Annotated in this window: 47 protein-coding genes, 1 tRNA gene and 1 pseudogene; 27 read left to right on the top strand and 22 right to left on the bottom strand. The window is 43.4% G+C overall.

Annotation, left to right across the window (positions count from 1 at the left end):
- The first annotated feature begins 130 nt into the window (after positions 1-130).
- A complete protein-coding gene (locus ACP5KC_RS02385; protein ID WP_052884428.1) occupies positions 131-802 on the top strand; it encodes a helix-turn-helix transcriptional regulator in 672 nt (223 codons plus the stop codon).
- A 16-nt stretch (positions 803-818) separates the two neighbouring features.
- Here ACP5KC_RS02385 and ACP5KC_RS02380 read toward each other — a convergent pair whose 3' ends face one another.
- The 3 genes from ACP5KC_RS02380 to ACP5KC_RS02370 form a co-directional block, all read right to left on the bottom strand.
- The gene (locus ACP5KC_RS02380) at positions 819-1,091 is read right to left on the bottom strand and encodes an elongation factor 1-beta (protein WP_052884429.1); all 273 of its coding nucleotides are present in this window, start codon (positions 1,089-1,091) and stop codon (positions 819-821) included.
- Positions 1,092-1,100: 9 nt separating this feature from the next.
- Entirely contained in the window at positions 1,101-1,280 is a 180-nt protein-coding gene (locus ACP5KC_RS02375) for a zinc finger domain-containing protein (protein ID WP_191118474.1), read from the bottom strand.
- A gap of 133 nt (positions 1,281-1,413) precedes the next feature.
- A tRNA-Arg gene (locus ACP5KC_RS02370) sits at positions 1,414-1,505 on the bottom strand.
- Positions 1,506-1,594: 89 nt separating this feature from the next.
- On the opposite strand from ACP5KC_RS02370, the gene ACP5KC_RS02365 reads away from it, so the two are divergent.
- From ACP5KC_RS02365 to ACP5KC_RS02345, 5 genes are all read left to right on the top strand, one after another.
- Positions 1,595-2,071, top strand: a complete 477-nt coding sequence (locus ACP5KC_RS02365; protein WP_273433760.1) for a multiprotein bridging factor aMBF1 — start codon at positions 1,595-1,597, stop codon at positions 2,069-2,071.
- A gap of 3 nt (positions 2,072-2,074) precedes the next feature.
- Positions 2,075-3,313: a GTPase HflX gene (gene hflX / locus ACP5KC_RS02360; RefSeq protein WP_273433762.1), complete on the top strand. Its 1,239-nt coding sequence runs from the start codon at positions 2,075-2,077 to the stop codon at positions 3,311-3,313.
- Positions 3,314-3,856: a tRNA (cytidine(56)-2'-O)-methyltransferase gene (locus tag ACP5KC_RS02355; RefSeq protein ID WP_052884432.1), complete on the top strand. Its 543-nt coding sequence runs from the start codon at positions 3,314-3,316 to the stop codon at positions 3,854-3,856.
- The gene (locus ACP5KC_RS02350; RefSeq protein ID WP_052884433.1) at positions 3,856-4,362 is read left to right on the top strand and encodes a TFIIB-type zinc ribbon-containing protein; all 507 of its coding nucleotides are present in this window, start codon (positions 3,856-3,858) and stop codon (positions 4,360-4,362) included. The genes ACP5KC_RS02355 and ACP5KC_RS02350 overlap by 1 nt, the downstream gene beginning before the upstream one ends.
- 68 nt (positions 4,363-4,430) lie before the next feature.
- Positions 4,431-4,922, top strand: a complete 492-nt coding sequence (locus ACP5KC_RS02345; protein ID WP_191118475.1) for a PUA domain-containing protein — start codon at positions 4,431-4,433, stop codon at positions 4,920-4,922.
- Positions 4,923-4,938: 16 nt separating this feature from the next.
- On the opposite strand, the gene ACP5KC_RS02340 is transcribed toward ACP5KC_RS02345, so the two are convergent.
- The 4 genes from ACP5KC_RS02340 to ACP5KC_RS02325 all read right to left on the bottom strand — a co-directional run bounded on the left by ACP5KC_RS02340 (position 4,939) and on the right by ACP5KC_RS02325 (position 8,373).
- The gene (locus ACP5KC_RS02340; protein ID WP_052884435.1) at positions 4,939-5,262 is read right to left on the bottom strand and encodes a hypothetical protein; all 324 of its coding nucleotides are present in this window, start codon (positions 5,260-5,262) and stop codon (positions 4,939-4,941) included.
- A gap of 102 nt (positions 5,263-5,364) precedes the next feature.
- Positions 5,365-5,847 carry a hypothetical protein gene (locus ACP5KC_RS02335; RefSeq protein ID WP_273433766.1) on the bottom strand — a complete coding sequence of 161 codons (483 nt, stop codon included), beginning with the start codon at positions 5,845-5,847 and terminating at the stop codon, positions 5,365-5,367.
- 14 nt (positions 5,848-5,861) lie between these two features.
- Positions 5,862-7,703 (bottom strand): tetraether lipid synthase Tes, encoded by a 1,842-nt coding sequence (tes, locus tag ACP5KC_RS02330; RefSeq protein WP_273433768.1) that lies wholly within the window; start codon positions 7,701-7,703, stop codon positions 5,862-5,864.
- 85 nt (positions 7,704-7,788) lie between these two features.
- Positions 7,789-8,373, bottom strand: a complete 585-nt coding sequence (locus ACP5KC_RS02325) for a hypothetical protein (RefSeq protein WP_052884438.1) — start codon at positions 8,371-8,373, stop codon at positions 7,789-7,791.
- A 222-nt stretch (positions 8,374-8,595) separates the two neighbouring features.
- Between ACP5KC_RS02325 and ACP5KC_RS02320 the strand changes: the two genes are divergently transcribed.
- Together ACP5KC_RS02320 and ACP5KC_RS02315 are read left to right on the top strand one after the other, a co-directional pair.
- Complete coding sequence (locus ACP5KC_RS02320) at positions 8,596-9,684, top strand: DUF1512 domain-containing protein (RefSeq protein WP_273433770.1); 1,089 nt, start codon at positions 8,596-8,598, stop codon at positions 9,682-9,684.
- Entirely contained in the window at positions 9,681-10,052 is a 372-nt protein-coding gene (locus tag ACP5KC_RS02315; RefSeq protein ID WP_052884440.1) for a hypothetical protein, read from the top strand. The genes ACP5KC_RS02320 and ACP5KC_RS02315 overlap by 4 nt, the downstream gene beginning before the upstream one ends.
- A 228-nt stretch (positions 10,053-10,280) precedes the next feature.
- Here the strand turns inward: ACP5KC_RS02315 and ACP5KC_RS02310 are convergent, their stop codons facing one another.
- The 4 genes from ACP5KC_RS02310 to ACP5KC_RS02295 form a co-directional block, all read right to left on the bottom strand.
- Complete coding sequence (locus tag ACP5KC_RS02310) at positions 10,281-12,137, bottom strand: phosphoadenosine phosphosulfate reductase family protein (protein ID WP_273433773.1); 1,857 nt, start codon at positions 12,135-12,137, stop codon at positions 10,281-10,283.
- Between the two features lie 306 nt (positions 12,138-12,443).
- Entirely contained in the window at positions 12,444-13,304 is an 861-nt protein-coding gene (locus ACP5KC_RS02305; protein ID WP_424738074.1) for an ABC transporter permease subunit, read from the bottom strand.
- Positions 13,304-14,779 carry a carbohydrate ABC transporter permease gene (locus ACP5KC_RS02300; RefSeq protein ID WP_273433777.1) on the bottom strand — a complete coding sequence of 492 codons (1,476 nt, stop codon included), beginning with the start codon at positions 14,777-14,779 and terminating at the stop codon, positions 13,304-13,306. Before ACP5KC_RS02300 ends, ACP5KC_RS02305 begins: the two co-directional genes overlap by 1 nt.
- Before the next feature lie 44 nt (positions 14,780-14,823).
- Positions 14,824-16,293 (bottom strand): extracellular solute-binding protein, encoded by a 1,470-nt coding sequence (locus tag ACP5KC_RS02295; protein WP_428286792.1) that lies wholly within the window; start codon positions 16,291-16,293, stop codon positions 14,824-14,826.
- A gap of 148 nt (positions 16,294-16,441) precedes the next feature.
- On the opposite strand from ACP5KC_RS02295, the gene ACP5KC_RS02290 reads away from it, so the two are divergent.
- The gene (locus tag ACP5KC_RS02290) at positions 16,442-18,490 is read left to right on the top strand and encodes an alpha-amylase family glycosyl hydrolase (RefSeq protein ID WP_273433781.1); all 2,049 of its coding nucleotides are present in this window, start codon (positions 16,442-16,444) and stop codon (positions 18,488-18,490) included.
- Positions 18,491-18,501: 11 nt separating this feature from the next.
- Here ACP5KC_RS02290 and ACP5KC_RS02285 read toward each other — a convergent pair whose 3' ends face one another.
- Together ACP5KC_RS02285 and ACP5KC_RS02280 are read right to left on the bottom strand one after the other, a co-directional pair.
- Positions 18,502-21,864 carry a glucodextranase DOMON-like domain-containing protein gene (locus ACP5KC_RS02285; RefSeq protein WP_428286791.1) on the bottom strand — a complete coding sequence of 1,121 codons (3,363 nt, stop codon included), beginning with the start codon at positions 21,862-21,864 and terminating at the stop codon, positions 18,502-18,504.
- A gap of 36 nt (positions 21,865-21,900) precedes the next feature.
- On the bottom strand, positions 21,901-23,082 hold the full coding sequence (locus ACP5KC_RS02280) for a glucodextranase DOMON-like domain-containing protein (protein WP_428286790.1): 1,182 nt from the start codon (positions 23,080-23,082) through the stop codon (positions 21,901-21,903).
- Between the two features lie 209 nt (positions 23,083-23,291).
- Between ACP5KC_RS02280 and ACP5KC_RS02275 the strand changes: the two genes are divergently transcribed.
- Both ACP5KC_RS02275 and ACP5KC_RS02270 read left to right on the top strand, forming a co-directional pair.
- A complete protein-coding gene (locus ACP5KC_RS02275; protein WP_052884447.1) occupies positions 23,292-24,833 on the top strand; it encodes a DNA topoisomerase VI subunit B in 1,542 nt (513 codons plus the stop codon).
- A complete protein-coding gene (locus ACP5KC_RS02270) occupies positions 24,820-25,953 on the top strand; it encodes a DNA topoisomerase IV subunit A (protein WP_052884448.1) in 1,134 nt (377 codons plus the stop codon). Before ACP5KC_RS02275 ends, ACP5KC_RS02270 begins: the two co-directional genes overlap by 14 nt.
- A 59-nt stretch (positions 25,954-26,012) precedes the next feature.
- On the opposite strand, the gene ACP5KC_RS02265 is transcribed toward ACP5KC_RS02270, so the two are convergent.
- The 4 genes from ACP5KC_RS02265 to ACP5KC_RS02250 all read right to left on the bottom strand — a co-directional run bounded on the left by ACP5KC_RS02265 (position 26,013) and on the right by ACP5KC_RS02250 (position 28,021).
- Entirely contained in the window at positions 26,013-26,249 is a 237-nt protein-coding gene (locus ACP5KC_RS02265; RefSeq protein ID WP_052884449.1) for an Lrp/AsnC ligand binding domain-containing protein, read from the bottom strand.
- 127 nt (positions 26,250-26,376) lie between these two features.
- Positions 26,377-26,517, bottom strand: a complete 141-nt coding sequence (locus tag ACP5KC_RS02260; protein WP_273433789.1) for a hypothetical protein — start codon at positions 26,515-26,517, stop codon at positions 26,377-26,379.
- Positions 26,510-27,613 (bottom strand): hypothetical protein, encoded by a 1,104-nt coding sequence (locus ACP5KC_RS02255; protein ID WP_273433791.1) that lies wholly within the window; start codon positions 27,611-27,613, stop codon positions 26,510-26,512. Before ACP5KC_RS02255 ends, ACP5KC_RS02260 begins: the two co-directional genes overlap by 8 nt.
- Before the next feature lie 9 nt (positions 27,614-27,622).
- Entirely contained in the window at positions 27,623-28,021 is a 399-nt protein-coding gene (locus tag ACP5KC_RS02250; protein ID WP_424738083.1) for a hypothetical protein, read from the bottom strand.
- 98 nt (positions 28,022-28,119) lie between these two features.
- On the opposite strand from ACP5KC_RS02250, the gene ACP5KC_RS02245 reads away from it, so the two are divergent.
- The 9 genes from ACP5KC_RS02245 (at position 28,120) to ACP5KC_RS02205 (ending at position 35,237) form a co-directional block, all read left to right on the top strand.
- Positions 28,120-29,544: a hypothetical protein gene (locus ACP5KC_RS02245; protein ID WP_428286789.1), complete on the top strand. Its 1,425-nt coding sequence runs from the start codon at positions 28,120-28,122 to the stop codon at positions 29,542-29,544.
- A gap of 1 nt (position 29,545) precedes the next feature.
- Positions 29,546-31,681: a hypothetical protein gene (locus ACP5KC_RS02240; protein ID WP_428286788.1), complete on the top strand. Its 2,136-nt coding sequence runs from the start codon at positions 29,546-29,548 to the stop codon at positions 31,679-31,681.
- Positions 31,663-32,196, top strand: coding sequence for a hypothetical protein (locus ACP5KC_RS02235; protein WP_273433803.1), 534 nt, complete (start codon positions 31,663-31,665; stop codon positions 32,194-32,196). The genes ACP5KC_RS02240 and ACP5KC_RS02235 overlap by 19 nt, the downstream gene beginning before the upstream one ends.
- A complete protein-coding gene (locus ACP5KC_RS02230; protein ID WP_273433805.1) occupies positions 32,193-32,438 on the top strand; it encodes a hypothetical protein in 246 nt (81 codons plus the stop codon). The genes ACP5KC_RS02235 and ACP5KC_RS02230 overlap by 4 nt, the downstream gene beginning before the upstream one ends.
- Positions 32,435-32,713 carry a hypothetical protein gene (locus ACP5KC_RS02225; protein WP_052884456.1) on the top strand — a complete coding sequence of 93 codons (279 nt, stop codon included), beginning with the start codon at positions 32,435-32,437 and terminating at the stop codon, positions 32,711-32,713. Before ACP5KC_RS02230 ends, ACP5KC_RS02225 begins: the two co-directional genes overlap by 4 nt.
- Before the next feature lie 289 nt (positions 32,714-33,002).
- On the top strand, positions 33,003-33,284 hold the full coding sequence (locus tag ACP5KC_RS02220) for a hypothetical protein (RefSeq protein ID WP_428286787.1): 282 nt from the start codon (positions 33,003-33,005) through the stop codon (positions 33,282-33,284).
- Entirely contained in the window at positions 33,277-33,630 is a 354-nt protein-coding gene (locus ACP5KC_RS02215) for a hypothetical protein (protein WP_052884458.1), read from the top strand. Before ACP5KC_RS02220 ends, ACP5KC_RS02215 begins: the two co-directional genes overlap by 8 nt.
- A gap of 99 nt (positions 33,631-33,729) precedes the next feature.
- Positions 33,730-34,032: a hypothetical protein gene (locus tag ACP5KC_RS02210; protein WP_428286786.1), complete on the top strand. Its 303-nt coding sequence runs from the start codon at positions 33,730-33,732 to the stop codon at positions 34,030-34,032.
- A gap of 71 nt (positions 34,033-34,103) precedes the next feature.
- The gene (locus tag ACP5KC_RS02205; RefSeq protein WP_273433813.1) at positions 34,104-35,237 is read left to right on the top strand and encodes a TGS domain-containing protein; all 1,134 of its coding nucleotides are present in this window, start codon (positions 34,104-34,106) and stop codon (positions 35,235-35,237) included.
- A gap of 8 nt (positions 35,238-35,245) precedes the next feature.
- Here the strand turns inward: ACP5KC_RS02205 and ACP5KC_RS02200 are convergent, their stop codons facing one another.
- Positions 35,246-36,175, bottom strand: a complete 930-nt coding sequence (locus ACP5KC_RS02200) for a hypothetical protein (protein WP_428286785.1) — start codon at positions 36,173-36,175, stop codon at positions 35,246-35,248.
- Positions 36,176-36,341: 166 nt separating this feature from the next.
- On the opposite strand from ACP5KC_RS02200, the gene ACP5KC_RS02195 reads away from it, so the two are divergent.
- Positions 36,342-36,716: a hypothetical protein gene (locus tag ACP5KC_RS02195; RefSeq protein ID WP_273433816.1), complete on the top strand. Its 375-nt coding sequence runs from the start codon at positions 36,342-36,344 to the stop codon at positions 36,714-36,716.
- Here the strand turns inward: ACP5KC_RS02195 and ACP5KC_RS02190 are convergent, their stop codons facing one another.
- Positions 36,717-36,935 (bottom strand): hypothetical protein, encoded by a 219-nt coding sequence (locus ACP5KC_RS02190; protein WP_191118487.1) that lies wholly within the window; start codon positions 36,933-36,935, stop codon positions 36,717-36,719.
- A 194-nt stretch (positions 36,936-37,129) separates the two neighbouring features.
- On the opposite strand from ACP5KC_RS02190, the gene ACP5KC_RS02185 reads away from it, so the two are divergent.
- On the top strand, positions 37,130-37,921 hold the full coding sequence (locus ACP5KC_RS02185; protein WP_424740571.1) for a hypothetical protein: 792 nt from the start codon (positions 37,130-37,132) through the stop codon (positions 37,919-37,921).
- Positions 37,921-38,415 carry a hypothetical protein gene (locus ACP5KC_RS02180; RefSeq protein ID WP_052884465.1) on the top strand — a complete coding sequence of 165 codons (495 nt, stop codon included), beginning with the start codon at positions 37,921-37,923 and terminating at the stop codon, positions 38,413-38,415. Before ACP5KC_RS02185 ends, ACP5KC_RS02180 begins: the two co-directional genes overlap by 1 nt.
- Before the next feature lie 4 nt (positions 38,416-38,419).
- On the opposite strand, the gene ACP5KC_RS02175 is transcribed toward ACP5KC_RS02180, so the two are convergent.
- The gene (locus ACP5KC_RS02175; RefSeq protein ID WP_428286784.1) at positions 38,420-38,659 is read right to left on the bottom strand and encodes a hypothetical protein; all 240 of its coding nucleotides are present in this window, start codon (positions 38,657-38,659) and stop codon (positions 38,420-38,422) included.
- A gap of 117 nt (positions 38,660-38,776) precedes the next feature.
- Between ACP5KC_RS02175 and ACP5KC_RS02170 the strand changes: the two genes are divergently transcribed.
- The 4 genes from ACP5KC_RS02170 to ACP5KC_RS02155 all read left to right on the top strand — a co-directional run bounded on the left by ACP5KC_RS02170 (position 38,777) and on the right by ACP5KC_RS02155 (position 43,449).
- Positions 38,777-39,274: an adenosine-specific kinase gene (locus ACP5KC_RS02170; protein ID WP_052884467.1), complete on the top strand. Its 498-nt coding sequence runs from the start codon at positions 38,777-38,779 to the stop codon at positions 39,272-39,274.
- Between the two features lie 66 nt (positions 39,275-39,340).
- Positions 39,341-39,688 carry a peptidyl-tRNA hydrolase Pth2 gene (gene pth2, locus ACP5KC_RS02165; RefSeq protein WP_052884929.1) on the top strand — a complete coding sequence of 116 codons (348 nt, stop codon included), beginning with the start codon at positions 39,341-39,343 and terminating at the stop codon, positions 39,686-39,688.
- 39 nt (positions 39,689-39,727) lie between these two features.
- Positions 39,728-41,062, top strand: coding sequence for a tRNA pseudouridine(13) synthase TruD (gene truD / locus ACP5KC_RS02160; RefSeq protein ID WP_428286783.1), 1,335 nt, complete (start codon positions 39,728-39,730; stop codon positions 41,060-41,062).
- Between the two features lie 2 nt (positions 41,063-41,064).
- Positions 41,065-43,449: a tRNA(Met) cytidine acetyltransferase TmcA gene (locus ACP5KC_RS02155; RefSeq protein WP_052884469.1), complete on the top strand. Its 2,385-nt coding sequence runs from the start codon at positions 41,065-41,067 to the stop codon at positions 43,447-43,449.
- A gap of 4 nt (positions 43,450-43,453) precedes the next feature.
- On the opposite strand, the gene ACP5KC_RS02150 is transcribed toward ACP5KC_RS02155, so the two are convergent.
- Together ACP5KC_RS02150 and ACP5KC_RS02145 are read right to left on the bottom strand one after the other, a co-directional pair.
- Entirely contained in the window at positions 43,454-44,500 is a 1,047-nt protein-coding gene (locus ACP5KC_RS02150; protein WP_273433822.1) for a hypothetical protein, read from the bottom strand.
- A 125-nt stretch (positions 44,501-44,625) separates the two neighbouring features.
- Positions 44,626-44,853: pseudogene (locus ACP5KC_RS02145) on the bottom strand (AAA family ATPase); the annotation flags it as partial.

Genomic DNA, 44,853 nt, shown 5'->3' with positions numbered 1-44,853 from the left:
AGACACAACCCCCCAGAGGAATAACCCGGGAGCCACCCCCCAGTGGTGCAGGCCGCCGGCAACATTTTGGAAGCACTTTCGCTCTAAACGGTAGGGTTATTAAGTTTAGATAGAAATGTATTACGTCTGTATGACGTTCGACCTTGAGGTAATAATGGGGGATCTAACGGACACTGAGCGGAAGATCGTCGAGTTTTTCATTAAACAGGGTGGAACTGCACGTGAAATTGCCTCGTCGCTCAACGTATCTGAGCGTACAGTATACAAAGCACTTTACAAGTACCGTAAGATAGCCCGTGAAAAAGGTATTGACCCTAGCGCTTTCTATCTTCGAGGAACAATTCAAGTACCGGCAAGATCGTCTAACAGTTCTCCTGTGATACAACCAGATCATATTGAGCTTCTTAAGAAAGAATTGCTAAAGGAACTCGCTGAAATACTTGAAAAAAGCGTTCACGAGGCTGTTCTAAGTGCATTCGAGGAACTCTCTTTAGCCTCAAGTGCAACTCTTAGAAGAAGTTCTCCAATGAGAACCCCTCAGCTCAATTCAGAGGAACCTGATATAACCATATATAGAAGGCTTGCTGAAAACCTTGAACGCCTGAACTATAACATTGAGAAGTTATCAATTAAACTGGAAAACCTCAATGGGGGACAGCTAACGCAGAAAATAAGCTACCTACAGTATAGTACTGGAGACAATAACCACGGAAATAATGAAATGCTGCCTAGTTTTGTCCAAAACAATCCCTGGATTGAGGTATTACAGAAAAAGACCAAGAGCACTAGTAGTTTAAGATAATAACTTTTCCAGATTCTTAAGACACTCTCGTAACGTTCAAGACATCTACTTGGCTTACGCCTGGTGTACCTAATAAGATGTTTTCTATCTCCTCGGTGCCTCCTTCAGTTTCCTCAGGCATCAGAATTACTAAACGCAGAGCCTCGAGACCAAAAGCTATAGGTTCGGACTGGTACTGAGCTACTTGATATTTCTCGGGAAGTTTCTCAGAAATCATCTTGTACAAGTCCTCGGGTTTAATTTCGGCGTCTTCAGGCAAAACTCTTACCAATATAGCAATTTTAGCCATTCCACTCACCTACGGTCCCCTAAAGCCACATTTGGGACACACATATGGATTACCTTGCATTCTACATTTTTCGCAACGCCATATAATAACTTCACCACATTGAGGGCATCTGAAGCTTGTTGCCTTTTCGAAGGGAGGTATTGGTCTCCCACAGGAAGTACACTTAGGGAGGGTTAAAGCCTTAGCCATACGTGACCGTGATAAGAGAACTCTGCTTCATTTAAATCTTTTGCAATTTCTATGTGCGCATTCCCATCCTAGTAAATCGTCCAAGTATTCGCTCGTAGCAAGGTACCCTTAATCCATACCGAGAACAAACTCACGGGCCCGCCGGGACTCGAACCCGGGACCTACGGCTATCTACGAGCTGTATGCTCCGCAGGCCGCCACGCTTCCATGCTACGCCACGGGCCCCTTGAGAAATTTCTCCACTAGCCTTATAAGATTTTTCCCTGAGAATAGATAAATGCTTTTATAATACATTCAGCGTATTTAATCGTAGCATGGCTAGATGTGAGCTCTGCGGTGCTGAGTTAAGGGGTATAGCTTACCGCATAGTATTGGACGGCGCTGAAATGATCGTGTGCACTCGCTGTGCTAGAGGAAAAACTGTACTGGGAAGCATAAAAATAGGGGTGGAGCCTTCAAGGCAAACTTTTAAGGCAAAAGCTCCCGTGAAGTATAATAGAAGAGATACAGAAGAAGTTATCGTCGAAGGATACGGCGAGATAATTAGGCAAGCCAGAGAGAAAATGGGTCTAACGCGTGAACTGCTAGCTGTGATGGTTGGCGAGAAGGAATCAACTATACGCCGTATAGAGTCAGAGCAGCTTGAACCACCCATTGAACTTGCCCGTAAACTCGAGAAAGTATTAAAGGTTAAACTGGTTGAGGTCTATGAGATCGGCGATGAAGATTACGGCGGAGGGTCAAGCGAGTATGAGCTGACCTTAGGGGACATAGCCGAGTTTAAGGATTAATCTATGTCTGCCAACGTTATATTAGTTTTTAGATTTGAAGATAAAGTAAAGAGGTCTCTCATAGAGGAAATGATTGACCTCGCAGAAGCGGCTGGCTATCATGTGGTCGATATCATTACCCAGACCCGAGCGGAAGACCCAAGGTACAACATTGGTATTGGAAAAGTTGAGGAATTAAAGAGGGTAGTATTGGAAAATAACATTAAAAAGGTTATTTTCTACAACATGCTTCGGCCTAGTCAGGCCTATAATCTAAGAAAGGAGCTTAAAGTCGAGGTAATGGACAGGTACGAGCTTATCTTGGAAATTTTCGCTAGCAGAGCAGGTAGCCGAGAAGCTAAGATGCAGATAGAGCTTGCAAAGTTAAAAAGGGAGTTGAGTTTTGCCCGAGAGTACATCAATTTGCAAAAGCGTGGCGAACTCCACGGCTTCCTAGGAGGAGGAAAATACGCTGTCGATGCCTATTACACTTACATTACACGACGTATCTCCCAGATAGAACATACACTTGAGAAGGCCAGGCTACAGAAAAGCATGAGATGGTCTAGGCGTAGTGGAGGAGGACTATACTTGGTTTCCTTGAGTGGGTATACTCGCGCTGGTAAATCTACTCTATTCGAGCAATTAACGCGAAAGGAAGCCTATATAGATGGTAAACCCTTCGCGACCTTGTCAACGCTTTCTCGACGCACAAAGATCTCGGGTTATCCCGTTGTAGTGACTGACACCATAGGTTTTATAGATAGTCTTCCCGATCAACTCTTTGATGCTTTTTATACGACACTTGGTGAAACACTGTTCGCCGACGTGATAATTTTAGTTGTCGACATTTCTGAAGAGATTGATGAAGTAATGAGAAAATTCAATACTAGCATTGAGATTCTTTCAAATCTAGGGGTCTCCTTCAATAAGATTGTCGTAGCGGCTAACAAGATTGATCTGACCGACCCCTCTGATGTTCACAAAAAAGTGAACTTCCTGGCCGCAAGCAAATTACCTGTGATCCCGATATCTGCTTCCAAAGGTATCGGTATAGACGCTTTATCCAAGGTCATAGTCTCAAAGCTACCCGACAAAAAATCAGAAACACTGATAGTGGAACCAAATCACAAGGATGTTCTGGAGGAAGCTCTCATTAAGTGTAAGGTTCATGAGCTGACGCCTGACGGTGAGGGCAGAATCCGGATTATTATCGAAGGTAGATCGGAGATAATTGAGAGATTAAAAGCCAGGTGCTCTTAAATGAATCTCCGTAGAATATATGTTTTGAGGATAGGACATCGCCCGGTTCGTGATCACCGTGTTACAACCCATGTAGGTCTTGTAGCCAGAGCTTTTGGCGCGGACGGCTTGTTCCTAGAGGAAAAGGTTGAAGATTCCGTTGTACAAACCATTCGTAAGGTTTGCTACACCTGGGGCGGAGATTTTAAAGTTGAAAAACTCAAAGATCCTATCAATTTTGTTCGCGAATGGAAGAATAAAGGTATTGTTGTCCATCTAACAATGTACGGCTTAAACATAGCAGATGAAAGCATGTTAAATTTAATAAAAAGCAGTGAGAGAGATATTTTGGTAGTAGTGGGAGGCGAGAAGGTTCCTAGAATATTATACGATCTTGCCGACTATAATATTGCAATCGGGAATCAACCGCACAGTGAGGTAGCTGCGTTAGCGATATTTTTAGATAGATTTTTTGATGGAAGAGAACTGCTGAGGAACTTTCCAGGGGCCAGGGTACGCATTATACCCTCATCTCGTGGGAAAAAGATTCAGAGGGTGATGTGATGTCCTCTGAGAAGATAATAGCCTCCTTAGCAAGGAAGATACATGGAGAACGCGCAGAACAGATTATACGGCTCCTGATCGAGAAGGTAGAGATGTCTGACGAAGATATAGCAAAGGAGCTAGGTACGAACGTCGAGGAGGTTAGGAGAATCCTGAACGAGTTGTTTGAGTCGCGTCTAGTTAAGTACAGACGTGCAAGAGACGAGATCATCGGATGGTATAAGTATTTCTGGAGGATAACAGACGAGCCGATAGGTAGGATATTGGAAGACAGGAAAAGACTCACATTAAGTGTGCTTCAAAAAGCGTTAAACTACGAGAAAAGTACAGAGTTTTACGTATGTCCCAACTGTAAAAAACGTTTTACACTTACTGAAGCGGATGAAAACAATTATATCTGCGATGAGTGCGGCTCTATCTTAGAACCCTTCGATAACTCTAACGCTATAGCAAAATTAGAGAATAGTATTAAGAAGCTTCAGAAGTGGATTATTGAAAACGAGTGAAGCACAATAGAAAAAAGTATAGGCGAAAACCTTTTATCATGTATTCCCTCCTGGAAGGTAACAGAATTATGGATACTAAGAAAAACTCAGTGAACATCCTCGAGAAGAGACAGCTAGAGGCTGTAATATATTATCAATATGGAGTAGAACTCTCTCTAGATGTTGAACGCAACCAAATAGAAGTTACGAGATCCAGAAAAACAGGACGTATAAAGCAGATTTTTTTGAATAAAAAATATTTTGCTTCCTTAAGAGCAAAAGATGGATTTATAATACCTAGTATTTATGGTTGGAAGTATATTGCATCTGCTTCAGCTTCGACGCTGCCATGCATAGAGATAAAGGAAGACATAGCGCAATTCATAGCGGATGGTAAGACCCTTTTCTCGAAACATGTTGTAAGAGCACACGCAGATATTCTACCTGGAGACGAAGTTTGCATAAAGACCGTAAAAGGCGAAATTATAGCATCAGGTAAAGCTATCCTTCCAGGAACTGAGATGGGAATAATTAGAATAGGTAAGGCCGTTAAAACTAGAAAAACAGCTAAAAATAGTTAGAAGTTAGAGCAAAAAATTAACCCTTATTTCTCTGAAAGACGACATAACGGAACTGTCTACGATTCTCAATACGCGCATTGAACCTTTGCCTAAGTATGCCCTCGATTTCCCTATAATAATATTGATTGGTCAACCATGCAGGGGGTCTAACGCGCGGTACTAGTCCTCTTATAACATTTATGTCCGTTGTTCTCTTAACGTAAGACACATAAGCGTATCTAAGTAGGGTACGGAGCTTTATTGAAATTTGATTCGACTTAGTGGTTGACAAAAGCTGCTCAACCACTGCAACGAGATGTTCAAGAAGTTTTTCCTTTTCCTCACGAGGCTTATCCTCCATATGAACCACAGGTTATCATTTAAGCTTAATGTCCATTTCATGAAAAAATATTTATTTTTTTCGTGTATGAAAATTCTTTAATCGACGTTTAACGAATGAATCTCAATCAATATGAAGACCTATTGTCCGGAGATTTTTCAGGATATCGCGGAAATCAATGCCGAATATCTCGGCTATTTTCTCCACCCTTTTAAGAACAGGTTCTCTAGAGTACATGTCGTCTGAATATAATTTAGAAATTTCCTGGCCCGATATTTTAAAAGCTAGAAAATTCACATGTTTTCTTTGCATTATTTTATCTTCAACTTCAAAAACACATAGGTACATGCCCTCGGAAAGATCATTAAATTCAAGGGTTTTAACGTCAGCGTTGCCATGGGCGATGTCATTGAGTGATAATCCTATTATTGGAGGAAACAAATTATCAAAATCGAGATAGTCTTCCTCTGTGAATTCCCTCGATAAATTCGGCGAGACCGGGTGTAATTCTCCTCTATCTACAAGGAATAAGAAAGACTTAACACTTATGTGCAGAGGCCTGGGGTCTTGTGTCTCAATACTAAGATTAAATAACTTGAGTTTCATTTCGACCGCGCATCTTAGTCCTCGATTACGGGTATTCCAAACCTCTTAGATGCTAATACATGTTGCTCGTAGCTGATGGCATCTATATCGATGATGTCCTTATAGTGTCTCTTATAAGGTTCTCCCGAAATAAGTTTCTTAATGTTTCGCTTATACCCAATGTCTTTAAGAGATTTCCCTGTAAGCTTCTCCCAATCGCTTATAGAGTAGGAGAAAGCTTTTTGGGCCCTATCCCTGTAGAGATCTGAAATCACATTGAAAGAGCAGAAGGGAACTTGTCTTCCATCTGGCATGATATAGTGGATGTCACACCTCATAACCCTGGCCACATCGTGATTATAGAGATCCTGGAAATGCATCATTCCCAAGAAAAGCGTATTGTAGTGAAATTCTCCTAAACTCTCATAGTTGTGCTTCACGAAGACCTCGTATAGTATTCTTAGGAACTTGTTTCCTTCACGTAGCCTCTTAGGGGCTTTCTTGAGATCCACAAATTTCCTAAGTTTTAATGTGACATCCAGCATGACCAAGTATTTGTTTTTACCCTTCTCAATTTCTTGAGCCTTCTCGTCGAGATACGCCAAAAACTCATCCACGTTAACAAATCTAGTTATCGGAATTATTTCACCATCTTCTTGCCACACATATGTAGCTGCACCACATGCAAAGTGTGTCGTAAAAGCTATCTGCGGTTTACCCGTTAAAGCTTCTATGAAACGTGATATTGGAACAACACTTGGAACAGGATACCAGTCTTCGCTTCGTATCTGACCATTCGTTTGAACCTCAATGGTCTTTATCACGTCTGGAATGGTTACTCTCTCCTTGTCTCGCTCCTTTCTTGGCATTCTCCCGGTGATAGATACAGGCTGGAAATTGACACCTCTAACAATATCGTTGTGACGTAGACCGAACCTGATTATGCTTCCCATCTCATTTAAATTATAACTTTTGATAACTGTTGGTACTAAGACAGCTCCGAGACCTGCCTTTCGTAAATTGTCTAATGCATAGGGAACCTCCCAGTGGTTCTTCGGGTTCGTGAAGGGAGAAACGCCGTCAAAACTCAAGTAGACGACATTAGTCCCGGCTTTTCTAACCTTAACTGCTAGCTCCGGGTCGAATGCCAGTCTTATCCCGTTCGTGTTCAACTGAATGTGGGTGAATCCTTCTTCACGGGCCATCCTTATTATGTCAACTAGATCTTCACGTAGCGTTGGTTCGCCTCCAGTGAGTTGAATAGCTGGAGGTTTAATTGGTTCAGCAAGCCTTGCCTGCCTTAACATGTACCTTATGTGTTCAAGTGTAGGTTCATAGACGTAGCCAGCTCTCGATGCATAGAAGAAGCAGTAAAAGCATGAAAGGTCGCATCTATTCGTTAAAACAATATTGATAAGGGCTGCGTTTGACTTGTGCCTGGGACATACCCCACAGTTGTAGGGACAGAGTGCCGATAGCGGAACATGCGTGACAGTATTACCTTTGCCGTCACGCTGGAAGGTACGGAACCTTTCATATGCTGCCGCATCGCCGAAATATAACTCTTCGAATTCACCATGTTCGGGACAGACCTTCCTTATCCATACTTTACCGTCTCTCTTAAACACCGCTGCGGTTAGCAGCGAATTGCATTCGGGACATACTGATTGTGTATATGTTATTAATTCCTCGCCTTCTTTCAAAGCTGGTCGTTTGCTAAGATATATCTTGTAGTCTACTCCGGGTCTAGGCATTAGAAGGGGTCTGACTTTTTCAGCTGTCTCTTTTATGGTATTATAAGAGGCCCCATGAAGAGACTTGTAATCTATGACCGGAGTTTCACCCTTCGAAGAAACCTCTATCCGCATATCAGTCATAATTATTCCCTAAATCCAGGCTTGTATTAAAAGTAATTCCTTGGTATTTTATAAAGTTTACCGTTATGACAACGGCATTAGAGAGCTAGGTACGAGAATACTTAAAGACCTCTTGAAGCTTTTCAAAGGATATTATTGGAAAGCTGTTCTTGAGAACATCCAAGGAATAAAACAATCTCTTCTCATCATCCTCGGAGAGCTGTAACCCCTCAGATTCTATTAAGTAGTTCAGAGTATCGAGAAGAGTATATGCTTCGAGCTTTAGCATCAGTCTCTTCTTCTCCAAGGCTTTTCTCTCCTCAACGTACTGCTCATAGGTAAGTTCCCTAAGAACAAGATGCCGTTCAGCCAGCAAGAGCAGCTCGTTCTTAATTTTTTTAAGTTCCTGCGCTATTTCCCATATTTTTTCAATGACTGCAACAGCGCCCTCGTAAGCATCACTAATTAAAACAATCTTTTTACCAGATATGCGTAGTCTATCGGGAGAAACCTCCATGATTTCTCCTGTTGTCTTCTTTATTACAACTTTCAAGGGCTGCTTTGTCTTTTTAGCTATATAGATCTTCCAGATAATACCAATTCTTGTTTCTCTAGCGTCATATACATCTTTTTTTACTATCTTTTCTAGAAGACGTTTATCGTTTATCTCGCTGAGAACAACTCCTCTCATCCTACATCTACATTAATTCTTTCAGTATTTCTACTTAAGAAGGAAAACATCATTTTTTGTTATAAGGCGTTTGTAATACAGCCATGTTACTTGGATATGAATGCTGAGTTAGTACATAATCTTTCCGTGGTTTGTGTACAGTTTTATAATAATAAATGGGATGAGTAGCCTAAACTATATAACGGGTGCTTGTTGAGTAGCATATGTATCCGGTGTGAGTCGATGAACGGAGATACCTACAGCTTAATCATGTGGATTATAGTATTGATGTTTTTCTCGTTTTTAACACAGGAGATGCAAATCTTTCGAGCTATTAGCGAGGTTGAAAATTACCTGATCATATTTCGTGAGACTCGAGATAAGTCCTTGAAGCTTCTTGCAGCTCAGCTTAAGCGTTATAGTGGAATCAAGGATGATAAGACGATTGAAACAAAAGTAACAGAACTGGTTGAAACTTACACTATTCTTCCTGTAGATCTTGATCCCTTTGGAATTGTCAAAAAGATAAAACATATCGTTCAAGTTGGGGAGAAGGGTTTAGAGGAAAGATTGCATCTTGTTGCTCCTACCGCTTCTAGGGACGAGATCCTGAATTTGTCTAATCTAGTTGAAGTCGCTAGAGCGCTCAACATAATATATAAGCAAGTGAACCATTATTATTTGATAGCTCGAAGATTTAAAAGTCTATGGCTTCTCATGCAGCTCAGCGCTCAAATGCCCTTTGTTCTTGAAGGAGTAAGGGCCATCGAGGGGGCGCTAGAATCGTTTAAGTACGGGGTCCCTATAGGTGACTCGGCCGGCCCGCTCGTCGCGAGTTACCTCGTTAGAAAAAATGCCCCAGAAAAGCGTCCTTTGGAACCCGTTAAAGACACCGAAGTTTATGACCTTGAACTTGACAATAAGAAAGTGTATGTCGTGAAGGCGAAGGGACCAGGAGGCACAGTTGGACACCTTGACGAGGCGCTACAATGGATTCTTGAGCGTACGACCCCCACGCATATAATAACTATTGATGCAGCACTTAAATACGAGGGTGAGGAATCCGGCTCCCTAGCTTATGGCTATGGAGTGGCCATGGGAGGAATCGGCGCAGAGCGTTTCATAATCGAGGAACTAGCTACAAAGAATAATATACCTCTTTATGCTCTGCTGATTAAGATGTCAGAGGCCGAGGCCCTCTCAGTGATGACGGAAAATATTTACAAAGGCGTAAAGAACGGCTTGCAAGTACTCGAAGAATTCATACGAGGCCTACCCGCTGGATCCGTTGTAGTAGTAATAGGTGTTGGTAACACGGTGGGTGTCCCATGAGCGACGTGATCTCTCAGGTGAAAAGACAGCGACTCCCAGCTTATATTACATTATTGGTTGGAGGATTTATCTTAATTATTGCTCTCCTGTACCTTTACTTTAAAACTAACATGGACACATATCTCTCAGGTGTGATATTACTCCTACTAATCGAAGGTTACGTGGCCTGGTCTCTTTACAAACTTATCTCTATAAAATCAGAGAAGAAATACCTAGTCACACATCTGCGCTGTAGTAATTGTGGCTATGAGATGGAGCGAGAATTTAGGGAAGGAGACTCCCTTTTTAAAGATGTAGAAACTTGCCCGAAATGCAAGGTCGGAAAACTGGTAGTCGAGGCAATCTTCCTCAGAGTAGAGCACACATAATAAAGGGGTCGAGGCAAAGGTTTAAATTACTAGAATATATTGCTGTCAGAGCAGGTGTATACGGGCATGGCGTATGTTCCGAAAACCCTAATGTTGGGACGATGCGTTAGATGTGGTAAAAAAATCTTCAAAGGAGATGACTATTATTATTGCGAGAAGTGTGGCGTTTCGTATTGTCCTAACTGTGCACAGAAAACGTTCGGGAAATGCCAGATCTGTGGCCAACCTTTAGTTAAAAGACCTTGACTGTTTGTCGGCCTTACTCGATTTTAATTTCAAAGTATACTCAGCAATAGGACACTTTGCATTACATATTCCACACTGAATACAGTTATCCTCGAGAACAAGTATCCCTCCTCTCTCCTTATCTAGGCGTATCGCTCCTCGAGGACACCAGTTTGCACATTCAAGACATTCGACACAGTAAAATGCTCTTATGACCACCCTTTCTAGCTGTTCAACAATCGACTTATCTCTTCGAGTCAACTTAACAGTAATTTCTTTTTCATCAAAGGAAATACTTTCGATGCTCTCTAGAAGCTCCTTAGAGGTATGAGAAAGGTTTTGGAGTTTTGTTAATGTGGGAACTTGTCGAGGATTCTCCAATTTAAAGACGACCATTGAATCTAACAGATGCCAGGATACGGTGGCTCCTCGAGCATTATCCTCTTGAACACTCTCAGCGAGCCTTGAAATGTCTTTAGGAACCTTTACCCATCGCCAAAGCCCCAGTCTAAGCCAATCCCGTCCTAGCGAGTGGCTAAGCGCAAAGCTTTCGAGCTCCTTCTCCCATCTTTCATACAGATCCCTTCTAACACTCTTTGCCAATTCAAACTCTCCCATTTCGGATGCGGGGCAAAGCCAGCACCCTAGCCTATCAAGACCATAATAATATAATGGATTTAGTGGGAGCCTCTCCATAAAGATGTAAAGCCAGACATCTAGAGCTGTCCACTCATGGATGGGTGATGCTGCAATAATCCCGGGAAGCCATGCATTCTGCCATACCCTTGGCGATCGTGCCCGCAGAACAGACTCGAATTTTCTCTGACCAACAAAACTGAGAGCACCGTCAGGAAAAATCTGCTTTAGCACTCTGGCTGTTGGTGCAAATTTAGTCACCTTACAGCACCATCTAAAATCACGTGCAGGAGGTCCCATGACTGAAAACCCCCTCCAGAAGGCCTCACCGGCGTTAGCAATAATAAGATTCAGTCCCATAAAGTCAGCAGTCTTCTTAACATATTCTACGGTTTCCGGAAACTCGATACCTGTGTTGTTAAAAAGCACTGTTACTTTTTCATTGCCGAGCGCTTCCAAAACCAAGTGTAAAGTCACTAAACTATCCTTTCCTCCCGAGAAAGAGATGACAACTGGTAGTTTGTACTTCTCGTAAATGCTCCTTATAAAAGAGACCGCCTCTTCTTTTTTCTCTTCCAGGTATTGACGATGAACTGAAACAACTTTAGACCAGTTAGGATCCCCCTCTAAGTTTCCGTAGGGTGTTCGCGTCCAGCTTTTTAAGACATATATTCTCCTATTTTTCAACAACACGCCAACTCCAAGGTACCTGTAATCTCTCGAGGCCAGTGCGATGTATTCATCACTTTTCGGTAGGTTTGCAGATATTATGTCTCCCGACTTAATTACAAATCCCCTGGAGAGCCTGGGGAGAGATGTCTTGGCAAAGAAGCCTGTTTCCTTTTCAATCATCTTGTAAACAGTAGAGTAAAGCGGTCTGAACCGCCACCTTGAATGTGCGATGTCATAAATAATATGACCAACTACTTGCGAATCTATTACAATTTCAACAGCTAGATCAGCATATTGAACCTTGTTTGCGAGAATCGTTTTTCTCTTAGGAATAATTCCTTCAAACGAGGAACCTGAGGACTCAAAATAATCCCGTATTACGTTAAATACGTGCCTGTAGAAGGTTCCTACGACTGGGTATGCGTCGCCGGGAGGCGTTAAGTGTAGTGTCGTTACTAGGTTTCCCGTCCTGAAAGCCAATGGAAAATTTTCTCGTAAATCCCAATATAGCTTGGCCCTTACCCTCTCCAGAGTTTTATAGGCGCTCGCCACACAAGACCCCTCTCTGTCATAACGTACAGTTTTAAAGGTGTTTTGTCGTAGATATACACCCCAGATCCAAAATTTTGAATAAGTTGATATTTAGTGGCAATGTCGGGAGTGCTATGCGAACCCTTTAAACGTTTGTTTTATATTGGGAAGAGTAAGTATAATCGTAGTATGCTTGTATTACTGGTTACATTCATCTTAGTCATCTTCACAACATATGAGCTAATAAAAATTAAATGCATTCGAAACCGAAAGAAAGTAAAGATAAGATTAATGGGTCCTCGGCTGATCCTATAATCTGTCAAAAGATCAAGCTTTTCCAGCCCCGTACCTCATGGCTTCTCCTATGTATCTCTGTGTGAAGACATAGATCACTATTATTGGAAGAGCAAAAAGAATCGTTCTAGCTGCGAAGTCACTCCAAAAAATCGTCTGCCCTGTGGCCGTTTCGTATACGTATGCAGCGAGAGTCTCCACCCGAAGGAAGTTTGCAATTATAAACTCGCCCCACGCACCCATGAAGGCAAATAGAGCTATCACTACCATTGTTGGCTTTGAAGCGGGTAACACAACGTCGAAAATTATTTGCCTCCAACTGGCTCCGTCTATAAATGCGGATTCATCTATCTCTCGAGGAAGAGCGTCAAGATAGTTCTTTACCATCCATGTCTGAAATGGCACAGCGCCTGCAGTATAGATAGCAGCGAGGACAACAGGATTACCTATTACTGGAATCCCTATCTGATTTAGTTTTAAGAGCATAACATAGAGAGCTATTACGGAGGCAACTCCAAAGCCCCCTCCAACCTGATTCAATACAAGGTATGCAACCAACATTGCGTCCCGCCCAGTAAACTTGAATCTAGAGAAAGCATACGCTGCCGGAGTTATAACAAGAAGTGCAAACACGATGTTTGTTAACGCAACAAGTAAGCTTAATCCGGTTGCACTAACGAAACGAGGATCGCTAATAGCTTTAACGTAGTGCTCTAGAGATAGGCCTGAACGCATTATCTGGGTTGGATCCGTTACAAGTATCTGTCCCCTTACCAAGCTTGAGAGAACAGCATAGAAGACGGGATAGAGCAGTATGAAGACAATTAATGCAGCAAAAGTAGTAAGGACAATCGAAGCGATGAATCTTATCCAGTAGCCTGATCCAACACTCATCACACACCACCCGGCGCTGTTCTCTTGTAGATAAGGAAGTACCATGCGATTGCATAGAGTAACAGAATAAGTACTACGACAAGATAGGCTGCCGCTGAAAGACCGTACTGCTGATCCAGATATGCTCTGTTGTAGCCAAACAACACCATCATCTCGTTAACGGCGCTCGTTGTGCGGGAAAACCAAAGGAACTGTAACTCCTTTGTGGGTCCCCCGTTGTTCAGAAGCAATGGAACCATAAAGGCTTGAAGTGATGCTCCGGCCGTAAGAATACTTGCGAAGAGTATGGGGCGCGCTGTAAGAGGAAGCATTATCTGCTTGAACCTTTCCCATGCTGAGGCGCCGTCAACGAGAGCTGACTCTAGTAGCTCCTTGGGTATGGAAGAGATTGCAGCCATGGTGACTGTCATTATGAACGGATATGCTAGCCACATTTCAACTATGTTGTAGGCGAGGAATGCATCCCATTCTCTATTATAGATGTTTAAATCTATTCCGATACTGTTAAGGTAGAGGGCCAGTGGCCCCATATTTGGCGCCATGAACATTCTCCAGGTCGTAACGGATAACAAGACAGGTAGAGCCCATGGAACTAGGAGGGCTGCTCTCATTACCCTACGACCATAGATTAGTGGGCTTGAAAAAATATAAGCTAGGGATACACCGACGGCAACTTTTATAGGAACACTAGTAAGGACAAATAAGAGGGTTTTGAAGATCGAGTATGGGAACCTAGAATCTGAGAAAAGTTGTTCGAAGTTATTTAATCCTACAAAGTGCATTGAGATGCGGTCAATCTCTTCATCTAGCCCTCTTGTAACAGAGCTTATGAGAGATTGATAATTGGACTCTACCTGTTTAAGGGAAAGCTGTATTTTTTGAATGGAGTCAAGAGCCTTGTCTATTTTTGGTATGGTTGTGTTACGTAGCTGTGCCAGGTCTTCCTGTGTGACGACGAGCTTGAAGCCTAATGTCCTATCTATGTCTCCCCATATACCCTCGTCGACTATAGTGATGACCCGCGTCATTTCTCCTCCGATTCCCGGGAAGTAGTAAAGGTAGGTTGTGTTGCTGGATATTATACTTGTAACATATGTTAGCCTTGAATCGACATTATTCCGTAATTCTGATATCCGTGCGATTGAAAAGTTTTGAGGTGTACTCTGTAGGATTATCTTTCTAAGTTCTCTTAGATACGATGACACTTCATCGAGGTATGTATCAACCTGATAAACTTGTTTTAGAATATTTTCCTTATTTGCCTGAAGATAGCTTGATACCATGGCGCGCTGAGACATAAGTTCCCGTATTCTGGGTTCAGATGCTATGTTGAAGTTGTTTGCATCGGTGAATGCGATGTAAATGGAATATGCTATGGGCCATAGAGAAAAAAATAGATACATGGCCAGGCTGAGCATGATAAGCAAGAATGCTACATGCCAGGGATATAAGGTCGTACCCTTGCCTCGAGCCATAAAAATCACTTTCAAAAAAACAATTTTTTACTTGCGAGAGAGTTTCACCCTTTTATCTTAGCTAGTATTTTAGCCTGGGCGTCGTTAAGGAGCTGTGGTATGATCTTGACTGCCGCATCAGGACCTTGCTCGTTATACTTCGTTACAATAGCGTTTAACGCATCTGCTACAGGGCTCCAAACATAGTTCATGTTAGCAGACTTAGGCATCGGGATACTGTTTGAAACTGCCTGGGCAAAACCGAGTGTTGTCGGATATTTGTCAGCGTTCGACTGAAGGTATTGTAGTATTGAAAGTTTGACGGGAATGTATCCCGCATCAACTAAGATCTTGAGACTATTATCATTCAAGGTGAACCACATTGTGAAGAGAATTGAAGCGTATAACCGGTTCTTGTCACCAGTGACGACGCTGGTAATCCACATTTGCTTTATTCCTGAGAAGGGCTTCGGGACTTTTCCGTCAATTGGAGGAATCGGATAGACTACGACATTCTTTATGTTTTGCTTTATTGTTGGGATATTCCATGGGCCCGTGACCATGCATGGAGTTCTTCCTTCAAGAAGTATTTTCAGCTGGGTCTCCATGCCGACATCTGAGGTATACATGTACTTCATTACATGAGTGACGTAGAAGCTCAGACCGTTGAGTGTTCCGGTGCTGTTAACACCAACTGTATTCTTGTCGTCATCGTAGTAGAAGCCTCCAAAAGCGGTTACGAACGGGTAAACATGATAGGGATCCACCTGATACGCTACTCCATAGGTGTTCTTGGAGGGATTGTACCACTGTTGCATTATTTTCTCGAAATCGCTCCAACTCTGCGGCGCCGTCTGCACCACATCCTTATTACATACCAGTGCTATTGCCTCAGCGGCCCAAGGCAAGCCGTATAAGTGCAGCTTGTACAATCCACTTGTATAAGCGGAAGCCATGTACTGTGCTTTTAGGTCAGCTAGAGTTTCAGCGGGAAGATATTGATCCCATGCAATAATCGCGCCACTATCAGCCAGGTCGCCGGTCCAGTCGTGTGCCCATGTAAAAACATGAGCAGTGTTTTCAACGTCGCCCGTAAGAACACCAGCCTTTACCTGCTCCTTTAAGTTTTGAACATTCGTGTATTTGATTGTTATGCCTGGGTATTCTTGTTGAAACCTCGCTATTACTTCCTTCATAACACTGACTTCCCAGTCGCTCATGCCGGTCCAGAAGTTTATGGTTACTTTGATCTCTCCCGATTTTACTTTATTAATGAAATCATAGAAATCATTGGGTACACGTATCTTGCTACTACCTATTGTTAATGTTTGCAGTGTGGGTTGAGGCTGGGTTGCATTTGTTGAGGGTTGGGATGGCTGAGAGGGCTGAGAGGGTTGAGAAGGCTGGCTAGGCTGAGAAGGCTGTGGGGTTTGACTGGGTGGGGGTAGTGTTAGATAATAGACCCCGATAACCCCTACTGCCACGAGTACAAGGATGATTCCAATAAGAACATTGCGGGAAACTCCCTTACTCAAATGTTTTCACCTGCATGTGATTTTAAAAAAATGTGACAAATAAAGATTACTGTATAATTACTTTTATTAGTAATGTTTAAAATGATGAGAATGTTGTTGAATACACAATTTTCATATTTGACTTATTATCGACTAGCTGGGAACTAGATTGTACAGGGTTATTAGTAGGGATATAATACGTGGAAATCGCCTAGGGAAGTACATTGTGGAGTTTTCATTTAAATGGCCTGAAGAAACAAAGCATCTTTACCTTGTGTCAGTTTTTAGCTCTTTCTTCCCAGGCCGTTACGAGCTTACCCGTGAAGGTGATAGAGGTAAGATTACTGTTAAGCTATGGGAGGGAGTGTATCCTTACAAGTTTTCTACCACTTGCGGTATGACTTTGCTTGACGAAGAAAACCCATTAAAGGCTAGAATAAAGATTTGGCCTGACAGCAATAGCGAGGAAGAGTTTTCACTGGCCCTAATAGGAACCTCAGATTATGAAAGCGCTCTGGAAGTAAAGGGACTCTTGCCTGAACTTATAATTCACGACGAGGGGGATCCGACATTTATAAGTTACTATCTAGGCTATACTGTAGTCCGGCTCAAGACGCCTAAAAATCTTGTAAAAAAAGTTTTTCTTGAAACCGAAGAAAAGAAACGTTACGAGATGAAAAGATTTTACCAAAATAAATACTCTGCATTCTTCCAAGGCATAATAGAAGGTCACGTTAACGCATATAGATTCCTCTTAGAAACCGATGCCGGAAGAGAATACTTCGGCAATGATGGTCTATACAGCGAGGAATTTATAAGACCCGGAAGGGTTCTCGAAATTAGGAAACCATATTGGTTCATCGGTAGTTTTTACTACCTTATATTTCCCGACAGTTTTATCGTAGAAAAATTGAGTCTCGAGGGTCATAGGCCCCGATCAATACTTGGAGGCAAGTTGAGGAACATAACTTCGAGCCTTGATTATCTAAGTGAGCTTGGCGTGGATGCAATTTATCTTACCCCCATATATAAGGCGGCCAGTTATCATCGTTACGACGTTATAGATCATGAATCATTGGACGACAATTTGGGGAACTGGAATGACTGGTGGGAGCTGGTTAAGGAGGCTGAGAGAAGAAACATTAAGATAGTGGTAGACATTGTAGCCCATCATCTCTCTCCTTGTAGTAGGGAATTCCAAGAAGCCGTTAGGAACGATAGCTCAAATTACCACGAGTGGTTTCGTTTTATAAGACGACCGGAAAAAGATGAACTTGAGGCATTGCAAGAAGTTATTGATAGGGATTGCAAATATTTCCCTTCGGAACTTAGGGGACGCGTACCTTTCTACGAGACGTTCCTATGCAACTGGGGCATGCCTAAATTGAACTATTCAAATCCTAGGGTGAGGGAACGACTTTCCAGCTTGGCTTTGTATTGGCTCGAAAAAGGTGCTAAGGGACTAAGGATCGATGTAGGACACGCCATACCAGATGATGCTTTAAAAATAATGTATGAAAAAGTGAAGGATTCTTGCGAAGATTGTATAGTTATACTAGAAATCTCTAAAGGTGTAAGCTTTTATCCTTATGGATACACCAGTGACTCCGCAATGAATTACGATCTTCGAGCTCTACTTCTAGACTTTTACCTGAACAAAAGAATAGACGCATATGATTTTATTGACAGAGTCAAAGAGCTTTATACTAGCATACCGATCTCCGCAGCCAACTCTATGTACAACTTGCTCGGCAGTCATGACACGCCCCGTATCGCTACCCTAGCTTCTACTCAAAACAAAGCTTGTTTAGAGACGCTATATGCAACCCTCTTCATTTTACCGGGGGCACCCTCGATATACTATGGTGACGAGGTGGGAATGCTCGGTGGTGATGATCCTGATAACAGGCAACCCATGTTATGGGATGAGGAAAAGTGGGATAGAAAACTGATGTGTTTAATTAAAAGGCTGGGGTGGATGCGTAGAACCCTAAAATCTCTTCGATTAGGCTTTTTTGATGCCGAGGTAATTAATAATGAGTCTTTCATAATCCATAGGTGGTGGGAAGACGAAGATATCCTTGCATTGTTTAGCAGGGAAACCAGAGTAGTATACGAACCACCAATAGATTATATTGATTTTTTAAGACAGAGAAGAGTTGAAAGAGTTGAGTTAGAACCCTACTCTTGGAATATCTTAATTAAAAAGAGGAAATAATTAAAAAATATTCAAGATGGAGAAGGTTCTCTCTTTCCAGTTTTTAAAAACAATGCTGCAGCCACACCAACAAGGATTCCCGCAATAATGCCCACGAATAAAGATCTGGTTGGGTCTGGACAATTGCAGGGTTGTATAGGCTGAGGTACTGGACATGTGGGACAAGTCGGGCATTGCTGCTGCGGAGGTTGCGGGCAGGAGCACTGTTGTTGCGCTGGCTGTGTTGAGAAACTCGACACACCGTGAATCTTAGCTAGAGTACCATTTTTCTCAGCAACATAGGAGTTAAGCTGTGAATACTGGTCTTGCGCCGTCGGGGCGAGTAAGTCCATCACCCTAGGCACGACATTGAAGAGAACGGCCTTAGCGTGTTTAGAGCCGACACCTACAACCCATTCAGCTGGATCTATTCCAAAGGCCCTAACCTTCATGCTTCCATATCCATCATAACTAGTAACTGCGACAGTATAGATCCACTTGTCGGCATGTTCCACGTCAGGTAAAAACTTCTTCGAGACTTCCGCTATAATAGCATTCCGTGCAGGATCCGCATATACTTTGAAGACATCCCCTTGTACTAACACCGTACCGTCAGAAAGGTAGAGAGCCGCCTTTTCTCCGTTTGGAACGGGATCAGAGCCCCATCCAGGAGCGAGAAGCAAGGCTAGATGCCAAGCAGAATCGTCGGTTAGGTTGACGTTTAAGCCAAAGGTATCCTTGCGTCCGGGTGTTTGGAGTGTGGTGTGAATGTAGATCTGTGGGTACTGGAGACAGAACCCGTTAGGGCCTCCCCAGGGATTCCCTCCCAGATCTTTGAAGTATACCTCGAAGAGTAATGTTTCCCCAGAATCAACGACGCGGAACTTAATCATGTCAAAGACGCCTGGCTTGAAAACATCCGCCTTAGGATACTTGTATCCTCCAGCTCCATCATCGTCACCTTCGGGGTCATTTGCTTCAAACAATACCTTAGCACCGGAAACCAGTGTTGCTCTAGGTACTATTAGCTGGTACACGGATCCTACACGTGAAGCCGTTTCCGCTACATTTGATCCTTTATATGAGACTGCAGTCAGGTAAACTTGCTGACCAGGTTCTAGTCCTAGAGCGTTCCAGGGGACATATGCCTCCATAACATTTTTGACGGCTAAGTTGAAATAATACATTGGAATCCATGAGCCTCTACCATCCGCAGCGCTGACGATGACTGTGGAGTTTCTCGGAACCATTAGAACCTCGAAGAATAATCCCATGCCGAGATCTACATTCGCATATCTCGGGAAGGAATTATATCCAGGATGGTATGGGCTTACGCTTCTACTGGGAGTAGTGAAATATAGAGCCACTGTCACCTCTGGGATTGAAAGAACAGATTCACTTACTGGTACAGCAGCTATGTACATGCCGCTATAAGCCGGTAAAACGAGAACATTTCGAATTATTTTGTTTCCCATGGACATATTTAGTGCCTTAGACCACTCCTTCTCCGTGAGCTCACCATCAAGCTTGAGTTTGTCTGAAAGCGGTTTGGGATACTCGCTGTTCAGAACACCTACGGGGGTTGCATCGGGATTGAACAGCGTTAAAAGGTAGTCTGGGGGCTGCAGACCCGCGTCTAGGTAAGCCTTCCTCAAGTATCCCTTATAAAAGGGATTCGCGGGAAAGCCTCCACCCATGTCTCCCCCATACCAGAATGTCCAATCACTTGCTTCAGCCCTTAATATGTCTTCGACTGCCTTTGGATTAACAGAACGCGCTTCTTGCAGGCTCCTAGCTCCAAGCTTTCTGAGAACATCTTCTCGTGTCTTGATGAGCATCATCCATGCCACATTTTCCTGTCTCTGGCCTATCCATACTGCCAACTCGCCTCCCGACCAGGATCCCTCGGGGATCTGAGCGTTCACAATCTTACGTGGAAGCTGGGTGTAAGCATCGTCAGTGTAGCTTAAGGGAACATCTGATATGTCCTTGCCGGCTAAATCGAGATATGGATAGTCTTTAAATGGCAGAGCTCTCGCAGACGAAGCTTGTTTCGAAGTGTATTCGCCAGGCGTGGTTGTAATTAAGACACCTTTTGATTGATAATCACTCAAAAGGGAATAGAGAGTCTGAAGGAATACATCACCAAATTCGGGGTAGGATTCCCACGGATTCTCTCCGTCTAGCGCTATTACGACCAGATTTGTGCCATCGCTGCTTTTTGCTAGGTCTAACAGTCTGTTCACGAGATCTTGTGCTGCCTGGATCGAGTCTTGTCTGCTATACTGGAAACCAATAAGATCGCTCAGCTGGTGATTCCGGAAGAAAACATATATGCGTCTACCGTTATACGTTGCATACCATGCCTTTAACCCTACGGAAGGGTCTGTAGGGTTAAACCCAGCCTTAACTAACAAAGCATCGTCTGTTATCGCCCATGAGTATCCCTCGTTGGCAAAGATCGAGAGAACAACATCGTTAACCGCTTGCTCCGCTGGCCAAACACCTTGAGGTTTGTAGTTGAATACCTGCTGGAAAAGCGAATTAGACAAGGCTGCATGAAGCTTAATATCCTCGTTAAGGCCGAAGTCAGCTAAAATAGGGGCCAGAGGATGGCTATATGGAACTGGAATAAGCTCGACCTGCCCTTTATGTGCAAGATCCGCGTAAAAACCTAGGACTCTCTGAAGCAACTCCTTGTGAACCTTGAGTACTGCTGATAGCTGTTGCCTCGTAAAGCCACTACCTCCGTTTAATGCTTGTTGTCTAAGAGTGTAAATATCTGGGTATTGTTCCCTTAAAACTAGGGGGTCAATCCAGAAGAGGTTGAATAGAACGGCCAGATCTATATAGTCTTGTTCTGTAAACTCTTCCGTTACTTTCAGCTTGTATTCTTGCTCTGGTAAATATATATATTTGGAGAGAGCTGCCTGAGCCTTGTCCCTTAGCTGGCTATACCTCTTAACCACGTTGACCACTCTATCCCAGTTCACGTCGAAGAACCCTCCAGGCATTACGAGCATTGAAAACTTTTCTTCGAGTGTTAGGGATTGTCCGTTGGCTATTTTTTCAGAGATTATTTGTCTATAGTCTTTCACTCCATGGTTGTAGTCAAGTATCTGTTGTATGAGGGAGCCTGAGAAGGTAAACGTAGCCTTTACTTGGGGGTATTTTGAGAGTATGTATGCCATCTTGTAGTAATTTCCAACTGTATGCATTCTCGTCCACGGTAAAATGAAAGCTGTGCCGTTGACATCGTAGTACCATGGTTGATGGTAATGCCACACTATTGCCACGTAGAGCGGTTTAGACTGTTGACCAGTAACATTCAGGGCTATACTCTCTAGTGAAATTATGAATATGAATAAGAACACAAGGAAATATTTCCTGTTCAAAATGATCACCGGAGAAAAAAAATAATGATATTTTCTTTAACTTTGCATTACCGTAGTGCCCGAGGACGACTTCTTTTTGCCAGTGAAGAGATACCCTACGGCAAAGCCTATGATGAAGAGTACTATAGCCAAGCCCATGGCAATTGTGGTACTCACTGTTGAGGCTTGGAGAGTCTGTAATTGATCCTGTAACTGTTTGTTTTGATCTTGTAGGGTCTTGATTTGTCCTTGTAGGCTGTTTACTTGACTTTGAAGAGTTGATACTTGGCCTTGAAGAGAGGATACCTGTGTCTTTAAGTCATCCCTTTCCTTTGTTATAGAAGCTAGCTGGGCCTTTAAGTCTAGTGTGAGTGGCGGGATAACGGCTGGGGTTTTAGTGTTAGGGTCAAAGCTGCTAAGCCAGGCGTATTGCTGGTCTGCACTTATACCGTTGGGATACTCGGGTGAGTATACCGCTATATCCATTACTCTAGGCTCGATACCGAACTTAATGGCATTGGCAATCGCTATTTTTTGCTGGTCATTCGCGGTTGCAGTGGCCCATATGTTCCAGTCTCCTTTACTGAGCCCTACTCCTCTTATCTTTAGGGGTCCAAAGCCGTCATGGCTAGCTACAGCTACTATAATTCTCCAGTTCTTAATGTTTCCTACATCACCGTAGTCGATAAGACCCCTATCCACCTGTACAACAATAGCGTTCCCATCTACGCTTACCTTTAGTCTATCATCTTGGACAACATAATCGAAAGGTCTGTAAATGACGGCACACTGTCCGGTAGGCAATGGTTGGGGTGGAGTTTCCCAACAGGGACCTACTAGGATAGCGTAATGCCACGCCCAGGTTGGGTCAAGATTCACATTTAATCCTATAGTGCTCGACCTTGAGGGTATGTTAGCTGGTGCATCTGTATGCAGGTATATATGTAGTTGCTGCAAGCAGAAACCATTTTTGCCACCCCAAGGATTACCCCCAAGGTCTTTAAAGTAGGTCTTAAACGTTAAGGTCTTGTTGTCCGTATAGATCTCGAATTTGACGATGTCGAAAACACCTGGTTTAAAGACGTCGGCAGTAGGGTAGCCGTAGTAGCCTGGACCTTTATCGTCGCCTGTGGGATCCACAACCTGGATGACGGGAGATTCGGCTCGTGCTATTCTTATAGCTGGTAGTGTGAACGCGAGAAGTAGTAGCGTTAAAACTATGACCTGTTTTTTCTCCAAGTTTTTCACCTTTAGCAATATGAGTATGTTTGTCGATTTTATTTATATATTTCGTTATCATTTTTTATATTACCTTATTTTATCTAATTTTAGATAGATCACTCTCAAAAAGGAAAAGAAAACCTAATAACTTTGGTTAATGTAAAAGCGTAGGTCTTTGATGAACAGTGGTCACTTGCAGCGTGAAGACTTACACGAGGTGATTATGATTGGAAAAGTACCGTGGATTATCTCCTGCACAGTTCTTTCATAGAAACAAGGAGATTGCAGGGTTCTCCAATCCAGCAAGAGCGCTGTATCAAACAGTGAGAGAACTAGTAGAGAACTCACTTGATGCCACAGAGACTCACGGCATACTGCCTGATATTAGTGTGGAGATATCGCTTGACCCTTCGAACCAGGACAAGGTCACTGTGAAAGTAGCAGATAATGGTATAGGAATACCTATCCATGAGATCCCTAATGTTTTCGGCCGGGTCTTTTATGGCTCCAAATATGTCGTTAGACAGACAAGAGGAGTCTTTGGTCTTGGCGTCAAGATGGCCGTCCTTTATGCTCAAATGACGACCGCGCAGCCCATCTATGTTAAAAGTGCTCCCAGAAATTCTGAATTCATAGGAGAATATCTTCTTTACATCGACGTTGACAAGAATATCCCTCACATTGTTAAAATGCGAATAAAGAAGAAGGATAACCCGAAGATTCATGGGACTGTTGTTAGACTGACCCTGGAGGGATCATGGCTTCAGGCTAAAAAGCGTATTGAAGAATATATCAGACGCACGGCACTTATAGCGCCCTATGCTACTATAAAGTACAAGACTCCCGATGAGGAGCTCATCTTCAGGAGAGTTTCCAAAAAACTTCCGGAGCCTCCTCGAATAGGCCGATACCATCCTAAAGGCGTCGATGTTGAAATATTAAAGGAACTCATAAGATCGTTGAACGATCATAGCATCACGCTCCAGGATTTCTTGGTAAAGAGCTTCGAAGGGGTTGGTGAAAAAATAGCGAGTGAGTTTATAGTGTGGGCAGGATTTGATCCATCATTAAAGGTTAAGGAGCTCAGGCTCAGTGATCTCGAGGCTTTGGCTTCGAAGATGCGTACTTTTGATAAATGGAGACGCCCTCGTCCTGTCACTCTCTCACCGATCGGAGAGGAACTCCTAAAGGATGGCGTTAAGAACATCCTTAAGCCAAGCTTTGTGAAAGCGGTGACTAGACCACCTTCTTCCTATGGGGGGCATCCGTTCATAGTTGAGGTGGCCGTAGCATATGGGGGTGAAATACCGCCTCAGGATCAGCCTATGGTGCTTCGCTTTGCTAATAAGATGCCTTTACTTTACGATGAAGGGGTAGATGTTTCCAGGAAAGTTGTTAATGAAATTGATTGGAGTGTATACAAGGTGAAGTTCCCTGCACCACTTGCTGTCATCACTCACGTCTGTTCCACGAAGATACCTTTCAAGGGTGTAGGTAAGGAAGCTATTGCAGACGTCCCAGAACTAGAACATGAGCTGGAGATCGCAATACGAGAGGCTGCGAGGAGGCTGAGATCTTATATCACGAGGATGGAGAGGCTGCACGAGATTCAGAGAAAGGAGGCTACCATCAGACGCTACATGCCAGAGGTGGTATCCAGTTTGGCTGAAATTCTCTCTCTCGACGCGGCCCTCCTAGAGTCAAAACTCGAGGAAATTCTTAAGAAAGAACTTGGTAAAAAGGGTGTAGAGCAACATGTCGTCAGTTAGACGCGGCGCGATACAGGCTCCTCCCGAGGAGGAAGTAATAAGACGCCTCGAGGAACTAGGTAGAAGAGTAGCAGACCAAATACTTAGAGGCGAGGCACCTTACCTCGAAGTCCCCGTGAGAACTCTAGCCAACACTATATGGGACAAGAAAAGAAAGATGCTATTACTGGGTTCTAAAACCGCTAGGAGAGAGTTCTTCGACGTGGGAGAGTCTAAGAGATTTATGCAGACAATTCTCATGCTGAAACTGATATTAGAGGCTAGGCGTGAAGGCGTTCATCCAACCATAAGGGATCTTTACTATAGAGGTAAGCACACTTTAACGGATAAGAGTGGAAAGAATCTCGGGGAGAACACATGGGATGATCAGAGAGAAAGCAATGCGGTGATCCAGGATATCGAAGTCACCACAGGGCTTCTTCGAGAACATATGGGTCTCATGCATGATGCAAAGGGTAGAATAGTAGGAAACATGTCTATACGGTCGAAGGGCCAAGTGATAGAGCTCTCGAGACTTGGTAGCGGTGCATACGCAATTCCTTCGAACGTTGACAGTCTAGAAATATTAGATGTTAAGGCGGACTATGTCCTTGTCGTTGAGAAAGGTGCGATCTTCGAGCAATTAAACGAGGACGAGTTTTGGAGGAAAAACAACTGTATCCTTATCACTGGAAAGGGTCAGCCGGATAGGAGTACCCGTCGAATGGTACGGCGTCTTTGGGAGGAGTTTGACTTGCCTGTTTATGTTTTAACCGATGGAGATAGCTATGGATTCTATATTTATAGTGTATACAAGAGTGGTTCCATAACTCTTAGTTATGAGAGTGAACGGCTTGCAACACCCGAAGCTAGGTTCCTCGGAGTTTCTGTGACAGATATTGAGAAGTATAAGATCCCGAAAAACTTCATCATTAAGGCTACAGAGAGAGATATAAAACGAGCAAAAGAGCTTCTAAACTATCCCTGGTTCAAAGAATCAAAAAGATGGATGGAGGAGTTAAACCTGTTCATAGAGAAAGGACAAAAAGTAGAGATAGAGGCATTAAGTGGGCATGGATTCAGGTTCCTTTCAAATACTTATATTCCTGAGAAGATCAGTAAGGGAGAATGGATAGCCTAGGATTCACAGCTTTCATTCTAATTTATGATTCTTGACTCAACTTAATGAAAACTTCAAAGCTATGCTCCAGGTTCTTGGGACACAAGTGTGGCGGTTTGCTCTATATCTTTTAGACTTCGAATAGTCATGATAACTTTATCTAGCTCCGGGAACGAGGGAGCATTAACTCTGACAACTAGATCCCACAATCCATAGGTGACATCAACGTCGTCTACGAATGGCATCTTGAGTATTTCTCGTGCAACCTCATATTCCTTGCCTGGCTTTGTTATCACCAGTATGTATCCTTTGACCATCGGCTCTCTCCGTGGTGACTGTTCTAATTCTTTAAAAGTGATATAAATTTGTTTTTCAATCAGACACGGATTTTTTTCTTTTTCTGATTCTATGACAGAATCCTTAGGTTAGGGTTTATTAGGATAACTAAACCCTTGGAACAAGTAAAGAGCCGTCCTCAGTTATAGTGATTGTCCCGATAAAGGGTGAAACTTCTAGTAAGATTATTGCAGAAAATAAGAGCAAAATTGCGAGTATAAGGATAGAAGCATAGAGGGCTTTATCCATACACGAGCAACCTCTCCCCTAACACTTCTCCAAGAAGTAATGCCGTAGAGACGAGAGGTATCCAAAACGGTGCCATTTCCAGACTTCCCAACGAGATGATGCTTAGACCTAACGCGTATAGAATCGATGCCAGCATTACATAAACATCAATGGTCCAAAAGAGTTCAGATTTATCTCCAATTGTGACCCATTGTTGCATCGCATCGAGTGGTAGAGTCTTCAGAATGTTCTTCACTATAGCTGAGGCGAAGCCTAAAAGAAATATCGTGAGCAGGTTCATTGCAGCGTTTAGGAAACCTTTCCTGGTAGTTTTCTTGTAGAAATTATATATCTTTTCATACGTGAAGAGAAGCGCGCTTTTTTCCTCAATCCCCCAGAATGAGGATAGATAAAGCGTGAGCCGTAGGCTCCGGCTTATACCAAAATATGTCTCGGCCGTCAGAAGCCCTGGAGGTACGGCACGGAAGAGGTGGAAGGGTTCTGTGAGAGCCTTTAACAGGATAGTATGATTCTCCCTGAGCTCACTCTCCATTCTTCGCCAACGCCTAAGCGCGGATACAGCAAACGGTAGGCTCGTCAGGATTTGTGCCACAAGAGAAACCCTTAGATTTTCTATTTTTAAAAAAATGAAAGAGAGTACAACCGATAAGGCGATACTTCCAAGGATGGAAGACGAATTCGTCTTTAACTTAAATACACGTGGATGAAGATCCCTGAAAAGAACTAAAAGAAGACCATTCAGTAAGAGAAGAACCCATAGTGAGACCTTTACAGTTTCGGGTTGGAATAACCCCACAGCATAGAGCATGACAGGCGCTATAAGAAGAGTAATTGTATAGACTTCACTTATGTTATCAACGCGATTAGAGAAAGTTTCAAGCTTAAACTCCAAGCTCTTAATAGTCTCTTCCAGTACACTTCTAATACCTTCCTTTGTCCCTGTTCTCTCGTCTTCTCTAATTCTCTCTTCTATCCTCTCACTTGAGAACTTGTAACCTATCCCTCTGTTCTTAAGCCATGTCATCACGTAGCTAGGTGGGGCGTCGATAAAGGATAAAAGAAAAAGCATTTCCAAGTCCTCTAGGAGGTCTTTCATGTGTGCACCTTAGCTTCTAACCATTACCACCTTGTACACTCCATATCTCGTGACGATATAACCTGTCGCAGCCGTGGTTATAGCACTTGTAGATACAAAAGAGGCTCTACATGTTGCCGTGGCTCCGCTAGGAATTATAGCAGGTGAACATGTAAGCGGAGCACTAACATTGTAATTATTAATAACGAGAGTTGCGGATGTAAGGTCAGCCGAGGATGAGCCCGCGTTTTGGAGCCATAGAATCACTGAGTAAGTGTTTCCTGAGGATGTAAGAACAGCGTCTCCCGCCTGGACGAGTACAGGCCTGCTCGTTGTAGTAGAGGCTACCTGGTAGATAAAGAAGCCTATTAATGAGACAACAGCCAACGTTATAATAAGCATTATGGATCTACCAACCTCTTCGCTCATATCCTTCTCGTAGAGTTATGGAGCAAGGTTTTTAAAACGGATAATAGGGAACCCACTGTTTTCCCTGTTTTTTATAGGCACTGGAATGGGTTTACACGATGAAGAGGAAAAAGTTATTGGCAATCTTAACCACCATATTATTCTTAAGCTTGATTGCCGCCTTGACGTCACGGACGTATCATAAAAACATCGATGTAAGTACTAAGAGCAAAGTAATTCTACCTCCTTTATCACAAACCTCAGCAAGCCTGAAAATTCTTTACATCGAGTCAGACATAGGGGGAGGCAAGGTCGAAATCAACAGAGATGTTTATGAGTTACCAGTTAAACTGAGAGTTCCTAATGGCTCAGTGATTATTATTCGTCCACAACCCGTCGGATTATATGAGCCTTTGAGCACCGAGATTAACTTAACGATTCTCGATGACACAATAGTCAAGATTAAATACAGAAGGAAATATGTCCTATTAACCTTGAATGCTGAAGCGCCACTCCTCCTTAATGGGACGCGGCTTTACGGGAAAGCAACCTTGAAGATCCCTATCAACTCCACCATTAATCTCAATTCTACATGCGACTATCTCGACGACTATACGTTGATGTGTTCTACTACCGTGATTATCCCACGCGAGAAGCTGGTGGAATATTATCCTATCAATGTCTCACTTAGATTAGAAAACGATACGCATATAATAGTGAGAGGACCTCGGTTCTACATTTTACGCTTTAATTTCCCCGTAGGAGCTTGGGTTAATGGATCTTACCGGCAAGGATTCTTCGAATTGAGACCTGTGGAAAACTCCACTCTCGAGATCGGGCTATACAGTAGCGGAAACACGGCGACGGGTTGCATTGATTATAACTCGACACATTATTTATGTATAAGAGGCTGGATCACTCCTCCTTGGATTTCAAACAGTACACTTCCCCCTATTGCCTTAAAGATACGTGTCCTTTCAGGGGGTGAGTTCAGCGAGAGTTTAGAATACGTCTTAAAGCGAAAATTTTCCTCAGATACTATAATCATATGCGAGAAGTGTGGTGGATTCAAGAGAGTCGAAGACCCTTTTATGGATTACCGGAAAGTCTTCGGATTGACTGATAGATACAATATCACCACTAGTAATGGCTGTCTACAAATAAGTACGGATTCCATTGCAAGGTTGTTAGTAATCCTACCCAAAACCTCAGGACATATAACGTTGAGGATGACTACTACAACATGGCATAACAATATTGGTCTTGTCTATTTGAATGGAAAACCCTACGACAGGGTTCCCTCCTTCACTTTACAGGGCGGAACATATATAATAACAGTCAATCTCGATAATCTGAAAGAATATTTTGAGGGAAAAACATACAATGCTACACGCGTAATTGTGAGCGGCCTCGACTTTATAGAATACTCATATTCACTTAACATCCTGACAAAGGAACTCAGAGTACTACCTAATACGGGCGAGTTTGCACTGGACATATATCTCCAAGGTGACAGTCTGAGCCTCTGTCTCATTGGTGATTAACTTGAAGAAATCATATGTTCTCCTCATTGTCATGGTCCTCTATGCACCCCTAGCATTAGCGCTGAACGACTCCTTGGTGATCTGGATAATGGTTCCTCCGGGATCCGGTAAAACGGGTGAAGCATCAAGGAACGTGGACTTAACTTCCTCATTGACCACAGGAGAGAGTCCCTTACCCGTTGCACTTTCATCAAAACTTTACACAAACTGGATCATCAGAACGCCCACCCTGGCTTCAGGGTGGGCAAACCTAAAGGCTACTGCCTCCGGTGAACACCAGACGCTTCAAACAATAATAGAAATAGTTTCAATCAGCGCTTCGACGGTAGACGGGGGCTTATCTTGGATATTGCCTCAAACCGATGACCCTAGGGCATATTTTGACCTCAACTCGTATTCTGGACCCACAATAATGTCTATAGGGGGAAAAGTGGCTACTACAGGAACGGCACATGCCTATGGCTATAATTATCCACTTGAGGGACTACCTGAAGACTACAGCGTAGCATATGCTAGCCTCGGTTTAACCCAGCCCGTCGTCACCGAAAAGAAGTATACCGTTAACATAGACTCTCTTATTCAATCTCCCCCAGGGTATGCCATTTATGGAACGATAACTTTAAGTGGTGAGCCCTCACAGCTCAACGTTAATTTAGTTTTCGAGGGCTCTACTACCAGTAAGAGTATTTCATTACAGTTAAAGGAGGGAACAAGATATATTCTTAGAGCTCCAAGCGAGACCACCTTGCTCGTACGAAAAACCCTGACAAAATATTGTTCATGGGACGAGACAAACAGTAGCTCCACCATAAGAACGTGTAGCAGTGGAGAGTACTATACGGGAAGCTTCGACATAACCCTTAGCTTTAGCTTCACAAGCAGAATATACTCCCTGAGAATTAACGCTGTTAGCGTTACTGGTTTACGTAAAACCCTTTACACGGGCTTCTTGATCCCCGGCAATGGAACCATCGTTCTTAGAAACATAACCTTAGAAGCCGAAACAATCGACGTTTCAGCTCAACTTGATTCGAATACCAAGGGTTTCTTGAAGCTAACTCTCGAAGGTCAATCTCAGGACAAAGTCTTCTTCGACTACTGGCTTATAGGATCTACAAAAATACAGACAAACAGTCTCACAGGAACTATAAATTCTAACATATACGTCAGGGCCGTCTATTCTCTCAGTCAAAAAGCTCCAGTTACATATCTATTACCGGGAATGGACTTCCAGCCAGCCAACGGTACACATTTCATACCCATAAAGCCAGGAGTTTACACCTTCTCAACAAATGCAAGCCTAATATTGCTCGACACGACTCGAAGCAAAATTATAACACTTCAAGGTGCTAGCGGATCTCTCATAGTCTCAGAACAGTACGGCGAGTGTGCTAGAGCGGGGACAAAGACTGTCAAAGATAGAACACCGTCAATAAAGTTACCTTTATTCCTGAATGGATCCTCTAAATTCTATCTTTTCTCCATAATGGCACCCGAAAAACCTAACATGGCGGTTTATCTCAAGCTTAACGACTCGGTTTACTATTTTCGAACAATTGTCCCTGTAATCTCAATAAAAGAAATAAAGTATAGCTTGAATAAAGCTGAGATAATCTTTACTTCATTTCCGCCGTGGGAAAACTATAATGTTACAGCTAGCTATAACGACTTGATACTTACCACAGTACCCGCTTCAAATGGACGACTGACTATAAATTACTCCCTTCTGCAGAATGTTACAAGAATCTCAAGGATTAAGATTTATGCTTCTTGGGGGAGAAATCTCCTCATCCCTAATACAACGCTAGAACTCATACTTGTACCCGTATCGACTCCGGTGACCTTCACAAAGGTCAACGGTGACACGAAGTTGCTTTGGGGAGAGCCTGTTGTACTCGGAGAAAAGAGAACGCTTAGAGAAAAACTCTTCACGTTAAATGAAACCTGGATACCAGGGAGATTGTACGTCAGACTGATATCAAGGGAAAGCGGAGTTGTACTCTGGGAAAACGAGCAGAGGTATTTAGAGCCAATAATCATTCCCTTATACGATGGTAACAGGCACTCTCTTGAGGTTCTCTACGTTCCAGGAATGACGAGAGAGGTCCTGGTGATACCATGGCTCGAAAAGCTTTGATCGATACAATAAGGCTAGTAATCCTCGCTTCGTTTACTATAACAGTCCTTACCACTATACTTCTTTTAGTGCAGGGCCAGTCAAGGCATTTTACTGTTGAGCCCTCCCAACTCAACGTTCTAGCCCAGGCTACTCTCGTGGATCTAAACTCGAAGGTCTATATAAACAGGACCATTTGCGAAGTTAAGGCAAACAACCTTACAGTGACAAGGGCAAGTCTACCCATTATCGAGCTGGAAAAATGCCGCATAACCCCTCTCAATGAATCATGGTTGTCGATAATACACGAGGGAAGTAAATGTAAAATATATTTCCTTCCAAGACTCCTTGAAGGCAATAACACCCTGGTTCTATATGACTCTTCCTTTGATGGATTTGCCGACAGGCTATGTTTCTCGAGAAGGAGTTTTACTGTCAGGGTGTACGACCTTTCTCTAAGCTATTGTGGTAGAAATGTGGAACTGGAAGGACCTCAGGAGTTGAAAGTTGTTATCTATCAGGTGAATAGGTGTTGAAGTCTATAGGAGATAATCTGCTGGCTTTCTTTGAAATACTGCTCTTAGGCTCTCTCCTAAGCTTCTATATTGCATATTCAAACCACAGTAAAAGAGAGGTGGAAAGTATTGCAAGCCTTATGCCCGAGGGATCTTGTCTGACTATCTATGCATCCAAACCAATCTATTACAACGACTCAATACACGGATACAGCATTACATTATGCAAAAACGGATCTAGAGTTGAGGTGGTCAAACCTTGAGAACTCTTTCAGCGGCAATCATAGCTATAGTTGTCCTATTGACTCTGACTAGAGTCTCAAGCCATGAAGTCAAAACGCTCACATATAATTTCATTCAGGCACGTAACACGGCGACTATCGCGGCCTATGTCATGCTTTACGCCAGCTGCGACGACGTTGATGAGATAATGAGGAGTGTCAATGCCACGGCTCCTTTACCCGATTACCCGGTAGGCAATATTATTGTATGGTGCGGTGAGGAGCCTAGAGTGATATCTTTCAGCTGGAAGAGATAATATGAGGCGCAGAGGAACAATTGGATTACTCGCTATAGTGCTTTTAAGCTTTCTAGTTTTAGAGAGCTCGGAACATAATTTTTATCGTACAGATTACCGTGGAGAGGATGCTCACACAGCGCTCTTGGTAGCCCTTAGAGCTTCGTGCTCGGATCCCGGTAAAGCTAATGTAAAACTCCAAAAGATTTCTCGGTATATATACCCGGTTAACTTCCTCTCGTATAATCTCTATCTGCTGGTGAATGAATCATCTTATGATCATGGGGCCTTAGTTTGCAGGGGGTATGTTGTGACGAACGTTGGAAAAGATGTGTTCGAATTACAATACTCATATAAACTAGTCGGGTTGAAGGTCGACCCGTTAACGGGAAGAATTCTGAGAATATATGAAACCTCCAGTTATCAAGTCTTCAAGTTAGCAAGCTACAGTTACGCTATCAAGATAAAAGTCTATCTAAAACCGCTCTGTCCTCACGATTACGTCAATGGAACACTTCTTGCCATTAAAGGAAACTATCCCTGTACACTTATGGACAAATGGGGGAACAAGCTGGTGATAAGCGGTGGATGATGCAATAGTGATCCTATTAGACGTCATTGTGAGTACGCTTGTCTTCACGTATTGGCTAGCGGTTTTTAACTCTCCCGTTCACGAGGATGCAGCCTTGATTAGAGACCTATGTTATCTTGCTAACTCACCTGAGGGTACTTCTCTACGTAGTGAATATAATCTTGACTTGTATATCGAGAACGGATTGATAGTGACCAGGGTACCTGTGTCTAGTATGTGCTTCGAGAGGTTAAATGAGACAGCCATTCTCGCTCCAGTTGTCGTTGAGAGAGCAATGAGGATTGGTGGAAAAATCCAACTCTTATTGCTCAAGAAGAATGGTAAAATCCTCGTAAGAACACCCTAAAAATAGTGTACTTTGTAATTTTCCGGCTTTCAGGTAAGCTTATCTTTAAACAAGGACTCGAGAAATCCTTCAATCCTAGCTGAGAGTTCTTCTAGCTCCATGAGCATTGTATTGATGCTGTCGAGTGCCTTCCTTTGGTCTGGAAGGATGTCGGTGTACGCCCTGAAAGCTTCGATGCGTGTGCAAGAACTGCGTCCTAGTCAGAAACGCATGCTTAAACATAACCAGAAGAGTAGGATACAGCCCACCAACACCGACGAGAATCGAAGCCTACACCCCGACACACCAAGGAGTCGTAGTCGCCACGGAGAGGAGAAAGATACAACCACTAGGAGCAAAACAATAACCCCTAGAAGGGCAACCCATGAGCCGGCCCCCGTGACGCAGGGTGGCAGGCGGTAGTAGTTGAAAACTTGATTGATTAAAAGGAAAGTTAAAAAGTGTCAAAAATACTCCTAACACCATAGGATAAAATGCCCACGAATCTCCCAGCCGAGGCAAAGAGTAAATGGAAGAAAGCTATGGACGCGAAGACGCCAGAGGAAAAACTTCAAGCTCTACAGGAGTTCCTCTCTGCCGTCCCGAAGCACAAGGGGACGGAAAGACTTCGCATGCAGGTTACTCGTCAAATTGCTGCACTCCGAAGAGAAATAGAACTCAAGAGAAAGAAAAAGGTTGGTGGCGGCGAACAATTCTTTGTAGAAAAAGAGGGCGATATCCAGGTAGTTGTGCTGGGCTATCCCGGACCCGGTCGTGAGGCTGTGTTTCGCTGCATCACCGGGATAGAAGTTACAGATTCCAAGAAGCCTGTTCCAGGCATGAAAACTTGGGAGGGTGTATACTTCCAAATAATCAGTGCCCCACCACTTTTCGGCGACGCTTCATCGCAATCTCGTTTGATGGCTTTAGCACGAAATGCCGATGCAATCATTTTAGCCCTCGACATGGTACCGGGAGTAGAAAGCCAGGTTAAGGCTTTGCTTGACGCCCTAGAAGAGTCTAGGATAGCTTGGAAGAAGCCGCGAGCGAGCGTCGAAATAGAGAGAAGATCGACGGGAGGAGTTGTCGTGATAGGTGAACTCGAAGGCACAACACTCCAAGATGTTGCGGCTCTCCTTCGCGATTATGGAATTTACCATGCCGTTGTCAAAGTTACTGGAAAAGCCACGTTAGACGATGTTGAGGAGGCATTATTCGGGGAAATAGCTTACAAGCCTACCATTGTTGTTCTTTACTCGCCAGGAGACCATATCCAGGACGCGGAAGTAATGCGTGGAACACTCGAGAGTGAATTTGGTATTCCTGTACACCTCATTAAAGGTTGTGAAACCATAGATTTCGGAAGGATGGCCGAATATATTTTCCGAGAGTTGGACCTGATAAGGGTTTACACACGTAATCCTAGAACGGGAGAGGTGGAAGAAAGACCCATCGTGGTGAGACGTGGAGCTAAGGTAATCGAAGTGGCGAGAATCATACATTCGCAGCTAGGCGAGAGTTTCAAGTATGCTTGGGTCTGGAGCAACCGCTTCACATTCAATCCGCGTAAAGTTGGAAAAGATTTTGAGCTGGGAGATGGTGATATCATTCAAATTGCTGGCGGGTAACGTTAGGCTTAAAGAAGCAAAAGAAGTAGCAACGCGGATCCTGAGCCCAAAAGAACCATAAAGTTGAATTCCTTCAACGAAACTTGCTTGAAAAAGATTAACACTTTAACGGTCAGGATTAGGATGGATGCCGGAATTATAAATATAAGAGATTCCATCGTCCTTGCATAAAGAAATATGTAACCCAGTGCAAGGCCTACAGGATGTAGTATAGTTAGGGATAATGGAATGAATAGAGCAGAGCCTCTACTCAACAAGTGTTTAGCCACTCTCTGCTGAATAACTGTGAACAATACGGCGATAAAGGCAGCAAATACGCTCATCCATGATAATTCCTGTAATGAAGATGTTTGGGTAAACGTGAAACCGTAACTCCCGCCCGTGTAATATAGATAGGATACCAGAGGTACTACAAAAGTTATGAGGACAACTCTCAGATAAGAGCAATCCTCTTCTTCAGGGATTGCACGTATAGCAATGAATTCATAAAGAGTTGCAAGAGTTGCTGGCGCAGCAGCGATAAGGAGAGGGGTAAGAGGGCTAAGAATACGTTTGTTCTCTCCCACGCTTATACCTGAAAACAAGGAAATAACCAGCATAGCTAGAAATGGGCTCAACAAGAAGCCTCTAGCTTCGGAATGAAGAAAAACTAGTGTTAACGAGAAGAGGGAAAGTATGTAGAGAAAGGCATACAAGGGAAATTTTGTCCCGAAGAGAATAAAAAAAGTAAGAAGAATGAGAAGTATACTTGATGCAAACAATAAAAGAAATGAAGCTGCTCCTTTTTCAGTCTTAACACCCTGTCGTGAAACTATAATAGAGTAAACTGTCAATGCGACGAGCACTCCGGGAAAACCTATCAATGAGTCCAGGCCAAAGTATCTCAAGACCTCGAAAGTCAAGAGTGCAGACTGTACAGGGATGGGTGCGACCAGCATATAAATTAAGGTTAAAAACTCAGGAAGAGTTCCCGGGAAGATTAATAAAGGGATAAAACCGACGAGAAATCCAAAAATCGACCAAGACTTTATGCTTGACAAACGAGTAAGCATTGAAATAGGGTTCACTATCCCATCTACACTTAAACTAGGCAAAAAATAGCTAATGAAGATCCTACTTAACAACAAGGATGAAATAAAGGAGGCAAAGACTAGTAAAGAGTATATTAGGAGGGTACTCCTTCCATCACCTGTAGTCAAATTATTTATGAATATAGAGGATATTACCCCACTCTTGACTTTGTCCTCTAGCCCTACAATCGCTAGGGACAAGAAAGGTGATGAGAAAACAATAGTTATGGAGGCAACCAGTAAAACTGCGATTCTGTCTCTTCCACGCCTTGATGCCCCCAAAAAGAGCATGGAGATCACGGGCAACAAGGCTAAAATCAGGGGAAGGCTCATGGCCCTTTCCTTTGAAGTGAACAAAGCTACCACAACACCCGTAAAAGCCAGAACGACCCCAAGTGATAGGAGATAGTCAGCCCTCCTCAAGCAAGACACGACCGCCACCCTTTCTAGCTTGGTTGTTAGACATCTTTTTCGTTATTGTCGCCAGAACCGGACAGCCCGAACCCCCTGCTTTGCAATACTGCAGGTATTTATTGTTAAGGGCTTTCCACTCAGAAACCCCTATGAAAACACACCTACTACCCTTCGCTGTTGGTCTGTAATACCTGCAAACCGACTCCTCAAGCATAAACAACCCTCTAAAAACCGCCCTGCGATAAATAAGCTCTACCGTCACATGCAACATATAGGGGCTCTAGGCTGCATGCCTCCTATGTGTGTAATGGGTAAACCACTAGAAAATAACACTATTTGTATGTGCTTTGAACACAATTCACAACGATAATAATAATATTGGCTATTCACTATAGTGATAGGTTTTGGATGTCTACAGGCGGCGTTTGTCCGGGCCTTTATCGGGATACAAGGGGAAGATTCTATTGCAAGTACGCGGGGGGCGTTGAAGTAGACCCGGCATTCATGCCTTGCCTTATGGAATATTGGGAATGCCCATACTACATAGAATGGAGGAAGAAATCCACTGAGGAGAAAAAGCCTGTCGAGCAAATAGTCCCGGCTCCTCAACCACAGACACAAATTAAAATCGAAAAACCAGAGACTCTGAGCCCCGAAGTCAAAGAAGAGAGAACAGGCTTAGAAAAAATCACAGAGGAAATAGACACATTGATTACTCGCGCTTCCGAGCTCTCCAGAATTTGGGAGGAATATGAGCGCGATGCACGTGAGGTTATCGAGAAGTGGGAGAACCTAAGAGACTATCTGGAAAAAGAATTACTCAGCATTAAAAGCTCGATAAACACATTAACCGAGGAACTGGAAAGGATAGAGACAAAACATAAATTAGGTATTCTAGATGACACTCATTATCAAGAACTGAGGTCGGAGATCGACTCAAAGATATCTCAGAAAAACTCCGAGATGGATAACATAAAGCGTAAGCTGGATGAGCTTGACAGGCTCGTCATTCCTCACTACAAGCGCGTAAAAGTAGCTGAGGTTAAACCCGAAATAGCAAAGATAAGGCTAGCCCTAAACAAGCTTGAACAGAAGTTCAAAGAGGGGGAGGTGGCTGAGGAGACATACCGAAGACTTAGGGCAGAATTGGAGGCTAAACTTAAAAGACTAGAGAGAATACGGGAGGAGGTCGAGGAGTAATGGCTACAATGGCCTTGGAAGAAATAAAAAATATCTTTGACGGCGCCGACAAGGCATGGGAAGAATATGTTTCCACAACGAAACAAGCCCTTCTCCAATGGGAAAAGACAAGGCCTGCCTTGCTCGAAAAAATAGCTGTCCTCAAAACCAGGATATCCTCTAATCTCAGCGAACTCGAGGAAATACAATTGAAAGTTGAACTGGGGCTATTGGAAGAAGAGAAGTCGCAGAAGAAGTTCGATGAACTTTCATCCGAAACGGTCACTATGGTTCATGAACTTGAAAATCTATGGGTTGCTTATGAACACGCGTCTCTCAAGAGTATCCAGCACATGAAACGTATCGGCATCCCGCTAGACACGAGCTTAGAGGAGACAAAGAAAAAACTTGAAGAGATTGAGAACAGTTTTCGAGATGGCATAATAAGTTCGAAAGAAGTATACGAGGAACTAAGGAAAACTGTAGAGGAACAAATAAGAATCCTTACAGGTTAGACAACTAGCGTTTTCCCGCCCTGGCCCGGGCTATGCGTACCCTTATTTTACCATCGTTTAACTTTTCTATCCTCAAGCTTCTCGGTGATATATTGCCTCTCCTTTCAGCAGCCTTCTCCATTCTCGAAACAAGCTGGCTGAAATGTGGTCTACAAAGGTAAATAACCTGTCCGCCTACCTCTAGCATTATCTCGGCATGCCGCGTACAGTTCTCCATCATACAGTTCTGTGGGTCATCAACCATAGGAATATGCCACGTCTGTGAAAATCAAGAACATTAAAAAATGTTTACTATAACCTAGACACGGATGATGAGCTAGTGCGTTATTTTTTTCTAGCAGAGCTAAAAACTTGTTCTTGTATGAACAATGGGGTCAAAATCGAAATTATCGATATGATTCTGCCGGAGAAGTCTAACATTATAATCGGCCAGACCCACTTCATAAAGAGCGTTGAAGACATAGCCGAGGCAGTGGTTACGAGTGTTCCAGGAATAAAATTCGGGCTAGCCTTCAACGAGGCCAGCGGTGATAGGCTCATCAGGTGGGATGGAAACGATGAAGAGTTGAAAAATGCCGCAATTCAGAATGCGCAGAGAATAGGCGCTGGACATGTTTTCGTCTTGCTGATCCGAGATGCTTGGCCTATAAACGTGCTTAGCAAGTTAAGAAACATAGACGAAATAGCACATATCTTTTGTGCAACAGCAAACCCTGTCCAGGTCATTGTCGCCGAGACCGTGCAGGGTAGAGGGGTTTTGGGAGTAATTGATGGTTACACTGTCGTGGGTGTGGAGACGGAGACGGACAAAAGGAAGAGAATCGAATTTCTCAGGAAAATTGGCTATAAGCGCGGCTAGCTCTTGCTTGTAATCTGCGGGAATCCTAAGATAATAAGTTAGAGTTGACGCCTTGTGGAGGAAGAAATCAAGCAGGTCATAGTGGTTAGACGGGATCTCCAAATGGGAAGAGGCAAAATGGTAGCTCAGGGTGCACACGCTTCCCTTGGCGCGTTCCTGGAGGCTCAAAGGATGAAGCCCGAGTGGGTAGAAAGATGGCTTGAAAGCGGGCAGAAGAAGATAGTAGTTAGGGTCGAGTCCCTTGAAGAGCTTCTAAGTGTTTATGAGGAGGCTAAAAGCCTAGGCTTACCCGTTTCACTAGTAAGAGATATGGGATTAACGCAACTCGAGCCTGGTACGATAACGTCCGTTGGCATAGGTCCTGCACCTGCAAGCCTTCTGGACAAGGTCACCGGGAAGCTTAAACTACTATGAATTTTTAAGATAGGGGGGATTCCTCGACATGTGTAAAAGATGGTTCGTCCAGCTCTGGCAGAACTCGACAACCTTTTAGAAATGAGATACTATGGCCTGGACTCTGATGGTATAGGGGGAAGAATACGTAGAGAGATAGACGACTTCATTGTGCAAGAAATAAGCATCGATGGTATTAAAGCCACTTCTCTTTGCACCAATCTTCCAAAGGGAAGCGGAGAATACACATGGGTAGTTGTCGAGAAGAGAGGTCTAGACTCGGTTAGTGCTGTACAAAGAATACAAAGATATCTGAATGTGAGGAAGAAAGACATCGGATTTGCAGGTCTAAAAGACACATCAGCGGTAACTTTCCAATTTGTATCCATTAAAGGGGTCATAAATGAAGAACTAATCGAGGAATTCAACAAGTCAAATACACGGATAAAAATACATTGTCCCTTCCGGCGACCATTTGCGCTGCGGCCTGGCCTTCTTTTTGGCAACGAATTCACCGTACGTGTAAGAGAGGCTGATGGAAGCAACTTAAAAAGGTTAACAGAGGAGCTGAAAGAAGTGAGTTACATTCCAAACTATGTTGGCTATCAACGGTTTGGCAGCATAAGACCTATCACTCATATCGTTGGAAAAAACATAGTTATGGGAAACTTTAAAGAAGCCGTAGAGGAGCTTCTATTAAGGATTTTTCCTTATGAATCAGACATCGCTAAAAAAGCAAGAGAATATCTTGCATCAACGGGCGACTACATAGGAACTTTAGAAATCTTTCCTAAGAGTATGAAGAGCGAGAGAAGCGTGATAGCCCACCTTGCCAAAAGGCCTAACGACTATGTTGGGGCTCTCAGAAGCATCTCTAGCTACATCAGAAAGCTCTACGTTGGAGCATACCAGGCCTATCTCTTTAACAAGGTTCTAAGCAGAAGAATAGAGGAGGACCTCTCTTGGATGCTCCCCTCCCCTGGCGATTACGTTGGCATTTTCCCAAGCACATACCATCACGAGTATACTTCAGTACTTGTAGCCAACGAAGCTAATATAGATAAACTTCGCAAGCTTGTATTGGATGGAAGAGCACTGCTTCTCCTGCCGATATTTGGGTATAATACTCAACTGTCTCAGGGTAAACAGGGCGAAATAGAGAGGATCATACTCAAGGAAGAGGGGATAGATGTTACACGTTTCTACGTGAAAAGTATACCTGAAGCCTCCTCGGCTGGTACTTACCGCCCTGCGGGTCTCAAGCCCCTAGATCTAAGAATACACGAAGATGGAGATGATATTATTTTCTCATTCGCTTTAAGGAAGGGAATGTATGCGACAACACTCTTGCGTGAATTTATAAAGCCAAAAGACCCTGTCTTACAGGGTTTTTAATTATGCCGTTGATCCCGAAAGAACACTTGGACGAAGTGCACGATGAGTTAATAAAGGCTAGGCGTGAACACCACAGACGTTTACTTGTAATACTCAGCGACGACGACTCCCGTCTAGTAACTGCCGCCCTCGACTTCCTCTACGAGTTACGAGACTTTGTAGGTGAGGATCCCATTCTCTACACTTATCACGCTTTCTACTCTGATGGTGGCATGAGACGGGAGTTATTCGCTAGGGGAGTACCGAAGGATCTAAACATAGAATATGTATCTTACCACCAGCTGGATGTAATACTTGGGCGAACGTACTCTCTCTGCATTGCAGACCTGTTAAACAACCTCGAGCCAAACGACCTCGGTCGCTTAATGGGTGTAGTTAGGGGAGGAGGACTATACATTCTTCTCTTACCTTCTCAGCAGAGAATATTTGAGACGATAACGCGATTTCAAAGCAATTTAATCGTCCCAGGTTATACTCCCGATCAGCTCAAGAGATATTTTACACAGCGATTGTTAAAGAAGCTCTACGAGCACAATGGAATAGCGATATATGACGCGGATAATAGATACTTTCTCAGAAAATTCTCTCAAGAAAAAACCTCGGATTACACCTCGCGGGAAATAATCATTCCTGAGAAGACGCGAATTCCCCTTAAAGTATACAAGCTTGCCCTTACACAGGATCAGGTGGAGGTTCTCAAGAGATTCGAGTTTCTCTACGCTAAGAGCCTGAAAAAACAGGTCTTAGTGTTGACGGCTGATAGAGGTAGAGGAAAATCTTCTGTAGTCGGTATAGGATTAGGGTGGCTAGTACACAGGTTACGCAGAGCCAAAGGAAAATGCAAGGTAGTAGTCACCTCGCCCAGTGAGACCAACGTGCAGGAGGTTTTTCGATTCGCAGACCGTGTTCTCAGGCTCTACAATCATCCAGTTGAGCTAACCCATAGCGAAAACAGAATAGTGGGAATTTCTGGGAAAGGAATCGATATCTCATACGTACCACCTCTCGAAGCTTTAAAGAGCCGTGGAGATGTGCTTGTTGTGGATGAAGCAGCAGCAATACCCGTGACAATGTTGTTTAAGTTCCTGGAAAGGTATGATAAAATTGTTTTTTCCACCACGATACACGGGTATGAAGGTGCAGGTCGCGGCTTCTCGGTAAGGTTTCTTACACGTCTTCGCGCACGTAACGATGTGGAGGTTATAGAGTACGAGATGGATGAGCCAATACGTTATGCCAAGCAAGACCCGATTGAGGAATGGATATTTGATACGCTCTTGTTGGACGCTGAACCTGCCCAACTGACAGATGAGGATATTAAGGCCATCAACGAGACGAATCTTCTCTATCAAGTTCCAGACGAGAAAAAGCTGTTCTTAGAAAATGAAGACGAGTTACGACAATTTGTCGGCATATACATAATGGCGCACTACAGGAACAACCCAAACGACCTAGGCATCATGATGGAGGCCCCGCATCACTTTACTCGAATCGTCAAGACCCCCTCTGGAAAGGTGGTAGTTTCTCTCGAGCTGGCTATTGAGGGCCCCCTGGGTCCTGATCTCTCGCGTGAGTCAGCTAAGGGGGCTTGGCTTATGGGAAACATCATACCGGATAGGATAATAAAACATTATAAAATTGTGGACTTTGGAGAGCTGAAGGGTATTCGGATTGTCCGAATAGCCACACATCCACAAGTAATGAGAAGGGGGCTTGGGAGCTTTGCCCTTAAACATATTGAGGAAGAGGCGCGGAGAGGGGGCTACGACTGGATAGGAGCTGGCTTCGGAGTAACCGAGGAGCTTCTCAGATTCTGGGTTAAGAACGGCTTTATCCCTGTGCATCTAAGTCCCGAGAGGAATCCCATCAGCGGAGAGTACACGGTTATAGTGATCAAACCGTTAAGTGAGAAGGCTGAAAGAATAGTTAACGTTATAGCGAGAGAATTTAAGGAAAAACTATTGGACACACTTCCATCACCGTACTACGACTTGGAACCACCTGTCGCTCTGCTACTGTTGGAATCCACTCCTAACCCCGACCCACCAATCAATTTACCCCTTTTGAAGAAAGCGAGGTTCTTGATGTACGCTTGGGGAGATATGACCGTCGAAAACTCGATGGATGTCTTGGGTTACCTTACAAAACACTACTTTAAGGTCTCAAAGCGCCCTGAATTAACTCTATTTCAAAAACTCCTCCTCATCTCTAAGGTCTTACAGGCGAAGAGTTGGCGTGCGACTCTTGATGATCTTCAGTCAAACATGTCACAGGTCACAGCCGAGTTGAAGGAAATAGCGAAAATATTTTCAGCCGCTTTTCTTGGGGTTAATAGCCCTGAAGAGGCGGAAAAGTTCTACTTTTTACGGCTGGACGACGTTTTGTGAAAGTCTACTCAGGCGTAAGAGTCGCCATAAGTTTAACGTCCTTACAACTTGAGAGACACAAGCCACAAACATTACACTTTTCGTCTGCAACCGCTAGACCTGAGAGAGAATCATGGAGGTTCTTTTCCTTGGAAAAAGCTCTATAAGGACAAACATTGAGACACTGTGGCTCACGTACTACGTCAATGGCAGGTCTTAGAGGGTCAGGGATATACCTCCACCTAATAGGCATCTCTTTGTCTAATTCTACTACTCCAGGCATATCAACAAGAGTGGAGAGAAGAGCCGTGTCGAACAATAATATATCGAATGTTTTCTCAACCGACACCTCTCCGAGTAGGTGTTCTGGAATGTCGCTGATATAAGCTGTTGGAATATCTGTGCTAGCGATCAGCTTAGCCCATATTAGAGCATATAATTTCGATAGGTATGGTGAATGAACTCTAAAAAACTCTCTACCAATCGAATATACGATGTGAGGCGTAAAGACCATTCCTGCAATACCGGTTTGCCTCAAATTTTCTAGGAATTCACTGCTTAATTGTACGCTCGGCGAAACCTTCACAAAAACAGGTCTTTTAGAGACAGAAACGAACTCTTCGATAACATCTATAGCATAGGATTCGAAACTCCTATGTTCACCAATGAGAAGACTCGTGAGACCCAGGTCGATTTCAAAACCGTCCACGATCCCCATGAAGCGGGACGAGAGTCTTGTAAGTGAAGATAGTCTCGATGCTGCAATCGACGCTATCACTTTTGATTCGCCTCGTATTTTTCTAGCTATTGCTTCAACCTCTTCCACGGAAAAAGAGAATGGACGCGTGACGATCACATAGTCCTTCCATGAAGAAAAATAGTGTACGAGTATTCGGGTCTTATTTCTCTCGAAACTCAATTCTGAGTCTGTTACTGTGGGCAAAAAAAAGATGCCGAACTTTTCTTTGTATGCCGTTGCGAACTCTGGGATATTATAGAGCACCACATCCTCACTGCTGACGCCCCTGGGAGAGGTCAAGGATAGACCAGCGAAGTATATAGGTCTTGACAATGTGACCCAGAGAATTTATTCTTTGTAAAATTTAAATAATTATACTGACAACCATACTTTGAAATGATGAGGAGTACCAAAGATGATTTGTGATATGAGAACTCTCAACTGATCTAATGAGGTTGCTAGCTAAGCATTCTCCTAAACTCTTCTGCTATCCTCTTGTACTTTTCGAGATCTTCCTTGGTAACGCTCGGCTTTACGCTTTCAAGAGCTTTCAAGAAGTATTTCATTGTAACTTTTGTAGGTTTACCGGCCTCGCGTAAGGCGCTGATCGCAGCCTCGCGACAAACAGCGGCGATGTCTGCTCCTGTGTATCCTTCTGTTCTTTTGGCTAGTTCTGCTAGGTCTAC

The organism is Infirmifilum sp. (genome assembly GCF_049970975.1).
Taxonomy (GTDB): domain Archaea; phylum Thermoproteota; class Thermoprotei; order Thermofilales; family Thermofilaceae; genus Thermofilum; species Thermofilum uzonense.
This window is presented reverse-complemented; position numbering and strand designations above follow the sequence as displayed.

Bases quoted from the DNA above. Each gene is read 5' to 3' on its own strand.
- ACP5KC_RS02385 (WP_052884428.1), top strand. From the start codon at position 131: ATGACGTTCGACCTTGAGGTAATAATGGGGGATCTAACGGACACTGAG.
- ACP5KC_RS02380 (WP_052884429.1), bottom strand. From the start codon at position 1,091: ATGGCTAAAATTGCTATATTGGTAAGAGTTTTGCCTGAAGACGCCGAA.
- ACP5KC_RS02375 (WP_191118474.1), bottom strand. From the start codon at position 1,280: ATGGCTAAGGCTTTAACCCTCCCTAAGTGTACTTCCTGTGGGAGACCA.
- ACP5KC_RS02365 (WP_273433760.1), top strand. From the start codon at position 1,595: ATGGCTAGATGTGAGCTCTGCGGTGCTGAGTTAAGGGGTATAGCTTAC.
- hflX (WP_273433762.1), top strand. From the start codon at position 2,075: ATGTCTGCCAACGTTATATTAGTTTTTAGATTTGAAGATAAAGTAAAG.
- ACP5KC_RS02355 (WP_052884432.1), top strand. From the start codon at position 3,314: ATGAATCTCCGTAGAATATATGTTTTGAGGATAGGACATCGCCCGGTT.
- ACP5KC_RS02350 (WP_052884433.1), top strand. From the start codon at position 3,856: ATGTCCTCTGAGAAGATAATAGCCTCCTTAGCAAGGAAGATACATGGA.
- ACP5KC_RS02345 (WP_191118475.1), top strand. From the start codon at position 4,431: ATGGATACTAAGAAAAACTCAGTGAACATCCTCGAGAAGAGACAGCTA.
- ACP5KC_RS02340 (WP_052884435.1), bottom strand. From the start codon at position 5,262: ATGGAGGATAAGCCTCGTGAGGAAAAGGAAAAACTTCTTGAACATCTC.
- ACP5KC_RS02335 (WP_273433766.1), bottom strand. From the start codon at position 5,847: ATGAAACTCAAGTTATTTAATCTTAGTATTGAGACACAAGACCCCAGG.
- tes (WP_273433768.1), bottom strand. From the start codon at position 7,703: ATGACTGATATGCGGATAGAGGTTTCTTCGAAGGGTGAAACTCCGGTC.
- ACP5KC_RS02325 (WP_052884438.1), bottom strand. From the start codon at position 8,373: ATGAGAGGAGTTGTTCTCAGCGAGATAAACGATAAACGTCTTCTAGAA.
- ACP5KC_RS02320 (WP_273433770.1), top strand. From the start codon at position 8,596: ATGAACGGAGATACCTACAGCTTAATCATGTGGATTATAGTATTGATG.
- ACP5KC_RS02315 (WP_052884440.1), top strand. From the start codon at position 9,681: ATGAGCGACGTGATCTCTCAGGTGAAAAGACAGCGACTCCCAGCTTAT.
- ACP5KC_RS02305 (WP_424738074.1), bottom strand. From the start codon at position 13,304: ATGAGTGTTGGATCAGGCTACTGGATAAGATTCATCGCTTCGATTGTC.
- ACP5KC_RS02300 (WP_273433777.1), bottom strand. From the start codon at position 14,779: ATGGCTCGAGGCAAGGGTACGACCTTATATCCCTGGCATGTAGCATTC.
- ACP5KC_RS02270 (WP_052884448.1), top strand. From the start codon at position 24,820: ATGTCGTCAGTTAGACGCGGCGCGATACAGGCTCCTCCCGAGGAGGAA.
- ACP5KC_RS02265 (WP_052884449.1), bottom strand. From the start codon at position 26,249: ATGGTCAAAGGATACATACTGGTGATAACAAAGCCAGGCAAGGAATAT.
- ACP5KC_RS02260 (WP_273433789.1), bottom strand. From the start codon at position 26,517: ATGGATAAAGCCCTCTATGCTTCTATCCTTATACTCGCAATTTTGCTC.
- ACP5KC_RS02255 (WP_273433791.1), bottom strand. From the start codon at position 27,613: ATGAAAGACCTCCTAGAGGACTTGGAAATGCTTTTTCTTTTATCCTTT.
- ACP5KC_RS02250 (WP_424738083.1), bottom strand. From the start codon at position 28,021: ATGAGCGAAGAGGTTGGTAGATCCATAATGCTTATTATAACGTTGGCT.
- ACP5KC_RS02245 (WP_428286789.1), top strand. From the start codon at position 28,120: ATGAAGAGGAAAAAGTTATTGGCAATCTTAACCACCATATTATTCTTA.
- ACP5KC_RS02235 (WP_273433803.1), top strand. From the start codon at position 31,663: ATGGCTCGAAAAGCTTTGATCGATACAATAAGGCTAGTAATCCTCGCT.
- ACP5KC_RS02210 (WP_428286786.1), top strand. From the start codon at position 33,730: ATGAGCATTGTATTGATGCTGTCGAGTGCCTTCCTTTGGTCTGGAAGG.
- ACP5KC_RS02205 (WP_273433813.1), top strand. From the start codon at position 34,104: ATGCCCACGAATCTCCCAGCCGAGGCAAAGAGTAAATGGAAGAAAGCT.
- ACP5KC_RS02200 (WP_428286785.1), bottom strand. From the start codon at position 36,175: ATGCTGGTCGCACCCATCCCTGTACAGTCTGCACTCTTGACTTTCGAG.
- ACP5KC_RS02195 (WP_273433816.1), top strand. From the start codon at position 36,342: ATGAAGATCCTACTTAACAACAAGGATGAAATAAAGGAGGCAAAGACT.
- ACP5KC_RS02190 (WP_191118487.1), bottom strand. From the start codon at position 36,935: ATGCTTGAGGAGTCGGTTTGCAGGTATTACAGACCAACAGCGAAGGGT.
- ACP5KC_RS02185 (WP_424740571.1), top strand. From the start codon at position 37,130: ATGTCTACAGGCGGCGTTTGTCCGGGCCTTTATCGGGATACAAGGGGA.
- ACP5KC_RS02180 (WP_052884465.1), top strand. From the start codon at position 37,921: ATGGCTACAATGGCCTTGGAAGAAATAAAAAATATCTTTGACGGCGCC.
- ACP5KC_RS02175 (WP_428286784.1), bottom strand. From the start codon at position 38,659: ATGGTTGATGACCCACAGAACTGTATGATGGAGAACTGTACGCGGCAT.
- ACP5KC_RS02170 (WP_052884467.1), top strand. From the start codon at position 38,777: ATGAACAATGGGGTCAAAATCGAAATTATCGATATGATTCTGCCGGAG.
- truD (WP_428286783.1), top strand. From the start codon at position 39,728: ATGGTTCGTCCAGCTCTGGCAGAACTCGACAACCTTTTAGAAATGAGA.
- ACP5KC_RS02155 (WP_052884469.1), top strand. From the start codon at position 41,065: ATGCCGTTGATCCCGAAAGAACACTTGGACGAAGTGCACGATGAGTTA.